The sequence below is a fragment of the Corynebacterium sp. KPL2861 genome (assembly GCF_040225475.1).
Classification (GTDB): Bacteria; Actinomycetota; Actinomycetes; order Mycobacteriales; family Mycobacteriaceae; genus Corynebacterium.
The window spans coordinates 1-56,450 of the sequence record NZ_JBEHFW010000005.1 but is presented as its reverse complement, the minus strand read 5'-3'; the positions used below and the strand labels follow the sequence as shown (position 1 = coordinate 56,450).

Here is a 56,450-nt window from a genome sequence, read left to right as displayed (position 1 = left end):
GATCGATCGATAGATATTCGCTCGATTTTGCACCTGCACCACGTTGTCTCTCCTTCCGTCGAACCACACACAAGTGAGTCCCCGGACTGGGAACACCTAACCTGATTGTGATTGCATGAATCTCAAGAAAATAGCGGACTCTCTCCTTTTCCGCATCGTTCTCGCCATCGTGCTTGGCATTGTCGTCAGCTTCTTTGCGCCCGAATGGTTCGGTCGAGCCTTTGCCACCTTTAACGGGCTATTTGGTAACTTCCTCAACTTCTTCATTCCTGTGCTGATTTTCGCCCTTGTCGCCCCGGCGATCGCCGGTCTTGGCAAGGGCGCAGGAAAATGGTTGGGGGTTACGGCGGGTATCGCCTACGGTTCCACCATTCTCTCGGGGTTGATTGCCTACGGCCTGGCACAGTGGCTCTATCCTTCGATGCTGGCGGGCCAAACCCTAGTGACCAACGTTTCCGACGTGGATGAGGGCTCGCTTTCCCCTTATTTCGAGGTGGAGATGGCACCACCGTTTGAGGTGATGACGGCGCTATTGCTTTCCTTCTGCATTGGTGTCGCCATGACGACGGTAAAGTCCGATACGCTCTACACCGTCACCAAAGAACTGGAAAATGTGGTGGTTAAGGTCATTTGGGGATTCGTTATTCCCATCTTGCCGTTCTACATTTTCGGCATGTTCCTTGGCCTGGGTATGAATGGCAATATTGGTGACGTCCTTTCTGCCTTTGCGAAGGTACTGATCCTGGCAGTGGTCATGACGCTGGTGTACCTCGTGCTCCAGTATGTGGTTGCCGGTGCAATCGCAGGAAAGAATCCCTTTAAGGCTCTGCGGAATATGCTGCCGGCATACTTCACTGCATTGGGTACGTCATCTTCTGCTGCGACCATTCCGGTGTCTTTGGAATCCAGCTTGCGCAACGGCATTTCGAAGTCGGTCGCGAGCTTTGTGATCCCGCTGTGCGCGACAATTCACCTGTCCGGGTCCATGATGAAGCTGACGCTTTATGCCTTCGCCATCGTCTTTATGGCGAATATGGATATCAGCACTGGCACCGGCCTTGGCTTTATCTTCCTGCTGGGAATCATGATGATCGCCGCACCAGGCGTGCCGGGTGGTGCCGTTATGGTGGCCGTTGGTCTCTTAGCGGATATGATGGGCTTCGATGACGGAATGGTGGCGCTGATGATCGCGGCCTATATTGCGATTGACTCCGTCGGCACCGCAGCGAACGTCACCGGCGATGGAGCCATTGCGATGGTCGTCGATAAGTTCGCCCGCGACAAGGTCGATACCCTGAACGACGAAGAGGCAGAGACCGTAGCCTAGTTTCCCGTGAAACATTTGCGCCCCCTGGCTTCCCCACCCAACAAGTATGGGAGGAAGCCAGGGGGCTTTTTGGTGCTACCGTCCGGTAGGCTCTATCCCTTGGTCGCTTCCTTCATCGCCGAGATGAAATCGGTCAGCTCTGCGTGCAACGCATCCGCGTCATCGATCGTCCCGACGGCGCCGGTTTCATGTGAAACATGCCGGTCGATGATCTTGGTGATCGCGGATCCGGTAATGGCGCCCGCGGCATTTGCGGCGATGGCATCGGCGACGTGCCTCGGCGAAGAAATACCGAACCCGAGCAATACCGGTGCACCATTGAAGCGTTGAATGCTGGCGACCACCTCGTCGAGGCCGGTGGTCTCAGATTCTTTCTCGGTTCCCGTCACGCCATCGCGTGAGATTGCGTAAATATATCCCTGCGAATGCTGGGCGACGCCAGCAAGCGTGCGTTCTGCAGCCCGCGCGGGTGCGATGAAGATGGGGTCGATACCGGCTTCCTTTGCTGCGGCGATGAATGGGGCGCCTTCGCGCACGGGGACATCGGGAAGCAAAATGCTATCGGCTCCAGCGTCCGCGAACTCCGCATAGAATTGCTTCACCCCGCGGGCGAAGGCGACGTTGCCGTAGATCAACATGCCGATGGGCAAATCGGGGAACTCGGTGCGAATCGTCCGCACCTGATCCAAGGCACTATCAAGGGTCGCTCCCCCATCAAGGGCGCGGATGTGCGAAGCCTGGATGGTGGGACCATCCGCCACTGGGTCAGAGAAGGGGACGCCGAGCTCCAAGGAGTCCGCCCCGGCGGCGACTGCGGTGCGGATAATATCCAGGCTTGCCTCAGGCGTCGGATCACCTAGCATGATGAAAGGGACAAACGCTCCCTCATTCTTCTCACGCAACGCGGCAAAAAGCTTATCGTAACGGCTGCCCATGATTAGTTCTCCTTGAGTTGCAGTTCGGGGTGGGATTCCAAGGTGTGGCGGACATGGTCGATGTCCTTATCGCCGCGGCCGGAAAGTGATACGAGGATGGTGATGTCCTCGTCCTTGCGCTTCAGGGCGTAGGCCAAGGCGTGGGAGGATTCAAGGGCGGGAATGATGCCTTCCCTCTTGGACAAGAGTTGGAAGGCCTCTAGGGCCTCGGCGTCTGTAATTCCCACGTATTTCGCTCGACCGGTGGCGTGGAGGTGCGCGTGCTGCGGCCCCACGCCGGGGTAATCCAAGCCGGCGGAAATGGAATAGGATTCTTCCACCTGCCCCTCAGAATTGCGCATGAGGTAACTGCGCGCGCCGTGGAGGATGCCCACGGTGCCGTTGTTGATGGTGGCACCGTGTTCGCCGGAATTGAGGCCAGCACCGCCTGGTTCGGCGCCGACCAATTCCACCGCGTCTTCGTCAATGAAGTCTGCGAACATGCCGATGGCGTTGGAACCGCCGCCCACGCAGGCGACAACGAGATCGGGTAGGCCGCCCGTCTTCTCGATTAGCTGCGCCTTGGCTTCGGTAGAAATGACGCGGTGGAATTCGCGCACGATGGTGGGAAATGGGTGCGGGCCGGCCGCGGTGCCGAGCAGGTAATGCGACTCATGGAAAGTAGCGGTCCAATCGCGCAGCGCCTCGTTGACGGCATCCTTCAGGGTTCCGGACCCGGTATCAACGGGGATGACCTTTGCGCCCATGAGCTCCATGCGGAAGACGTTGGGTTGTTGGCGCTGGACGTCCTTAGCACCCATGTAGACCACGCACTCGAGGTCGAGCAGCGCACATGCCAATGCCGTTGCCGTACCGTGCTGTCCCGCGCCGGTCTCGGCGATGATTCGCTTCTTGCCCATGCGCTTAGCCAGGAGGGCTTGTCCGAGCACTTGGTTGGTCTTATGCGCCCCGCCGTGGACGAGGTCCTCGCGCTTTAGGAAGATCCGCGCCTTCCCGCCGAGTTTCTTTACTTCGGTGACGGGGGTCGGGCGGCCTAGGTAATCGCGCAGCAATCCGGCGAGCTCTTCGCGGAAGCTGGGATCATTCTGGGCATCGACAAAAGCCTGCTCCAATTGATCCAATGCGGGGATGAGGGATTCCGGGACGTATTGGCCGCCGAATTCCCCGAAGTATGCGGGAAGGAGTGTTTCACGTGAATCGGGCATAATTAATCTTTCTTGTCAGGTTGGTTGAATAATCGGATGGTGCGGAAGGCTTGAGAAATCAGGGCGGCGTCTTTGTTCCCGGGGCGCGTTTCTAATCCTGAGTTCAGGTCGAGCCCTGCAGTTCCCACTTGGAGCGCGCCATCCAGGTTGTCGAGGTTGAGGCCACCGGCCAAGAGGCTATGGGCTTTGATATCGTTCGGGATTTCTGTCCAATCAAAGCTGCGTCCGGTCCCTCCCCTACCCGAGTCGAGCACAAGGCGGTCAACCTGTCCGGCAAGTTGTCGCGCCATCTCTACCCACTGAGGGTTGGTCATGTCGATGGCCCGCCAGACAAACCCCGCGTCGGCGTTCGCGAGTTCCGCGCGGGCGCTTTCGATCAGTGATAGCTCCCCTTCCACGCTGCCTTGGAAAGGGGCGTGCAACTGGATTCCGGATAGCCCGCGGGTCGCCGCCACGGCCCGCAACTCTGCGGGGTCGTCGCTGCGGCTGACTGCTACGAAATCCAAGCCGTGCTCGGCGGCGATGATTTTCTCGGCGGTTTCACGTGAAACATTGCGCGGGGAATCCGGGACAAAGATGAGACCTCCGTAGCGGGCACCGGCGGCACGGGCGGCTTGGGCCGTGGAGGAGGCGGTGAGCCCGCACACCTTATTCGCGCCGAAGAGCAGATCCCGGGCGGCGCGGTCGATGTCCGCGTGAGAGGTGAGTTGGGAGCCGACGAGGAAGGCATTGGCGTGGGCGCCCAAACGCCGGACGGTGTGGTTATCGCGGATACCGGATTCGGAGACGACGACCTTATCGTCAGGCACGTACCCGGCGAGTTGCTGGGTGCGGGAGAGGTCGATGCTCAAGTCATGGAGGTTGCGGTTATTAATGCCGATGATCTCCACCCCGAAGGACAGCGCGCGGTTCACCTCCTCCTTGGTGATGGCTTCAGTCAGTACATCTAGTCCTAATTTATCCGCCAAGGACTTCAGCTGTGCAAAGGTTTCATCATCCACGATGGACATCATGAGCAAAATCGCATCCGCGCCGTAGTAGCGCGCGGCATAGACCTGAACTGGATCGACGATGAAGTCCTTGCACAAAACCGGCAGGTGCGTGGACTGGGCTACGGTCTGGAGGTGATCGTAATCCCCGCCGAACCGCTCCGGCTCACACAGCACGGAAATGGCATCCGCGTAGCGGGAATAGACGCGCGCGATATCGCCGGGGTGGTAATCCTCGCGAATCATCCCGAGAGATGGCGATGCAGACTTGCACTCCATGATGAAGCGATTGGTGCCATTGAGCGCCGCAAAAAGCGAACGCCGAGACGGCTCAAGCTTGTCCACATCTACGTGGGCGATGCGCTCGCGAATGCCGGCAAGGTGAGTGCGGCGCTGAGCCACAATCCCCTCGAGCACCGTCGGCAGTTTCTGTTCTGTCATTTCTTATCCCTCGTGTGGCCTTCTTAGTATTCGGCTTCCTCGTGGGTGCGCAGCCAGCGGTCCACGTCCCCGCTATCGATGAGCCCCTTGGCGTGGGCGACGCCCTCTGCAATCGAGGCCGTGGTGCCACCCAGATAAAACATTGCCCCAGCCGATGCCGCGACCGCATCATAGTGCGCCGGCTTACCCGAGCCATTAAATATGGCGCGCACGTGCGCGGCATTATCTTGGCCGTCGCCGCCGGCGAGCTCACTGAGCTCATGCTTGGCGATGCCCAACTCCTCCGGCGTTAGCTCATAGTGTGAAATCTCGCCGTCCTTTAGCTCCCAAACCTGCGTGGTGCCGTGGGTAGCGATCTCATCGGTACCGGCGCCGTGGACGACGAGCGCCCGCCTGCGCCCCAGCTCCCGGAAGACTTCCGCGATCATGGGGCCCTGGGCGGGGTTGGCGATGCCCATGATCTGTAGCTCGGGGCGGCCCGGGGAGAGCAAGGGTCCCAAGGTATTGAAAATGGTGGAGACCCCGAGCGCCTTGCGCACCGGTTGCACGTGGGCCACGGCCGGGTTGTAGGCCGGAGCAAAGAGGAAGGTGAAGTTGGAGGCTTCGAACTGCCGGACGGCGCGGTCCACGTCAAGGTCCAGCGGAATATTCAGTGCCTCGAGCACATCGGCGGACCCGGACTTGGAGGAGACGGACCGGTTGCCGTGCTTGACCATCCTCACTCCCCCAGCGGCGGCGACCAAGGAGGCAGCCGTCGTGATATTAATGGTATTCGCGCCGTCGCCGCCCGTTCCCGCGGAGTCCATGAGGCCTTCACCGGTAATGGGAAATGGGTGGCCAACGTTCAGGAATGCCTTGGCGGCACCCGTAATATCCGCGAGGGTTTCGCCGCGGGTGCGGATATGTGTAAGCAACGCGGAGATCTGAATATCGTCATAATCACCGACGGCAACCGGAGTGAAGACCTCGGTTGCTTCCTCCACGGTGGGCGCGGGATTATCTAAGAAAGCTTGCAGCGTTTTTAGCGGGCTTTGGTTCGTCATTAGTGCTTTAGCTCCATAGTGGGAGTAGTGGATAGTTGATAGATGCAACGGTCTAGAATGTCTGGGCCACGGGGCGAGAGGATCGACTCGGGGTGGAATTGCACCCCCAGCGCCATGCCATCGTCCGTTTCGGCTGCCATGGCGATGGTGCCGATATCCGCCTCCGTCTCCGCGAGCACCCGCATGCCGGCCGGCACCTGCGTGCACCCCAAGGAGTGATACCGCGCCACCGGGACCTGGGTACCGGGGACGCCGGGCTGGGCGGGATCGGCATCGGTGGCTAGCCCGGCGAAGACTGGGTGGGCAGTGCCGGCATCGGTAAGCGTCATAGGCATGGACTTGCCGTGTACGGGGCCGCACGGCCCTACCCCGCCACCGTGGTATTCCAGTAGCGCCTGGAAACCCAGGCAGACACCGAGGATGGGGATGGTGCCCAAGGTGGCATCGATAAGCTCCATCATGCATCCAGCATCGCGTGGGTGACCGGGGCCTGGGGAAAGGACAATAATATCGGGCTCGGATGCGAGCACCTCCGCGACGGACACGCTGTTGCGGTAGACGGTGGTGCGGTAGCCGGCGAGGGCGTCGACGAGGTTATAGACAAAGGAATCGTGGTTATCGAGCAGAACCACGTGCGGCGAATTCATCGCTGTACCTCCAGGGTGGCGTTGTGCGCGAGGGCAATGGCGTGGAGAACGGCATAGGCCTTGTGCAGGGTTTCATCGGCTTCGGATTGCGGGACGGAATCGTGCACCACCCCGGCACCGGCTTGAACAGCAGCCGTACCGCGGTGCACGAAGGCGGAGCGAATGACAATGCAGGTATCCATGGCACTGTCGCCGCGCAGGTATCCCACTGCGCCGCCGTAGGAGCCACGGCGCTTGTGTTCGGCTTGGCGGATGAGCTCGCTGGCGCGCAGCTTGGGCGCGCCGGTCAACGTTCCCATGTTCATGCAGGCGCGGTAAGCATCGAGGGCATCGAAGTCTTTGTGCAAGGTGGCGGTCACGCGGGAGACCAGGTGCATGACCCGCGAGTAGCGATCTACTTGGAGCAGGTCTGCCACCCGCCTCGTGCCGGATTCTGCTACGCGGGCGAGGTCATTGCGCGCGAGATCCACCAGCATGGTGTGCTCGGCTAGTTCCTTGGTATCCGTGCGCATTTCTAGCTCGTTGCGGATATCTAATTCATCGTTGATGGTGCCGTCCGGGTTGAGCCCGCGGGGCCTGGTTCCGGCAATGGGATAGAGCTCCACCTGCCGCGTCTCTGGGTCAAACTTTAAATTGGATTCCGGTGATGCACCGAAGAGCTCGTAATCCGCCCCCCGGAGATAGAACATATACGGCGAGGGATTGGTCTCCCGGAGCTGGCGGTAGGCCGCGAAGGCATCGGGGCAGTCCACCGTGAACGTGCGGGTGGGGACGACCTGGTAAATATCGCCGGAATCAATATTGCCCTTGAGCCGCGTTACCTGATTGCAAAACGCGGCATCATCAATATCCGCGGTTGCAGTCAAGGTTCCCGCGGGCTGGCTAGGCGCTGGGTCCCCTATCGCGTCGATGGGTGTGGCAGCTAGTGCATCGAGCGTGTCTTCCAAGCGGGCTCGGTCGATATCCCAGCCCTCTACCCGCGCGGTCTGCGTAAGGTGATCCACCGCGAGAACAGTTTGAGCGACAAGGAATTCATAATCGGGAAACTTATTGGGCCCCTCGCCTACCTCAGGCAGGTTTTCAAAAGTGGCCAAATAGTCATAGGCAAACCCACCGGCGACGAAGGGCAATAGGGGCGAGGAATAGGAATCATCGCGCTGCAGCGCGCGGAGGATATCCGCCGTCGATTCATCTAGGAGCCGTTGCCGTTCATCGGACTCGTTGGAGGGTGAGAACTCAAAAACAATTTCCGTGGTTTCACGTGAAACAATCCGGTTAGCGAAGCGGGCTTGCAGCATGGTGATGAGCTGCTCCCCCGCTGGGCTGAGCGCGAGGACGCGAACCCGCTGGCCGGTGCAGGTGACTTTTGCCGCGGCATCAAGCACGGCCAGGCACGTGAGGTTTTTCTTGGTTTCAATATCAGCGCTTTCCAATAATAAGGAATCGCTGGATCGCGCCAAGCTATGAAATAGCGCTGAGGCATCCCGGCAATAGGCAATATCGCGGGTGGCGGTGTATGTCATTGCAGTGCCCTTTCAGGAGTAACTGAGGAACAGAGTGCGAGGGACCCGAGGTATCCGCGAGCAAAGGCACTGAAAACGCCGAAAGGCCCGCAGAATGCGAGCCTAAAAATGGGTTGCGAAGAAAGGCCCGCGAGTTACGCGCGCCACCACCAACGAGTAGTCATTTTCTTCATGGGCACTAGCCTAGCCTAGATTTCTATAGCGTGGAAGAAACAAGTGAAAAATATTCAATCGGTATCTAATAGGTGGTCTTCGCGTCCGTTAAGGGTAATGTGGTGCAGGTCTATATCTTCAAGAAAGGTGACGATAAGTGAGTATTAATATCGAAGAGGTAATTGCAAAGGTTCCCACCCAATTGCTTATTGGTGGTGAGTGGCGCGATTCCACCTCCGGTGAGACTTTTGACGTAGAAAACCCAGCGACGGGCGAGACGCTGGCGACGCTATCTTCCGCAAACTCGGATGATGCGATTGCTGCCCTCGACGCCGCCTGTGCCGTGCAGGATGAATGGGCGCGCACCACGCCGCGCGAGCGCGCGGAGATTCTGCGCCGAGCATTCGATCTAGTACAGGAGCGGGCGGATGAATTCGCAGCCCTGATGACGCTAGAGATGGGTAAGCCCTTCGCGGAAGCTAAGGGTGAGGTCACTTATGGCGGCGAGTTCCTGCGTTGGTTTAGTGAAGAAACGGTGCGCGATTACGGTCGCGCCGCAACCGTTCCGGAAGGCACGCTGCGGATGATCACTCGCCGCAAGCCGGTGGGTCCCTGCCTTTTGATCACCCCGTGGAACTTCCCGTTGGCCATGGCTACCCGCAAGGTGGCTCCCGCGGTGGCAGCGGGTTGCACGATGGTGCTCAAGCCGGCCAAGCTGACTCCCCTGACCGCGCAGTACTTTGCGCAGACCATGATCGATGCTGGGCTTCCAAAGGGTGTGCTCAACGTCGTAGCCGGTAAGTCTGCATCTGCAATTTCGGAGCCATTGCTTGCCGATGACCGCTTGCGCAAGCTTTCCTTTACCGGTTCTACCCCAGTGGGCCGAACCCTTTTGAAGGGCGCGGCCGATAACGTACTGCGTACCTCCATGGAACTGGGAGGCAATGCCCCATTCATTGTCTTTGAGGACGCAGATATTGACCAAGCGGTCCAGGGTGCGATGGGCGCCAAGATGCGCAATATTGGCGAGGCCTGCACCGCAGCAAACCGCTTCTTGGTCCACGAATCTGTAGCCGAGGAGTTCTCCGAGAAGCTCGTTGCGGAATTCGAGAAGCTCAATTTGGGCAATGGTATGGACGAAGGTGTTACCTGCGGACCGCTCGTCGAGTCCAAGGCTTTGGAGAGCATTGCGGCACTTGTGGACGATGCCGCAGAAAAGGGCGCTACCATCGCCACCGGCGGTAAGCGCGGGGATGGCGCTGGCTACTTTTACGAGCCTACGGTGATTACCAATGTTTCACGTGAAACGCGCGTCGCCCAGGAAGAGATCTTCGGTCCAGTCGCCCCGATTATCACCTTCAGCACCGAGGAAGAGGCGCTCAAGATCGCAAACGATACCGAATACGGTTTGGCATCTTATGTCTTTACTGAGAATTCCGACCGCCTGTGGCGCATCGCCGATGGCCTAGAGTTCGGCCTGATGGGCTTCAACGCCGGCGTTATCTCTAACGCCGCTGCCCCATTCGGTGGCGTCAAGCAATCCGGAATGGGCCGCGAGGGTGGCGCGGAAGGTATCGAGGAATACACCTCCGTGCAGTACCTGGGCATCCGCGACCCTTATGCCAACGCTTAGGCCTTAAGCCGGCAACGCAATCACTGTTTAGAGCGCGCTTATAACCGTGTTTGATTAAACATTTAAGTGCGTGCGGCGTATACTCACTCCCCGCATAATTGTGATTGCTTTCCTTCTCCCCGCACGCTGCCCTTCTGGGGCCGTGCGCGGTTGGGAAGATTTTTTATTTTTTAATTGGAGTGAGTCTTGTCAACAACGAATTCAGCGGCTCAGCCGCCATTGATTACACCCACGTTTCTGTTGGCGTGGGTGGCTAATTTTGGTCAGTTTCTAGTCTTCTACTTAACGGTGACGACCATGGCCCTGTATGCCGTCGAGAGCTTTGGGGCCTCCGATACCGTCAGTGGTTTTGCCTCCAGCGCCTTTGTTTTGGGTGCGACATTCATGCGCATCTTCTCCGGCTGGTTGGTGGACCGCGTGGGGCAAAAGCGCGCCGCCCTGACCTCGCTGGCCTTCGTCAGCATCGTGACGGTGGGCTATTTCGTGGCCCATAACGTGGCTGTCCTCATCCTCGTGCGGCTGTTTCACGGCGCGGGCTATGCGTTGACCTCTACGGCGCTCATGGCCGTCGCGCAATCCGTCATCCCCCAACAGCGCCGCGCGGAGGGCACCGGCTACTTTGCCCTCGGCACCACACTTGCCACCGCCTTCGGCCCCGCAGTGGGCTTGTTCTTGGCCAATAACATTGGCTACAACACCCTCTTCGCGGTCGCCCTGGGTTCCAATATCGTCTCCCTCGTGCTGGCGCTCGTGCTGCGCTACCCGGCGGAGCTCGATGAGGAAAAGCCCGCTTTCAAGCTGAGCAATGCCGTGCACCCCAACGTGGTGCCCATTGGCCTTTTCATGCTCTTGGTGGGCATCGCCTACTCCGGCGTGGTCACCTATCTCAACGCCTATGCGCGCGAAGAGGACCTGGCCACAGGCGCCGGCCTCTTTTTCATCGGCTACGCCGTAGTCATGCTCATCATGCGCTTTTTCTTGGGCCGCATCCAGGACCACAAGGGCGATAACTCGGTCATGTACCTGGGCCTAGTTTCCTTCGTCATCGCCCTTATCATCATGGGCTTTCCCAGCAATGACGTCATGCTCGTGGTGGCGGGTGCGTTTACGGGCATGGGATACGGCACGCTAAGCCCCGCCTGCCAGGCCATCTCGGTGCGCTCTGTATCGGCCGCTCAGATAGGCGCGGGCATCTCCACGATGTTCCTCTTGATGGACTTCGGCATCGGCCTCGCCCCCTTCGGGCTTGGCCCCATCGTGAGCGCCACGGGCTTCGATACGATGTACCTCATCCTCGCCGGCCTCATCGTCGTCGCGGCGGTGTACTACTACATGGTGCACGGCCGCTACCCCAAGGCGAAGGCGCCCGTTATCAGCGCCACAGAGGGCACGCAGCCGGCCTAAAGCGGCACAGATTTTTGGCTCCGGGTTTATACCCGGAGCTTTTTTGCGTGCTGGGGCGGCAAGCACTTGGCATCGACCACGCGCCGGGCCAGCGCCCGGTCCCCCATCTTGGCCGCAAACGCCATGCGCATGGTGATATCGTGCGCGGGGGCGGGGCCGCAGATTATGGCATCCCCGGCAGAAATGCGCCCGGGCGAGATGACGCGGAAGTACACGCCGCAATCACCGCGCGCAGTCCACCGCTTGAGCCAGCCCTTTTCCTGCACCCAGCCGGAAAAGGTTGCGCATGGCTGGCGGGGAATGGAGACCTCGAGCGTAGCCGTGCCGATGTGGAGGCGTTGATTGATAAGCAGCGCGGAGAGATCAATGCCGCGCGTGGTGAGGTTTTCCCCAAAGGCCCCTGAACCCAGCGTGCGGCCCAGCGAATCCTCCCAATAATCCAGCTCCTCGCGGGCATAGGCATAGACCGCCTTGTCACTTCCACCGTGGTGCTCGCTATCGCCGATAGAATCGCCGCGCACGCCGGAACCATCGCCGTAATTGGGTCCGGGAGCGGAAATATCGATGAAGTCTTGCGGGCGCTTGTCGATGCCCGAAAACTCATGCCTCCCGCTCGGATCCGGCCTGCGCACGGCGACGTTGGTGGAAATAACCTGCATATCAGTCACTGTAGTCGCGGGTAAGGGCCTCTGCAGTGAGAATATCCCGGTAAAACAGCTCCGGAGCCAGCGAGACCGCCTCCGCGAGCTGCGGGAGGGCATTATCTAGCGCGGAGGCCACGGCCGCATCCGTCAGCTTCCCATTGGCCACCCCACGTGCGGCAATGGCAAAGACATAGGAAATAAACGGCATCCAGGCGGAGCCGCCAAGATCCGTGTTTCCATCCCCAAAGGCGTCCAGGGCGAGCAGTGTGTGCAATACCGACTTATCTACGCCCAATTGTTGCAGCGTCACGCGCAATTGCAGCGCGGTAGTGCGCAGGTTGGACATGGTCCCCAGGCGGGTCAGTGCCAAGTCGTTATCGAAGCACTCGCGCAGCGCGGCGATGCGGTGGGCGTCATCGCATAACTGCGCGCTGTCCGTTGCAGGCGTTGGGGCCTCGCCGGTGGCGCTCATGAGCAGCATGGGGCGGGTGACATCGTCTACGCCCGTGGTGGCCGTGCGCCACAGCGAGGGGGAGCCGGAGTGTTCCACGTGGGCCTGGTTGGCATCGGCAAGCGCGGCGAGCACGGAAGAAGGTTCCGCGGCCTCTTCCCCATCGCTGCTAAAGGAACGGGTAATCAGGCCCGTGCGCACCAACGCGCGCATGCGCTGGCCGCGTTCGAAGTCGACCTGCATGAGCGCATCAAGGCTGGCGCGCGGATCAGCTTCGATGTTCTTGATAACGCCCTCGAAGGTCTCCTTGGCCTTGGGAGCGAGGCGGCGCAGGGCGGCATAGTTCTCCCACGTGCCGGCGGTATTCTCGCTCTCGCCGTCGTGGAAGATGATAAGCGAGCTTGCCGGTGGGTACTGCGGGGCGGCGAGATCGCTGGCCGGTTCATCCTCGCGGAAGTCCACGATGAGATCGCCAGCCTCGTGTAATTCCTCCGGTAACTCGAAGCCCTCCTCCACCGGCTCCAAGGGCAGCGGTTCGCTGGCGGGGTTGCCGAGCGGCCACGCCCAGGCCAAAAGCTCCACTTCCTCTTCGTGGGTTTGCTCGGGTATCAAGATGCCATCTTCGATGGTGGCGCGCGCCACCAGTGGCGCCTTGCGCACCGTGGCGATGGCGGCATAGATCAGGTCGCTTGCCGCGGTTGCCTCGTATTCCATCACGCGACGGTCCATGCTGCGCTTGAGGTGCGCCGCGCGCTCCTTATCCGGCAGGCCCTCCAGGTACTCCTCATAGGACAGCGTGGACCACAGGAGGTAGAGCTCCAGCGAGGACTTCTTGGTCAGCGCGGCCTTGAGGGCGCGATTCGGGACGGAGAGCGTGGTCGTCGCCTCCGTCGAACCATTGGCGGTAACGAGATCCCGGATCTTCTGGTTCTTATCAATGACCACGAATTTTGCCAGCGGCAGTGGCTCCGGCGAGTGCACCGTAAACAGTGCATCCGCATCCAGCTGATCCGCCAGGATGACCTGCTTATCCATATAATCCACGGGCTCGGCCGCGGTGCGCTTCACGCGCGTGCGGATGGTCGCCGGGATGACCTCAAAGGTCAGCTCGTAGCCGGCCTCGCTGCTGATGGTCTCCTCGCGCACCGATTCGTCTTCCCCAAATACGCGCTGGCCCTTTTCCATGTGAATGGGCTTATCGGGGGACGAGGCAAGCACATAGCTAAACGGTGAGAGGTTCCCCAGCGCATCAATGAAGCGGAAGTTGGTGCCGCGGGGTCCCTCGTTCTTGGAGCGCATGTGGAGGGTTTCGGCAAAGTTGAGATAGAGGACATCGACAAGCTCCTCGCCCTTGTACAGGCTAAAGCGGTACCGGCCCACCCAGGGGTCTTCGAATACGTCACCGGGTAGAACCTCATGGATTCCCTCCGGCAGCTCATCTTCTAAGATTTCCTCCTCTTCCCCACCGATGGGGACATAGGTCAGCTGCAGGTGCAGTGGGGTATTGACCAAGAGGCGTGGGGATTTCGTGTACACCAGCTCGCCGTCCAGCCCGCGCGCGTTGGGCAGGGACTTGACCGCCATATCCCAGGAGAAATCCGCGCCTTCCGCGACGGTGATGGTGGCCTTGTCCTGGCGCGGTACCGCAATGGAGAAGGAATCTTGTGCCGCTACCTCAAAGATGGACCAGCCTTCCCACGCGCCATGCGGGCGCGGCTGGTTATCCGGGGCGGGGGTTAGCTGCGTGCCGGTCGGTGCGATGAAGGTATATGCGCCCTGCGCGATGGGCTGCGTGCTATCGACGGGCCGGTGTGTGGAATCAAGTAGCAGGCCGCCATTGGCAATACCCGCAAACTCCAGCGTCTGCTCCGCAAACGTAACGGCAAGGTGGGTAAAGGGCTGTGGCATGGACACCCACAGGCCAGGTTCTTCACCGGCGACGTAATAAAACTTGCGGGTGACCTCCGTGCCGTCCAGCAACTGTGTGGTCACGGTCCATTGGGGGTCTTCTGGTTCATAAGCCGCGCTCACGGCTGGCAGGTAAAGCTCTAAAGTATCGGTATCCGGCGAGAGGCGAAGATGCGGAACCCCCTGAAATACCGCCGCGTCTAGAAAAGATGATAGCTGGCTACGAAACTTCTCCTGGCTCATTTACACCAGCCTAGATCATTTTTGAAAAGATGTGGATTCTGCAGGCAGAAGGCAATAAGAAGGCTTTCACCACCGTGGAAGTGAAAGCCTTTGCGCGAGATTAATCGCCTGGATTAGTGGAAGAAGTTCCGCCAAGCATTCGGGTTGATGGTGATGATGCCCAGCTGCTGGGCCAAGAAGGCAATGGCCCCGATAGCCAGCGACGCGATACCGGCGCCCGCGATACCGGCGAGGAGCCCGCTCTTGGAGGAGCCGTCACCGTCACCGGCGTCGGCGTTGTCGTTGCTGCCCTGGTCATCGTGCTTGACCCACCATTCATTCAGGGTGAGCTTGGCCAAGGTGGTGTTATCGATGTAGTCACCGCGCACGGGGTCGGTGTGGGTGGCCTTCGCGCGAAGGGCCTTAGAGCCAGCGCCCTTGAAGAAGAATGGGACGAGCTGGTTGGTGTGCTGCGTGGAGTACCACTGGTGGCCAGAGGGCAGGGTGTTGCTGCCGCCACCGTTCATGGAGTTGAACTTGCCCTCAGAGCGCTCATTGGCACCGGAGAGGTATCCCGTTTCGTGGTCAGCGGTAACGACTAGCAGGGTCTCATCCCAGGAGGAGTTTTCTTCTACCCAGTCGATGGCGGCATCGACGGACTTATTGAAGTCCTGTACCTCTTCGATATCGCGGGCGGATTCGTTGCCGTGGCCGCTCCAGTCGATGGCACCGCCTTCGATCATGACGTGGAAGCCCTCGTCATTTTGGCCCAGTGCATTGAGGGCGCCGGTGGTCATGGTGGGAAGATCCACGACATCGTTGAACGGAGTGTCATAAGGCACTGTGGACTCGCCGGAGCGTGCCTGCTGCAAGGTAGAGGCCACAGGCGCCAGGCCGAAGTACTTCTCCCCCGCCGCGACATCACCTTGGGCCAAGGCCTCAAATTGCTCCTTGGTTTCGGCGTAGTTCCAGTCGGACTCCCCGGACGATAGCTTGTTGAAGACCTCTTCAGACAGGTACTTGTACTTGGCCTCATCTTGCTTCTTGTTGTCATCGTCATAGAACGGGTGGCCGGAGCCCATGATGACATCGAGGTCAGAGTTGAACATCTCCTCCGCAATCTCTTGGTAGTTATTGCGGGAGATATTGTGCGCGGCCCAGGCAGCTGGGGTGGCGTGGCTAAACGGCACGGAGGAGACCACGCCGGCGGACTTTCCGGCCTTCTTGGCGCGCTCGGAGGTGTTTTCCTGCTCGTGGCCGTAATCATTAACGCCAAGCTTGCCGTTATCGGTCTTCACACCGGTGGACATGGCGGTGCCGGCGGCAGAGGAATCGGTGTATCCCTTATCCACGTACTCGTGGGTTGCCCACGCCTTTTGTGGGTCGTAGGAAGAGCCATTGGGGTAGGTGGTCATGGACAGGCGGTTGAAGTCCTCGAAGCGCTGCACGGATGCGCCGTCGAGTTCTTCTGGGCCTTCGGCGCTAAATGCGCCATCGACCAGGTATTTGGACTGGCCGGTTTCGTAGAGGTTATTAAATGCCACGTGGCCGTAGCCCATGCCATCACCAATCATGTAGATGATGTTCTTTGGGCCCTGGGATTCGGTGGCGGTGGCTGGGGCAATTGCGCCAGCGGTAGCCACGGTTGCGGCTACGGCAGCGGTGCCAATGCGGAGAGAGGTACGCATGAATTGTCCTTTGTGGAAGTGAGAGATGAAGAGATGGTGGCCTTGCGAGCAAGAGAGAAATGACCCAAACATGGTTGGGTGCAAAGCCTTGAATTGAAGATAAAAGCGTGATTTAACCATGAAAGGAACTGGGCGTTAATAGCTCCTAAACACCGCCGGAACATCTCGTGGCGGGCCTTAGTCCTTGCCCCACTCCCCCTTCGTCACCGCCAGAGTGCCAGCCCGGTGCCGGATTAGTGAAGCAAAACCCACCTCTGCCTACCCCGCGCCGGGCTGGGGCTATTACACTGTGTGTTTATGATTAAACCGAGCGATTCCACGTCGTACCGCTACACCCCTGAGCTGGCGAACCAAATCGAAAAGACTTGGCAGCAGTATTGGAAGGACCACGAGACCTTTAACGCGCCCAACCCGGTCGGTTCGCTAGCCACGGGTGCGGGCGAGCTGCCCAAGGAAAAGCTCAACGTGCAGGACATGTTCCCCTACCCTTCCGGTGCGGGCCTGCACGTGGGGCACCCGTTTGGTTATATCGCCACCGATACTTATGCCCGCTATAACCGCATGCTGGGCAAGAACGTGCTGCACACCATGGGCTACGATGCCTTCGGTTTGCCGGCCGAGCAGTACGCCATCCAGACCGGTACGCACCCGCGGACCACCACGATGGCCAATATCGACAATATGCGCCGCCAGCTGGGAATGCTGGGCTTGGGCCACGATCCGCGCCGCTCGGTGGAATCCACGGATCCAGAGTTCTTTAAGTGGACCCAGTGGATCTTCCTGCAGATTTATAACTCCTGGTTCGATGAAGAGCAGCAAAAGGCCCGCCCCATTGCTGAGCTCATCAAGGAATTGGAGGCCAATAAGCGCACCACCAAGGACGGGCGCTACTACGAGGACTTGTCCGCGCAGGAGAAGGCCCAGGCCGTCGATGAGTTCCGCCTGGTCTACCTGTCCAACTCCACGGTGAACTGGTGCCCGGGCTTGGGCACCGTCTTGGCCAACGAGGAGGTCACCGCGGAGGGCAAGTCTGAGCGCGGCAACTTCCCGGTATTCCGCAAGAACCTGTCCCAGTGGATGATGCGCATTACCGCGTATTCGGATCGCCTGCTCGATGATCTGGAGCTGTTGGATTGGCCGGAGAAGGTCAAGTCCATGCAGCGCAACTGGATCGGTCGCTCCCGCGGTGCGGAGGTAACCTTCCCCGCGGAAGGCTACGGCATCGACGTGTTTACCACGCGCCCAGATACGCTCTTTGGCGCGGAATACGTGGTCTTGGCACCGGAACATGAGCTTGTCGATGCCCTCTTGTCCCCCATTCCTTACGACGATGACGTGGATGAGCGCTGGACCTACGGCAACGATGACCCGAAGGAAGCTGTCGAGTCCTACCGCGCGGATATCGCAGCGAAGTCGGACCTGGAGCGCCAGGAAAACAAGGAAAAGACCGGCGTATTCCTGGGCACCTATGCCACCAACCCGGTCTCCGGCAAGCGCATCCCGATCTTCATCGCGGACTACGTACTGACCGGTTACGGTACCGGCGCCATCATGGCCGTTCCCGCGCACGATACGCGTGACTATGAGTTTGCCCAAGCCTTTGGCCTGCCGATTACGGAGGTCGTCTCCGGCGGCAATATCGAGGAAGAAGCCTGGACCGAGGACGGCGCGTTGGTAAACTCCGCCAACGATAAGGGCTTGGACCTCAATGGCCTGAATAAGGCGGAGGCCATCGCCGAGGCCATCGAATGGCTGGAAAAGGACGGCTCCGGCCGCGGCAAGATTCAGTACAAGCTGCGCGACTGGCTCTTCGCCCGCCAGCGCTACTGGGGCGAGCCCTTCCCCATCGTTTACGACAAGGACGGTATGGCTCATCCGCTGCCAGAGTCGATGCTGCCGGTTGAGCTGCCCGAGGTGGAAGACTACAAGCCGGCCTCCTTCGACCCAGAAGACAAGGACTCGGAGCCGCAGCCACCGCTGGCCAAGGTCCGCGACTGGGTAGAGGTAGAGCTGGACTTGGGCGATGGCCCGCAGACCTACTACCGCGATACCAACGTTATGCCCCAATGGGCGGGTTCTTCCTGGTACCAGCTGCGCTATATCGATCCCCGCAATAGTGAGGCATTCTGCGATATCGAAAACGAGCGCTACTGGACCGGCCCGCGCCCAGATGAGCACGGCGAGAACGATCCGGGTGGTGTGGATCTGTACGTCGGCGGCGTCGAGCACGCCGTGCTGCACCTGCTCTACGCCCGCTTCTGGCACAAGGTGCTCTTTGACCTGGGCTTTGTCAGCTCGCAGGAGCCGTATCGCCGCCTGTACAACCAGGGCTACATTCAGGCCTACGCCTATACCGATTCCCGCGGCGTGTATGTCCCTGCCACGGAGGTAGAGGAAAAGGACGGCAAGTTTTACTACAACGGCGAAGAGGTTAACCAGGAGTACGGCAAGATGGGCAAGTCCCTGAAAAACGCCGTGGCCCCGGACGATATTTGCCGCGACTTTGGCGCCGATACCCTGCGCGTGTACGAGATGTCCATGGGCCCGCTGGATACCTCCCGCCCGTGGGCGACCAAGGACGTCGTCGGTTCGCAGCGCTTCCTGCAGCGCTTGTGGCGCCTAGCCATCAATGAGGACACCGGTGAGTTGGCAACTACCGATGCCGAGCTCACCCAGGATGATCTGAAGCAGCTGCACCGCACCATCGCGGGCGTGCGCGATGATTATGAGAACCTGCGCCTGAACACGGTCGTGGCCAAGCTCATCGAGTACGTCAACTACCTGACCAAGACCTACCGCACCGAAGCGCCGCGCGCGGCTGTAGAGCCCATTGCCCAGCTGGTCTCCCCCATCGCCCCGCACATTGCAGAGGAACTGTGGCAGCGCTTTGGCCACGATGAGACCATCACCTACGAGCCACTCCCCTCCTTTGAGGAGAAATACCTGGTAGATGATGAGATCCAGGTGCCAGTGCAGATCAACGGCAAGGTTAAGTCCCGCATCAACGTCGCGGCCGATGCTGACCAAGACGCCGTATTCGAGGCTGCTTTTGCCGATGCCAAGGTGGCCGACCTTACCTCCGGCAAGAACGTGGTGAAGAAGATCTACGTTCCCGGCCGGATGGTGAACCTGGTGGTTAAGTAACCAATGAGCGTGGACGTCTCGGGCCTCTCGCCGTCCAATCAGGACTACCTCAAGGCCCTGTTTAAGTTGGGCGAATGGCACGACGAGCCCGTGACGGTGAAGATGCTCGCCCAGCACATAGGCGTTAGGCTCTCCAGCGCGTCGGATGCGGTGCGGCGGCTAGAGAAAAAGGGCCTCGTCACCCATACGCCTTATGGTGCCATCGGGCTGAGCACCGAGGGGCGTGCCTTTGCCCTTGCCATGGTGCGGCGGCACCGCCTCATCGAGACCTTCCTGGTGGAATCCCTGCATTACCGCTGGGACCAGGTCCACGCGGAGGCTGAGCAATTAGAGCACTGCGTCTCTGACTTCTTTTTGGAGCGCATAGACGCTGAACTGGGGTTTCCGCGCCGCGATCCGCATGGAGACCCTATTCCTAGCGCCACGGGTGACTACCCCGCAGACTACGCCGCGACCCCCGCGTCCGAGCCAGGAGATCTGCGCAAACTCAGCGATTTAGAGCCCGGTGAGGCCGGCGTAGTCGATCGGATCAGTGATGCAGATGCCGATCTGCTGCGCTTTTTTAGCGAGAGTAACCTGACCATCGGCGCTGTCGTGAGCGTACGGGATAGCCAACCTTATTCCGGCGGGATGGCAGTGCGCGTAGAGGGCAGCCAGAACGAGAATGCCCAGAACGAATATTCCGCGGCGTTTTCTTTGAGCTCGCACGCAGCCCGCGCCGTGTGGGTGCGCATGTAACTTTCCTGCCCCTCTCTTTTTGAAAGGTGGGGTATTTACGCATGTCAATGGTGGTTAGTTGCGACGTAGTTAAAAGTACGTTAGATCTGTAGTTGAAGCAGAAAGTGCGCCTCGGCGCAGCCACTAAGGAGCGAGATGACTACAGCCTCGACGCTAGCGTGCGGTACTAAGACCGCCGCTAATCTTGTATATTTTTCCTCGGTCAGTGAAAATACCCGCCGATTCGTCCACAAGCTGGGCTTTCCAGCGGCGCGGATTCCATTGCGGCCGAAGCGCGAAGGAATGCTCTATGTCACCGAGCCCTTTGTGCTCATCGTCCCGACCTACGGTGGCGGCAATATCAAGGCGGCGATTCCGGTGCAGGTGCGCCAATTCCTCAACGTTCCGGAAAATCGCGCGCTCCTGCGCGGCGTCATCACCTCTGGAAATACCAATTTTGGTGAGGCGTATTGCTGCGCCGGGCCACAGATAGCCCGAAAGTGCGGGGTGCCTGAGCTCTACCGCTTTGAGCTGCTCGGCACCGACCGCGATGTTGCCCGCGTACGGGAAGGGTTGCAGGACTTCTTTGCGCACCACCTCTACCCCACCGCCCACGCGTCCATTGCCTGACGGCTAGGGCCGCGAAGACAAAGAAAAGAGAAAATACCGATGAAATATCAAGAGCTCATTGAGCGATCCCAAACCCCGCCGCATTTTCGTCACGATGCCTCCACGCCGCTGCGCCCAGTGAACTGGAATCGCATCTGGGATGACAAGGACTTGGAGGTATGGAACCGTCTGACCTCGAATTTCTGGCTGCCGGAGAAGGTCCCGCTTTCCAATGACCGCAATGACTGGTCGCGCATGGACCCAGCCGAACGCGACCTCACCATCCGGGTCTTTACCGGGTTGACGCTACTGGATACCGTGCAGGCTACCGTTGGCGAAATTAGCCAGATTCAAGATGCTCGGACGGAACATGAGGAGGCCGTTTATACCAATATCGCCTTCATGCAGGCGGTGCACGCGCGGAGCTATTCGTCCATCTTTTCCACCCTGGCCAGCACCGAAGAGATCGAAAAATCCTATGCGTGGGCCGTGGATAACCCAGTATTGCAGCAGCGCGCTACCAGTGTGATGGTGCATTACTACGGCGACGACCCACTAAAGCGCAAGGTTGCCTCTACCCTCTTATCCTCGTTGCTGCTGTACGCGGGCTTCTATCTTCCACTGCACTTTAGCGTGCACGGGAAGCTGACCAATACCGCTGACATGATCAGGCTCATCCTGCGGGATAAGGCAGTCCACGGCTACTACTCCGGATACAAGTTCCAGCGAGGACTAGACCACGCCACGGAAGCTCGCCGCGAAGAAATGCGGGAATTTACCTTTGACCTGGTGCGCAAGCTCTATGGCCTGGAGATGCGCTATTCCGGCGAGCTCTATGAACCATACGGGCTTATGGATGATGTTGCTACGTTCGTGCGTTATAACGCCAATAAAGCCCTGATGAATCTGGGCTATCCCAACCTCTTCCCGTACGAGGAATGCCAGGTCAACCCGAAGATCCTTGCGGCACTCACGCCAGGATCGGATGAAAACCACGACTTCTTTTCGGGGTCGGGCTCCTCTTATATCATCGGCAAAGCCGTAGAGACCTCCGATGCCGACTGGGATTTCTAAAACCAACAAGTCTCCACACGAAAGGACACACATCATGAAACTTCTTGTACTCGTCGGCAGCCTACGGCGGGAAAGCATCGCGAAGAAGATCGCCAACCATGCCATGGAACTGGTCCCTGAGCACGTAGAGTGCCAGCGCTATGACCTGCGCACACTCCCGCTTTATGATTTCGACTACGACGATCCTGGCGTGGAGGATAAACCCACGCCGGAAGAGTACACCGATTTCCGTAAAGCAATTAAGGAAGCGGATGCCATTTTGTTCGTGACCAGCGAGAATAACCGGACCATCCCGGCGTGTTTAAAAAATGCCATCGATATTGGGTCCAAGCCCAATTCCGATGTCGCCTGGAAAAATAAGCCAGCTGGCATCATCAGCCACTCCGTTGGCCGCATGGGTGGTTATTCTTCCCACAAGAATGTGCGCCTAGCCCTGTCCTACTTCGATATGCCGATGCCCGGTCAGCCCGAGGTATTCTTGGGCAATTCTCCCCAGCTCATCGGCGAGGATGGAAAGATCGAGCCAACCAGCACGATTGATTTCGTGCGGGACTACCTCGAGCGTCTTTTAGCGCTGGTACCTGCAGCTCCGCAACACTAGGAGCTACCTCTTCCTAGCAGCGAGGCGGTTAATCCCAGTATTCCGTCGCGCAGAGCGCTATGCCGTGCACCCGGATTCCCTGGCCTGCTTCAATTGGGGCATCAACGATGAGCGGGAGCCCGTCGATTTCGCATACCCAGAACTCCCCTCCCCCAAACTCATTGGTCTTTTTCTCGACATTGTTCACGGTGCCCGCTACCTCGACCTGCGGATTGAGAAGGCTGGGCTTGTAGTTTTGATAAAACCGTTCCGTGGCTGGGGATCGCAGCGAAAACTCCGCCGGTTCCGTTAATTCATAGTCCAGCGCAACGACTGCGGGCCGCACTCGGCCGCGCAGTTTTTCGCCGCCCACGGGGTTTCCGGTGGGAAGCGTGAAGGGGGCATCGCTAAGCACCGCCCATCGGAGATCTTCCATTTCTAAGATGCCAATAAAAGGCATGGCGCGATATAGCGTTGCCTCCGCGTCTTCTCCACCCCGGAACGACGGCAAAATGGTCCACTCTCCCTCGTACTCCATCGCCGTGACGGCGATGCCGGAGGGATCCGCGTAGTAGATCACTTGATCAAAAGCAGGTGCATCCCACAAGGTCCGCTTTGCGGGTAGTTCCGCGATGAGTTCCTCGGTGTCCTGGAAATCGAATCCGCAGGTGCCAAAAAGTTCATCCATGTCCGCCATCATAGACAGCCGGCTGCCTGACCGGAGTTGCAGGCGACCGAAAAACGCCGCTGGGTAATTCGCAATACCTAATAATGGATAATATCCAGCACACTATTGAACCCATAAATAGCTTATGAAAAGCGAAGTATATGCGATTAACTTAGCAAAAGTATAGTCTACATGGATTATTGGTAAACCTGATCCAGTACATCTAAAAACGGTAGGGGTTGATGGATCAACCCCGTTCATTAATCCACAGTTGAGTAATCAACTGCGCAGTATATAATGCTATTTAAGTCAAAGCTTAAGGGAGATACTGTGCGCCCAGAAGAAAGTGCAGCGTGGGCGGACTTCGTAGCGATGCAGCGGGCGCTGCACAAGGAGTTAACTCACGAGTTGCAGGTAGCCGCGAATGTAAGTGAGGCCGACTATGCGGTGCTGGCCGTCCTGCAGCGCCGCCGTGGGCAGAGCACCCGGCCGCATGAGTTGGCCGCGGAACTTGGGTGGGAGAAATCGCGCCTGCACCGACAACTGGTCCGGATGGAGGGGCGCGAGTTGGTGACGAGGCGGCACGCGGAGGAGTTAGGACCCCGCGCTATTGACGTCATAGTGACGAAAGTCGGCGAGGAAGCATTCGCCACAGCACTGGAGAGCCATACCGCGAAGGTGGACGACAAGGTGGTCTCCGTCCTGACCGAAGAGGAGCTGCGGCAGCTGGGAGCCATCTCGAGGAAGATAACGCGGCACTTGGCGGGCGAAACCTAGAATTCAAGTAGGCCAGACGGCACAGGAAAGGCACCCCGCCAGGAGTGACGGGGTGCCTGCCTAGTTGTAGGCCCTAAAGGACGAAGGCCTTAGGAAATCTTCAGCACCGTGCGGCCGTGGTGGTTGCCGTTGATGAGCGATTGCGCTTCCTTTACCGCATCTTCCAGGGGAAGGGTATTGGTCAAGGACTCCAGGATGGACAGGTCCAGGGTGCGGGCGAGGAGCTGCCAAGCATTCTGGCGGTAGTGCAGCGGGGCATCGACGGAGTTCACGCCGGCCAAGTGCACGTTGCGCAGGATGAAGGGCATGACGGTGGCGGGCAGGTCGGGGCCGCTGGCCATACCGGTGGCGGCAACGGTGCCGCCCCACTTGGTACGGGCCAAGACATTGGCTAGTTCCTGGGAGCCGGAGGTGTCCACGGCGCCAGCGTAGATGGCCTTTTGTAGGGGCTTGCCCGGCTCGGTGAATTCGGCGCGGTCAATGATCTCATGTGCGCCGAGCTCGTAGAGGTAGTTGGCGTAATCTTCGGGGCGGCCGGTCATGGCGTGGACCTCGTAGCCAGCATTGCGCAGAAGGTTGACGGCAATGGAGCCGACGCCGCCGGTGGCACCGGTGACGAGAACGGGGCCCTCGGGAAGCCCGCGCAGCGAGTTAACACACAGCGCCGCGGTGTAGCCGGCGGTACCGACGGCAGCTGCCTGCTCCGCGGTGAAATCTGCAGGTAGGGCAACGGTGGCGCGGGAATTGACGCGCTGCTTCGGGGTGTAGCCGCCGTGGCGGAATTCGCCAAGGCCGTCGCCAAAGGAGGCAACGAGGGTACCCACCGGCAGGCGCTGCACATTGGAATCGGATACGGTGCCGACCACATCAATGCCGGGCACCAGTGGGTTGGTGCGGACGACGCCGGGATCACCGGTGATCGCCATCGCGTCCTTGTAGTTCAGCGAGGAATAAGAGACGTCAACGGTCAGGTCGCCCTCGCCGAGGAATTCTCCATCCTCAAAGGAGGTAGTGACAGATTTGTCTTCGTTACGGGTAACAAGTAGCGTGCTCATGCTCACCATGGTACGTGAATTGTGATGCAAGCATTTTTGGGCGGCTAACGAGCGGGGGAGCAGAGCTTGGCGATCTCCGCAGCGGTCTGCTTGGCAAAAGGGCTCACCCCGGTAATCGTTGCGGAACCGGGGCCCGTCCACGTTCCGTAGCCGACGAGGAAGAGGCCCTCGACGGTGGGGGTGCGGCCATCGAGAAGCGTGCGGAAAGGCCCCAGCGCCGGGCGGAACCCGGTGCACCAGATGAGGTGATCTGCCTTCACCTCATCGAGGCTGGAGAACATGGGGGAGGACTTAAGCAGTCCCTCATCCCGGGCGCGCTTGACGGGAGGAACGACGACGATATCGCCCAAGTTGGTATCCGCGCCGGGATCGGGCTCACCGCGCATCATGGCATTAAGGCGGGCGCGGTTGCGCTGGAAAAGCACGCGGCCGTCAACGTCATCGGGCATCCACCGCGGCGTCTTCGCCGTAAACCAGGTGGTATCTACGCCAGAGAGCACGAGCTCTGCGGCAATCTGGGCCCCGGAATTGCCCGCCCCAACAACGGCGACGGACTCGCCACGGAAGGGATCGGGCCCAGGGTAGACCGCCGAGTGCCATTGCCGCCCGGCAAAGGAACCGGGGTAATAGGGGATAAACGGCGAGGACCACGTGCCGGTAGCCGCCACCACGGTGCGCGCGGTGAGGCGCTCGTCACCGGTGGTGACATGAAAGCGCTCGCCGTCGTGGGTGACCTCCTGGACCCGCACCGGCCGGCGTACGGGCAGGTCATAGCGCTGCTCGTAGCGGGTGAAGTAATCGATGACGTGGCTGGCGGGCGGAAATCCGTCGTGGTGGGGCATCGGCAAGCCGGGCAAGTTGGAAGACGCGCTATTGCTAAAGAGCGTGAGCGACGGCCACGCGTGGCGCCAGGCCGCGCCAGGGGAGGGCTCGGCATCAAGGATCTGGAAGTCGAGTCCCCTCTTGCGCAGGTAATAGCTGGTGGCCAGGCCGGCTTGCCCGCCGCCGATAACGATGCAATCGAGCATTAAATGAGCTTTCTTTCGCGGGCTACGGTCACCGCGGCCGTGCGGGTGTCCACGCCCAGCTTCTGATAGATGTGAATGAGGTGCGTCTTCACCGTGGCCTCAGAGATAAAGAGCTGATTGGCCAGCTCTTTATTGGAGGAGCCGGTCGCAAGGGCGCGGAGGATTTCCAGCTCGCGGGTGGAGAGGGACTGCTCCGGTTGGCCCACGCGCTGGGCCAAGAGGTTGACCACCTCTGGGGCGAGGGTGCGCCGGCGCGCGGCGGTATTAAGCACCGCTTCGTGCAACTCATCCTCGGGCGAATCCTTGAGAAGGTAGCCCATCGCGCCGGCCTCGACCGCGGCCAGGATATCGGCTTGGGTGTCGTAGGTGGTGAGGATGAGCACGGGTGGGCCGCCGGCCTCGGCCAGCTTCTTGGTGGCGGTGATGCCATCGACGCCCGGCATCTGGATATCGCAGACCACGACGTCGACCTCGGGGGCGTCATCGGCAAAGAGCTTGTCCACGTCCGCGCCGTTATCGCCTTCCATGACCACGCGGACATCGGCAAAGGTATTAAGAATCGCGCGCAGCCCGGCGCGGACGACGGGGTGGTCATCGATAAGCATGACGTTAACCATGGGGCTGCTCCTTGAGGGGGATTCTAATGGCAAGGGCGGTGCCGTCGCCGGATTCGAGGCTCAGGGAGCCACCGACGCTCTCCACGCGCTGGGACAATCCTTGCAAGCCAAAGCCGCTATCGCCGCCGTGGCGCGGGGGCTCAACTACACCGTGTCCATTATCCACGACGTCCAGGGTGACTGCATCCTCAAAAAGGCCCAGGGTGACCACCGCACGGGAGGCATGCGCGTGCTTGATCACGTTATTAAGGCCCTCCTGCGCGGCGCGCACGACCACCTGCTTGACATTGCCGGGCACGCTCCCGGTGCCGGAAACGACGAGGTCGAAGGTGGTGTCCTCACCAAGGGCCTCCGTGCGCCGGCGCATCTGGGACAGGATGGAATCCAGCTGGGTCTCCAGGCGCTCATCGGGCCCGGCGAGCTCGCGCACGAAGCGGCGCGCCTCGGCCAGGTTCTCGCCTGCGGTGTCCTCGATGACGGCGAGCTGCTCGTTCTTGGTCTCTAGGTCATCGGTATTCCGGGCGGCGCGCGAAAGCAGCAGGATGGAGCTCAACCCTTGGGCCACGGTGTCATGGATATCCCGGGACAGGCGCTCGCGCTCTTCCAAGCGCCCGGCCTGGTGCTCGCTGGCGGCCAGCTCGGCCTGGGTTTCTTGCAGCTGCTTGGCGATGTCCCTGTGGTGCGCCGCCTCCGCCTGCAACCGGCGCTGGATATAAAACACGCCCGCGGCAAAGGTCGTGCCGATAAGCGGCCCGATGGCCGCGGCGATGGACCAGCCATCCGGATGCAGCCACGCGGGAATGAAGGCGGCCGCCGCCCACAGCACCGTGATGGAGATAAGCCCGGGCCACTTGGGCAAGGCGCGCAGGAAGACGAAGATGAGCGGGAACTCGAGCCACATGAAATCTTGCGCGTGGACCATCAGCCCCAACCAGAGCAGGCACAGCCCGGTGAGCCAGAGCCAGGTGGGAAGCCAGCGCGCGGCCGCGTACACCGCGGCTAGGGCGATGGCCAAAAGGATGGCGCGGGCGTCCAAGCGGTCATCGATATAGGCGCGGGCCACGCCGAAAAGCAGCAGGAACGCGAACATGGCGTATAAGCCCCAGAGCCATAATTTCTGTCCGGAAAACACAATTTCCTACAGTATCTGCCGGAGGGTGGATGAGGGATCAACCAGTTGGTTGACTGGAGGTTCAACTAGGCCGCCGATTACTTCTGACCTGCGCAAAGGGACTATAGAAGTATGTTCTTAGCTATTCGTGAAATCACCGCAGCGCGCGGCCGCTTCGGGCTCATCGGCGGCACCGTGGCGCTTATCACCCTGCTTTTGGTTATGCTCTCCGGCCTGACGGAGGGCCTGTCCAAACAAAATACCTCGGCGCTTGAGGCCGTGGCGCAGGATCACCCCTATGTCAGCTTTTCTACCGAAGAGCCCGCGTATAACGAGTCCGAGATCCATGAGAAGGATCTTTCCGGCGATGCGATTGCCTTGGGCACCGCGCAAACTAAATTGGAGGGCGAGGGCGCGGTAGGCGTGATGGGCTTGCCGGCCGGTACGACCATCCCTAATTCCAACGCCACCATCTCCAAAGATGGCGCCGTCCTGTCTGACACGATTGATGCCTCCGACACCGTGAATATCGGTGGGGTAGACCTTTCCGTAGAGGGCACCGTTGCCGAAACGCAGTTTTCCCACTCGCCGGTGGTATGGGTATCTACCCAGACTTGGCAGAAGGTGAGCCACGCACCAGACGGTGTGGTCGGCACGGTTGCCCTGCACTCCGAAGAGGTCCCCGGCTCGGTCGAGATGTCTGATTCCTTCTCCGGCCTGCCCGCTTATCAGTCCGAGCGCGGTTCGCTGCTGACTATGCAGGGCTTCCTCTATGGCATCTCCGCCCTGGTCACCGTGGCCTTCCTGACGGTGTGGACCCTGCAGCGCACCCGTGATCTCTCCATCCTGCGCGCCCTGGGCGCCTCGGTGCGCTATCTGCTGCGCGACGCCCTGGCCCAAGCCGCGCTGATTTTGGCGGCCGGCACCATCCTCGGCGCGTTCGTCGGCTGGCTGCTCGGCCTGCTGGCCTCCGGCACCGTCCCCTTCGACGTATCCGTGCGCACCATCATCGTTCCCGCGGTCGGCATCTGGATCTTGGGCATGGCCGGTGCCCTGGTTTCCACCCGCCGCGTAGCCAAAGCCAACCCCCTCGATGCATTGGGAGGAAATGCCTAAAATGTCCACCATCCTTGATATTCGCAACGCCACCGTCACCTTCCAGGACGGCACGACGACGACCACCGCGCTTGATAATGCCACCTTTAGCGCCGACTCCGATACCCTCACCGCGATCGTGGGCGAGTCCGGTTCCGGTAAGTCCACGCTGCTCTCCGTCGGCGCCGGGCTCATCACTCCGGACTCCGGCACCGTCGAGGTCAACGGCACGAACTCCATCATCTTCCAGCAGTCCAACCTGTTGTCCTCGCTCAAGGTGCGCGATCAGCTGCTCATCATGGACCACATGGCCGGGCGCAAGCTGCGCAAGGATCGCGCCGATGAGCTGCTAGAATTCGTCGGCCTTAAGGGAATGGGCAATCGCCGCATCGGCCAGCTTTCCGGCGGCCAGGCCCAGCGCGTCAATATCGCGCGCGCCTTGATGGATGAGCCGAATCTACTGCTTGCCGATGAACCCACCTCCGCCCTCGACTCCCACCTTTCCCAGGAAATCATCCGCCTGCTGCGCGATATTACCCAGGAGATGCGCACCGCCACAGTGCTCGTGACGCACGATCGCTCCCTGCTCACCTACGCCGACCACGTGGTCGAGGTCAAAGACGGCCGCGTGAGCAAGCAGGACGTTAACGATGCATAACGAGCAAGCGCGCGATGGATTGCGGCATCGCCGCAGCGATCTGGGAAGCGGAACAAATGCCGAAACCATCGGGGGTATGCGCCGCGATGGAGGCCGCGTGCTGGTGTAGGGCGGCGGCGTGGAGGATCTCCATAATGATGTACTCCGCATCGGCCTTTTCGTGCTCTACCTGCGCGATGGTGGCGCCGAGAATGCCGGATAAAACGTCGCCGGAGCCGGCGGTGGCCGCATAAGAGTGGCCGGCATTCATCCCATAGATGGCCTGGCCGGGCGCGGTTACCGTGGTGATTCGGCCCTTGTGCAGGATAAAACAGTCCAAGTCCTCGGCCAGCTCGCGCTGGCGCGGCCCCACACCCTCGCTGAGATCGAGATCGCGGTTAAGGGTGGCCTCGTAGAGGCGTCGGAACTCGCCGGCGTGCGGGGTAAGAATGACCCGCGGGTGGGAACGGACGCGATCGCGCAGCTCAGCGCTCTGGGCGAGCAGCGTCAGGGCATCGGCATCCAGGATGGTAGGCAGCTCCCGATCTAAGACGACGCGGAGCTCACGGGCCGCTGCTTCATCGGTGCCACGGCCAGGGCCTATCACCCACGTCTGGGCATGCACCTTATCCTCGGCGCTCGGGTGGGGAACCACCTCGGGCAGGTGGGGGACCACGGCATCATTATCTATCACCCGCACCATGGACGGCGTGGCGCGCACCGCGCCGGTAGCCGCTAGGATGCCCGCGCCGGGATAGGCGCTGCTGCCAGCGCAAATGGCGGTAACCCCGCCGGTGTATTTCGTGCTCGAAGCCTGGGGAGTGGGGTCCACGATGGGCCCCGTGCATCCCACGGGCTTGGGGGCGGTGACGTGGCCGAGGTGGGCATCGGCAAGCACGGGCTCCCCGGGCCATTGGAAGGGGAGATCGATGGTGGGCTCGTTGGCAATGTATCCCGCAGGCTCAGCCGTGGCCGTTAGCTCCTCCGCAAAGGAGCGCGGCGCGTTGGGCAGCTGCAGATCGCAGAGCACCGCCGTGCCGCATTCCGGGGCGAAGATATGGCCGGCGCGCGCCCAGCCAAAGCTCACGGTAATCGTGGCCTCGACGGCATTGTCCGCGGCCACGCCCGTATCGGCGTTGAGGCCAGAGGGGATATCCACCGAAAGCACCGGGATATCCTGCTGCTTGGCCGTGCGATACGCGGCAAGGCCCGCACCGCTAAGCCCGCGGGTGGAGTTGAGGCCAGCGACGGCATCAATGAGTAGGCCGGTAGCCTCCGCGCGCGGTTGCTCCGTAATGGTCCCGCCGGCGGCGGTAAAGGCCTGCAGCGCTGGGTCGTGCGCAGTATCGGCGACGAGGATCACATCGACGCCATAGCCCTCCTCGGCGAGGAAAGCGCCTGCATAAAGGCCATCGCCACCATTGCCGCCAGGTCCGGCGAGGATGGTGATGCGGCGAGGCGCAGGGGTCGTCAGCATGGATTTCGCCGTGGCGGCAACGCCCCTAGCGGCCAGGCGCATGAGTTCATCATCGTGGCTCTGCTGCGCGAGGAGCGCGGATTCGGCGGAACGAACGGCGGATACACTATAGGCAGGTCGCATGCCCGCCACTATAGGCCTTAAGCAGCGGATTGGCAGGTAGGGCACCAGAAGAGGTTTCGGCCCTCCATTACTTGTTCCGCAATCGGCGTGCCGCAGACATAGCAGGGCAGGCCCGCGCGCCGGTAGACGTAGACTTCGCCGCCGTGATCATCCTTGCGCGGCTCACGATCCATGGCCTCGGGTGAGTGCTCGGCGCGCACGGTATCGATGCGGCCGTGCTCCACGCCGTAGTTCATGAGCTCTACCAGGTCTTTCCAGATGGCGAAGAATGTTTCACGGGAAACATCCTTGCCAGGGGTAAAGGGGGAGAGGTCGGCGCGAAAGAGGGCCTCCGCGCGGTAGATATTGCCTACCCCGGCATACAGGTGCTGGTCCATCATGAGGGAACCTATGCTGCGGCGGGATTTGTGCACCTTGGCCCACAGGGCTTCAGGATCGGCATCGGCGCGGAGCGGATCCTGGCCCACCTTGGTCAGCCGGGCCTGGTAGTCCTCCTCCGTGAGCAGCAGGCAAAATTGGGGCCCGCGCAGCTGCGCGGCCTGCACCCCATTGTCTATGCGTATGCGGATCTGCCCGCGGGTGTCCTCGCGGGGTTCGAAGCTGAACTTGCCGATGAGCCCCAGGTGAATATAGAGGATATGCGCTGGGTTGGCGGCGGTGAAGTGCACGAAGAGGTGCTTGCCAAAGGCCTCTGCGTGGTCGATTTCTGTACCGTCCAGGATGGCCGCCTCGGTGGCAAACCGGCCTTGCGGGCTGGTCACGCTGAGCGGCATCCCGCGATAGTCAGCGTTGAGTGTGAGGGCTAGGCGGTGGATCACGTGACCTTCAGGCATAGCTTCAGTGTAGTGAAATCGTTGGTCGCCCCCAACTAGGGTGCGTGGCGCCGGGGAATGAAAAAGAGTAAACTCGAAGCGCGGATTGATTTTATTTCTATTGAAGGGTCGATAAATCATGACGCATAGAATCGGTTTTGACCGAGAAAAATACATAGAGCTGCAGTCAAAGCACATCCAGGCCCGCCGCGAAGAAATCGGCGGAAAGCTCTATCTGGAAATGGGCGGCAAGCTTTTCGATGATATGCACGCCTCCCGCGTGCTGCCGGGCTTTACTCCGGATAACAAGATCGCCATGCTGGAGCGCATCAAAGAGGAAATCGAAATACTCCCGTGCATCAACGCCAAAGACATTGCTCGCCACAAGGTACGCGCCGATTTAGACATCCTGTATGAAGATGACCTCCTGCGCTTGGTGGACGTATTCCGCAGCCGCGGCTTCTTGGTTGAAAACATCGTCATGACCCAGGTCGAAGACGGAAATACGCAGGCAGAAGCTTTCATCGAAAAGCTCGAGCGCCTCGGCCTCAAGGTTGCCCGCCACCGCGTTATCCCTGGTTATCCCACGAATACGGACCTCATTGTCTCTGAGGATGGCCTTGGCAAGAACGAGTTCGCGGAAACCTCCCGGGACTTGGTCGTCGTCACCGCCCCCGGCCCTGGTTCCGGCAAGCTCGCCACCGCACTATCGCAGGTCTACCACGAGCACCAGCGCGGCAATAACGCTGGTTACGCCAAGTTTGAGACCTTCCCCATCTGGAACCTGCCCCTCGAGCACCCGGTTAACCTGGCTTATGAGGCAGCCACGGTGGATCTCAATGATTCCAATATTATTGACCACTTCCACTTGAGCGCCCACGGCGAATCCACGGTCAACTACAACCGCGACGTCGAAGCCTTCCCGCTGCTGCGGACCCTGCTGGAAAAGCTCACCGGCACCACGCCGTACGAATCGCCCACGGACATGGGCGTGAATATGGCCGGCTACTGCATTACCGATGATGCGGTCTGCCGCGCCGCCGCCCAACAAGAAATCATCCGCCGCTACTTCAAGGCCAAGGTAGAAGAAGCCCGCGCCGGGCTGGGCGATGAGCAGTCTGAGCGCGCCGTCGTCGTCATGGCGAAGGCAGGCATCAAGGTCGATGACCGCCCGGTGGTGGGCCCGGCCCGCAAGCGCGCGGAGGAAACCGATGGACCCGCCTCCGCGATGCAGCTTCACGATGGCACCATCATCACCGGCCGCACCTCGCCGCTGCTGGGCTGCTCCGCGGCGATGCTGCTCAATGCCCTTAAGTACTTGGCCGGCATCGATGACGATACCCACCTGCTTTCGCCGGAATCGATAGAGCCAATCCAAACGCTGAAGACGAAGCACCTGGGCTCTTCCAACCCCCGCCTGCACACCGATGAGGTGCTCATCGCGCTATCCGTATCCGCCGCGAAGGACGAGGATGCCCGCAAGGCGCTGGAACAGATCAAGGAACTCGCCGGCTGCGACGTCCACACCACCACCATCCTGGGCTCGGTGGATGAGGGAATCTTCCGTAACCTCGGCGTGCTCGTGACCTCGGATCCGGTCTTCGCCCGCAAGAAGGCGCTCTACCAAAAGCGCTAAGGAATTGGGGATCTTGCCGGTAGCGCGCCTAAGATTATGGGCGTGACTATCGGCAAAGTTCTCCTGTATTACTGCTTTACCCCCATCGAGGATCCCACCGCCGTCATGCTATGGCAGCGCACCCTGTGCGAGTCCCTGGGCTTGAAGGGGCGCATCCTCATTTCGGAACACGGCATCAATGGCACCGTCGGCGGCGACATGGATGCCTGCAAGCGCTACGTGCGCCAAACCCGTGAGTACCCGGGCTTTAAGCGCATGCAGTTCAAGTGGTCCGATGGCGGAGCCGAGGATTTCCCGCGCCTATCGGTCAAGGTGCGCGATGAAATCGTGGCCTTTGGCGCGCCGGGCGAGCTGAAGGTGGATGAAAACGGCGTCGTGGGCGGCGGCACGCACCTGAAGCCGGAAGAGGTCAACAAGCTGGTAGAAGAGCGCGGAGATGACGTCGTCTTCTTCGATGGCCGCAATGCCATGGAAGCCGAGATTGGCAAGTTCAAAAATGCCGTCGTGCCGGATGTGCGCACCACCCATGACTTCATCGAGGAACTGGAATCCGGCAAATATGACTGGATGAAGGACAAGCCTGTCGTCTCCTATTGCACCGGCGGGATCCGGTGCGAGGTCCTTTCCTCTCTAATGAAGAACCGCGGCTTCAACGAGATCTACCAAATCGATGGCGGCATCGTGCGCTACGGCGAAAAGTACGGCAATGATGGGCTGTGGGAAGGCTCCATGTACGTCTTTGACAAGCGCATGCACCAGGAATTTGGCCAAGGACTAGAGGACCCGGGCTTTATCCAATTAGGCCACTGCGTGCACTGCGGCAAGGGAACTAATACCTTCCACAACTGCATTAATGAGGACACGTGCCGCCAACAGGTGCTCATCTGTGATGATTGCATCCAAAATGTGGAAACCCAACACTGCGGGCGACCGGATTGCGCCGAGGTAGCTGCGCATCTCGTCGATCAAAAGTCGAAGTCTTGATTATGGATTGTTAGAAGGTGTCGAAACAGGCGCGAGATTCGTAGAAGCAGTGCACAGAAGATGTTTTTCCTAGTCTTAGAATGGGCATAGTTTTAACTAAAATGTTAGTGGAGTGTTACCGCTCTGTTATCTACTGCAAGTCATTTCCAAGCGTGTTACGTTTTGTGTGCCTTAGCTTTTAACCGTTACTTTGAAAGGTTTAACGTATCGGTAGCAGGCGGGGCGAAGGCTTTCACATTCGACTTGAGGAGTTTGGTTTTATGCTCAGTTTTAAGATGAAGGGGGCGCGTTGCCGCAGCTGCACTCGTTGCCCTAGGCGCGGTTTCTGCTACGGTTCCGTCCGCCATTGCAGCTGAACAAACTAATGAGACGGTAAACGCGGTCAATAGTGCTGTTGGAAAAGAAGTGACTCCCGAAATTGCGAAGAATCTGGATGGGTGGGCAGCCTCGCAAAATCTTGATCTCGACGCAGAATTTAAGGAGAAACCTGTAACAGTTTCTACTGAGACACAAAAGGCTCTTGCCGATAAGCACATTGTAATGTTCAACCGAGCAGGAATTGAATCCCACCGGGTTATGTGTATGACCCTTCAAAGGGAAGTCTGAATGACTATTGTACGAAGTCTCCGGATCAGTTCCCTGCTCCTGGCGATAATGCTGATTTTTCTGGCGCATGCGCAAAGCATGATATGTGCTACGGTGCCCATCAGAACCCCAGTGAGCGTGTGGATTGCAATGTCCAGCTAAATAAAGACATGGTTCATATTTGCAAGAGTGTCTATCCAAACGTAGCAGATCCTCGAAGAGGAGGCTGTCTTGCGACTGCGGCAACTTATTTTGCTGCTGTGACTGCGGCGCATCCTAGCCAGTGGAACCCTACGATTTCAGGATAGGGAAAGCGAAGGAGAGTAACTATGGCAAATGGAAAACTCCGTCCAGTTTGGCCTGAATTGGTGACGGCTGTTTTAGGGGTGGCTCTCATCCTTTTGGCCCCAGTCAGAATCAGTTGGATTGGTACAGTGGTCATTGTTCTTTCTGTGGTTTCCGCAATTATCACGTTAGCCCTTTCAAAACAGTCCGCGAAGGTACAGTTGGTAGGACTGATCATCGGTGTCATTGCCATTGCAGTCGGTCTGTTAATTGGTTCAAAAGGCGACGGGCAACCTACAATTTTCTCGCCGGCTCTTATCTGGGTAATCGGTGCGGGACTAGTGATGTCGACCTTTTGTACCCTGTTAGCTCGAGACCTGAAAGGTAACTCAAAACAAGTAGCGTAAAATTTTTGAGTTCTTTACGCATCGGCCTCGTCTACTCATAGAACAAAATAGGCGGGGCCGCGCTTATGCGTACTCGGTTGGGTGGTTAGGTACTTCACAAAGGACAGTGGATCAAAAAGTCGCCCGATCTGTATTGGGGAGTGAGCGGCTACGACCCGAAATGGTCAACCCACAGTGCTAGTTCCGTTAGCAGCTGAGACTGCGACTTATGATGGTGAGAAAGCAAAATACGCCAAAGAAAGAAATAGTTGGTGTACTGAAGCTAAAGAATGGGAACAGTTTTGGCAGACGGCCAAGCCGTGACGGAGTTTGGAGAAAACTGCGTATCTGTGATGACTGCATCCAAAATGTGGAAACCCAACACTGCGGGCGACCGGATTGTGAGGAAGTGGCCCTGCGCCTTGCCAGCTAGCTTGGCCAGTTAGGTGCGGGGGCTAGCGCACCAATAGCAGCTGGATATCGCTGATGGCCCAGATCATGAAATTGAAGGCCACCACCCAAAAGATCGCCATCCAGCTGCGCCAGCGAAGGTAGCGGCGCAGCTTGCGCACCATAATGATCGCGCAGCCAATCAAACCCAGCAGTGGGATGATCATGGTGGAGATAGCAAAGAAGTTTCTTTGGCAATCGGTGCACAGCCAGCTTGCGGTGCCGTCCTTGCACAGAGGGCCGCCGCTAAGGCGCGAAAAGAGCGCGACGCCGAAGCCGTACAGCACGGAGATGACCAGCACGGACACCATGTACCAGATGGCTTGGCGGGTAGAGCGCCGGTTGGCGGCGGCTACCTCGACGGGATCGGGCTCGTCTGCCAAATCATCGAAGCTTTGCGGCTCAGGCCGGCGCAGGTTGGCATAATCGGCGTCGGTCGTCAGGTCGTTTTCGGGGTGCTCTGGGCGCGAGCTCATAAATCAAAGCCTAGTCGGTCGCGGGGTGAATGAGTACCGGTACGCGAATATGAGGGAGCAACTCGGTTGCGGTAGAACCCAAAAAGACTCGCGCGATGGGGCCTTGTGGGGCAGAGGCCATCAACATCAGATCGCCCTTTTTCCACTTGAGTGAATCAACCGCACCGGACCACCCGGCCCCAGAGCCGATCTCGGAGGAGACCTCGACCTCGGGGAAGAAATCTTGGATGTGGTCGCGAGCCCGGTCGAGCATTGCCAACGAATCCTCGTGCCACTCCGCAGTGAGCTTGAGCGCAATATCGCTTTTATCCTTCGACGGGGAATTCAGCAGTTCATTCGCTGAGAAAGCCAAGATGCGCAGGGGCAAATCCCAGCGATCTGCCAGCGCGGCTGCGCCTAATAATTCCCTATCCGCACGGTCACCGCGCTCCGTAATGACAAAATTAAAGCGGGTCACGCCGTGTTTCGATAACTTGGCCTTGCGCGGGATAAGCCCTAAGGATTGCGGCGAGTAGTGCAGGAGGGTATCCGCAGTTGAGCCGGGGAAAAAGCGGCCCTTGGGCGCGGCCTGGTTGGGGCCTAACAGGATAATATCGGCCTGAAAATCCTGGGCCATCTCAGTAAGTAGTTGGGGACGGGAGGGGCCATCGACAAGCACGGAGGGCGTATCATCCCAGTACTTTTCCGGGATACCTGCCTCTGTCAGGGCCGCAGCGGTGGCAGAAGCGCACGCCTGCTTCTGTTCTTTAAACCACTTCTTGTATTTCCCGCCCAGCTTGGACAAAGACGTCGTGGTCCAAGGCTGGAAAACCGTGGAAATAACGCGTACTTCTATCACCGCGGTGCGCGATAGCCATGCAGCGAAGTCGAGGGGTTCCGTACCGGACGAGGAAGGACTCCAAGAAATGAGGATGCGCAACGGTTCTTTGGCCGAGCCTTTATGCAGGGTCGGCAGCAGCGGTTGGTTAGATTTTTTTCCCATAGAATGAATATGTATGCGAAAGCTTAATGAGTACTAAGGCTCATTATCGTCTGTTGCGGCCGCAAAACTAAAATTGCATGCAGCCGTGAGCTCGCTACTCGCTATCCATTGTGGGGCGGTAGACATCCGCAAGCTTGGAAATGACCGCACCCATCTCGCGGGCGGTGGCCAAGTCCTCGGGCTCGAGCCACCGCATAATCTCTGCAAGGGCCGCGGCGCGTTGCCCGGAAACTATGGACAATTCGGACTCGCCCAGCTGGGTGAGCGCGACCAGCACGCCGCGGCGATCTTCCTCATCGCGGTGGCGTTCCACGAACCCACGGCGCTCTAGTTGGTAGAGCGCGTTGGATGCGGTGGGCATGCGGATAAGCTCCGCCTGGGCAATGGTGGATACGCGGGAAGGCCCGCGCAAGCGCAACTGGTTCATGATGGAGACCTGCGAGGTAGTCAGCGATGAACCCTCTGCGGTGCGCTGGAAAATAAGAATTAACTTATTGAGCGCCGGTTGGATGTCCCGCGCTACCTCTACCGCGTCCTCGTAGTCGGACGGGGACTTCGTTGGGGCCGTCTCATCATGGTGTTGCGTCATAAAACTAAATTCTATCGTGCACTACCGCCTGGCGGTAGTATCGCGACGAAAAAATTAGCTTCCCTTAATAAAATCTTCCAGCTCGTTGCGCGCGACATCGTCAGCCTTCTGTACTGGAGGGGACTTCATTAGGTAGGAAGAAGCGGAAAGTACCGGTCCGGCGACCTTGCGGTCCAAGGCGATCTTGGCGGCGCGGACGGCATCGATAATAATGCCGGCGGAGTTAGGGGAGTCCCAGACCTCGAGCTTGTACTCCAGGTTCAGTGGGACCTCGCCGAATGCGGAACCCTCCAAGCGGACATAGGCCCACTTGCGGTCATCCAGCCACTCCACGTAGTCCGAGGGACCGATGTGGACGTTGCGGTCTGCGCGCTTGCCAGCGATAGGGGAATTGTGCACGTTGGAGGTCACGGACTGGGTCTTAGAAATCTTCTTAGACTCCAGGCGCTCGCGCTCCAGCATGTTCTTAAAGTCCATGTTGCCGCCCACGTTGAGCTGCATCGTGCGGTCCAAGCGCACGCCGCGGTCTTCAAAAAGCTTCGCCATAACGCGGTGGGTAATGGTGGCACCAACCTGGGACTTGATGTCATCGCCCACGATGGGCAGGCCAGCATCCTCAAACTTCTTGGCCCACTCTGGGTCGGAAGCGATAAAGACCGGCAGGGCATTGACAAACGCACAACCAGCGTCGATGGCGGCCTGGGCGTAGAACTTATCGGCCTCTTCGGAACCCACCGGCAGGTAGGAAACAACAACCTCGGCACCGGCCTCGCGGAGGGCAGCTGCGACATCGGCAGGAGCTTCGTCCGATTCCGTGATGGATTCCTGGTAGTAGCGCCCCAGGCCATCCATGGTGGGGCCGCGCTGAACGGTGACCCCGAGGTCTGGAACGTCTGCGATGGTGATGGTGCAGTTGCGGGAGCTGCGGGTAGCCTCCGCAAGATCCTTGCCCACCTTGTCTCCATCGACGTCGAAGGCCGCGACAAACTCAATATCGCCGACGTGGTAGGGCCCGAACTGGGTGTGCATCAGGCCAGGAATATTTTCCTCTGCTGCGGCGTTGCGATAAAACTCCACGCCCTGAATAAGGGACGTGGCGCAGTTGCCGACGCCGACGATGGCGACCTTTACTTTGTCAGACACACTATGCTCCTTTATAAATTCGTTGCTGTGTGGTGCCTGCGCAACGTTAGGCCAGAAATTATGCCTGGTGGTAGCACGACGGCATATGGATCGATCAAGAAGAGGAAATAAAGATAATGCGGGTGAATTCCATTGCCTTCAAGCACGAGCTTTCCCACGAATGGGAGCGCACCCAACACGTCCGCGAATACCGCGCCGGGCACTTGGGGCGCGATGAGGTGTGCGATGCGGACTTCCTCCTCCGGGCCGCCGCCGAGCACCACGGCCGCACCATGGATAAGCCCTGCCCGGTCTGCGGGGAGGACCTGCGCCTGACCCGGTGGGTGTACGGCGAGAGCCTAGGCCGGCGCGCCGGGAGCGCCCGCAGCGAGAAAGAAATAGCGGAATTTGTCGGTGAAGGCCTGGAATTTACCGTGCATGAGGTGGAGGTCTGCCGACACTGCCGGTGGAATCATTTGTTGCGTTCTGCAACGGCTTTTAACGCGTGTTAGTTTTCGACGCACCGCCTTAGGCAGTAAGCTGCAATTATTTAGTTTGTTACCAGGGATGAATGAGGACACGAATCAGTGACCGAGAAGCAATCTACTGGCGAGTCCACAAAGGTGGACCGCCGTAAAGAAGGCGAAGAACCCAAAAAGCGCCGCATCTGGCCGTGGGTCGTTGTGGCCCTCCTATTGGTTTTTGTGGCACTGCCTGCAGGCCTTTTTGCGTATGCCTATTCGCAATACACCGTTCCGGAGCCCAAAGAGCTGGCCAATAACCAGGTCTCTACCATCTATGCCTCCGATAACGACACCCAGCTGGCGCGCTTGGTGCCGCCGGAAGGCAACCGCACGCACGTGACCTTGGATGAGGTACCCGACTTTGTGCAGGACTCCGTGCTCGCCGCCGAGGACCGCGATTTCTGGGATAACTCTGGCTTTTCCTTCACCGGTTTGGGCCGCGCGGTACTGGGTAAGGTCACCGGCAATGACACCGCCGGTGGTGGTTCCACGATTACCCAGCAGTACGTGAAAAACACCCTGGTGGGCAACGAATACTCCTACGTGCGCAAGGCGCGCGAGCTCATCTATTCCATCAAGATGACCAACGAGTGGGAAAAAGAGGACATCCTTAACGCCTACCTGAATACGGTCTACTTCGGCCGCAATGCCTATGGCATCCAGGCTGCATCCAATGCCTACTTTGATAAGGACGCCAAGGACCTCACTCCAGAGGAAGGTGCTATGCTCGCCGGCCTTATCCAGTCGCCGTCTGGTCTGGACCCGCGCGTGAACCAGGAAGGTTCCGAAAACCGGTGGAACTACGTGCTTGATGGCCTCGTGGACATGGGCGATCTCAGCAAGGAAGAGCGCGATGGGATGGTCTTCCCGGAGACGGGCGACCCCTCTGAGTATTCGGCATATACGGAAGCCCCGGGCGCTAATGGTCACATTAAGGACCAGGTCATCCGCGAGCTTGAAGAGGTGGGAATTTCGGAAAACCAGGTCTCTACCGGTGGCCTGCGCATTACCACCACCATCGATATGAACGTGCAAAACAATACAGTGCAGGCAGTCGATGACCAGTTGGCGCCGCTGCAAGAGGATGCGCGCGCGGCCTCTGTAACCATTGACCCGAAGACGGGTGCGGTGCGCGGTTACTTCGGCGGGCATGATTCCAACGGTTGGGACTACGCCAACGCCCCGCTGCAGACCGGCTCGACCTTCAAGATCATGGCGCTTGCCGCTGCACTGCAGCAGGGCATTAGCTTGGATACCAACTACTCCTCGGCGCCGTACCAGCTGCCGGGTTCCGATCTGGTCACCAACGTAGGCGGCGGCTGCGGCGTGTGCGACCTGCGCGAGGCCACCAAGCAGTCCCTGAACACTTCCTACTTGCGTCTGCAGAGCGATCTGAAAAACGGTACCCAAGACACCGCGGATATGGCCCACGCTTTGGGCGTTGCCCGCTCGCTTCCGGGTATCGAAGAGACGCTGACTGAAAAGGGCAAGCAGCCTTTCGAAGGCGTGGTCTTGGGCCAGTACCAGTCCCGTCCGCTGGACATGGCAACCGCGATGTCCACCCTTGCGAACCAGGGTGTCTGGCACAACCCGCACTTTGTGCAGCGCGTAGAAAATGCCGCCGGGGAAGTTCTGTATGAGCACCCAGACGATGAGGGCGAGCGCCGCGTTTCTTCCAATGTGGCCAATAACGTTCTCGAGGCCATGGGTCCGGTGGCGGCATGGTCCAACGGCTCTCTGGCGGGCGGACGCGCTTCGGCATCCAAGACCGGTACGACCCAGCTGGGTGATTCGGGAACTAACAAGGATGCGTGGATGGTAGGTGCTACCCCGCAGCTTGCCACCTCCGTGTGGGTCGGTACGGCGGATAACACCTCGGCTATCTTCGACCAGTATGGCGGCATCATGTACGGTGCTGGCGCACCGACGAAGATCTGGAAGTCCGTGTTGGATAACTCCTTGGCGGACCAGGAATTCCAGCAATTCCCCTCGGCTTACCCCGTCCGCTTCGGCACGGTTTCTGCCGGCGGTGGCGCTCCGGCCTATAACCCAGGCGGTGGCGCCGGCGGGCAAAGTACCCAGAACTACACTGGTCCAGCGCAAAATGGCGCCCCTGAAGAAGAGGCCAGCCCAGCTCCTGCGGAAAGCCCGGATGCGGGTCGCGATGCCCCGTCGCAGCAGCCGGAGACCCAAGGCGGCAATAACGGAAACGGCGGCAATAGGGGAAACGAGGGCAATAGGGGAAATGGCGGCGGCAATAACGAGCCAGCCCCACCCGAAGCTCCGTCTTTAGATGACATCCTTGACCGCGAAGGCGGTCTGGCTGACCTCTTAGGCTAAGCAAGGAGCGGTACGCGTGAGCCAAGACCAGCGCTTGTCCGCCGCAGACGAACCGATGGCGCGAGGCGTCATCGAGTTCCTGGGCGGGCCGAGGGGACGCTTTGCCCGGGGTAGCCGCGCACAATGGTGGACCCCACTGCGCGCATTGATCGCGGTGGCCTGGATTTTCTTGGCCGGTGGGTTCTTATCCAAGGCGAATTGCGCTGGTGGGACCCGCGGCGAAGGCGGCACCATTAACCTGGATTGGTCCGCTAACCGGCAGTACACCTCTTTTTGCTATAACGACATCGTCCCGCTTTATGAAGGCCGCGGTTTAGATCAACCGGGCTTTCCCTACGCCTTTTCCTGGCAGGAAGATGGCCTGACCCGCTACATGGAATACCCGGTATTGGCGGGCATGTTCCAAGGCCTGATGGGCTGGATTGCGCGCCATACCTATGGGCTCGTGGAATGGGCCGGGGTGCCCGCCGCTGGCTGGTACTTTGGGCTCACCGCCATGGTCATAGCCTGCATCTGGGTCGGCGTCATCTATATGGTCTACCTTTTGGTGGGAAATCGCACGTGGGACACCATCCTGGTAGCTGCCAGCCCGCTTATTATCGTCCACGCCTTTAGCAATTGGGATATACCAGCCATCGCCTTTGCCGTCGGCGCGCTACTGGCCATTAGCCGCCACCGCCCTTGGCTCGCCGGCATCCTCATCGGGCTTGGAACCGCATTCAAATTATGGCCGGTATTCCTGCTTGGCGCGTTTTTCGTCCTTGCTTGGCGCAATCGCCGCTGGGACGCTTTTACCAAGGTGACCGTCGCATCGGCCGCTGCCTGGCTCGTGGTCAACCTTCCCGTCGCCCTGAAATACCCATCCGCCTGGGCGGAATTTTTCCGCCTGAACCAGGAGCGCGGCGCGGAATGGACCACCTTCTATGCCCTGATTAGCCGGAATTTGGGCATTTCTTTCAGCCAGAATTTTTTGAATACCTTCTCCCTCGTGGCATTCCTCCTCTTGTGCGCCGGTATTGCCTTAGCCGGTTGGCGCAGCCCGCTTACCCCGCGGGTGGCAGAGTTGGTATTCCTCATCATTGCGGCCTTCCTGCTGGTCAATAAGGTATGGTCCCCGCAGTATTCGCTCTGGCTGCTGGTCCCAGCGGCCTTGGCCGTGCCGCGTTGGCGGTTGGTTTTGGGCTGGGCGCTTGCCGATGCCCTCGTATGGCCCCTACTTATGTGGCACATGCTCGGCATTGATAATAAGGGCATTCCCCACGAGCTTTTGGACATGGCGATCCTCGTGCGCGATGGATTCATTATCGCCATGGCGGTGATTGTTCTGCGGCAAATGTGGAATAACACGGAAGATAAAGTGCGTGCTGCGCATACGGGCCGCGACCCAGTGGCGGGAGTATTTCAATGATTGTGACCTTAATTGGCATGGCGTCGATCTTGTTGGGCTTTATCTGCGTCATGGCTGCCTTTTGGCTGTTTCATAACCGGGAAGATAGGCGCGGGCCCGTCATCTTGGGCGTCCTCGCCATTGTTTTTCTCACCATCATTCCTGCGACGTGTGCTATCTTTTTTGCCGCCACCACGACGGGATAGATTTCTTTTCGCCGGTCATATGCGGTACTGTGGTGGGGTTGCTTGACGCAACGTACCCTCCTGCTGCATCCGCAAAGGTGATGCAGCCGAAAACGACTAGACCATAGGAGGTGATGAGGTCCGTGCGTCACTACGAAGTCATGATCATTCTGGATCCTAATCAGGATGAGCGCACCGTAACCCCGTCCCTAGATAAGTACCTCGACATCGTCCGCAAGGACGGCGGCAAGGTTGAGAACCTCGATGTATGGGGCAAGCGTCGCCTTGCATACCCCATCGAGAAGAAGGAAGAGGGCATTTACGCCGTCGTTAACCTGGAGTGCGAGCACCCTTCGGTTTCCGAGCTCGACCGTCGCCTGAACCTGAACGACACCATCCTGCGTACCAAGGTTCTGCGCACCGACAGCAAGTAGCGGATACTGGGATCAGACACAATCCACGTAACCGATAAGGAGTAAAGACATGGCACAGGGAGATACCAACATTACGGTGGTGGGCAACATAGTTGCTGACCCCGAGCTTCGCTTCACCCCAGCGGGTGCGGCGGTAGCTAACTTCCGCGTCGCCTCCACGCCTCGTCGCTATAATTCGCAGACGAACCAGTGGGAAGACGGCGAAGCTATGTTCCTGACCTGCAACGTATGGCGCCAGGCGGCGGAGAACGTCGCCGAGACCCTGAGCAAGGGCATGCGCATCATCGTTACCGGCCGCTTGAAGCAGCGTTCCTTCCAGACCCGCGAGGGTGAAAACCGCACTGTATTTGAGATCGACGTCGATGAGGTCGGTCCGTCGCTCCGCTACGCCACCGCACAGGTAAACCGCAATCCCCGTGAGGGCGGCGGCAACTATGGCGGCGGCCAGCAGCAGCGCTCGAATAACAATAATCAAGGCGGTTTTGGAGGCCAGCAACAGCAGCAGTCGCAGCAGCAGAACCAGGCTCCTGCAGAGGATCCGTGGAACTCCGCACCGCCAGCTGGCGGCTTCGGAGGCGCTGATTCTGAACCCCCGTTCTAAGTCTGTCACCCGCAACTATTCAACTAACTCAATTGAAAGGCAGGGATCATGAAGCTGATCCTCACCGCTGCCGTTGAGAACCTCGGCGCCGCTGGCGAAATTGTTGAGGTTAAGGACGGCTACGGACGTAACTACCTGCTTCCCCGCGGCTTGGCCATCGTGGCTTCCCGCGGCGCTGAGAAGCAGATTGAGGGCATCAAGCGCGCCCAGGAAGCTCGCGAAATTCGCGACCTGGACCACGCACGCGAGGTCCGCAACCAGCTTGAGCAGCTGACGAACGTTGAGGTCAAGGTTAAGACCTCCACTTCCGGCAAGCTCTTCGGTTCCGTTACCGCAGAAGACATTGTCAAGGCCGTCTCCAAGGCCGGTGGCCCTAACTTGGATAAGCGTATCGTTGATATGCCCAAGGGCCTGGTCAAGAAGACCGGCAACTACCAGGTCGAGCTGAAGCTGCACGCTGACGTGCTCGGCAAGGTGAACTTCTCGGTCGTCGCTGCTTAAGCAGCGCTCGACGGTCCACAGACCCAAAGACAACAGCACGGCTTAAGGCCCCACGAATTCTCTATGTGAGGTGGAGAATTCCTGGGGCCTTTTGCCTACCCAACTGGCTTGTGGATAACTGTGAAAATCTGTGGATGAATGTGGAATTCAGGTTTCGCGGGTACTAAGATTTTTGCCCGACTTTACCGCTGGTCATACCCTATTTTCGGCTACTCTGTGGGAATTTTCACACTTGTAAATAACCGCCCTGACCAGCAGTTATTATCGTTGCAGGTCAGGAGGGTGACAAGTTATCCACAGTTGTGACCTCGGTAAACAAAATGCAGCGATCGGCCTAGCTGGTAATTCCACAAGTCCCTGTGGATAAGTGCCGGAGTTATGCCCAGGCAGGTAGTGTCCGGGGGCTCGTCTACACTTGGACACCGTTACGCAAGGTCGCTTCACGGACACAAAGGGGACATATGACCAACACGAGCTTTGATGATGAACAGCTTCCACCGGAACCACCGGCGCCGGATAATGCCGTAGCGCGCCGGCCGCGGTACCAACAGGACCAACCGCAGCGCTACGAGGAGTACCGCCAGCCGCCGTCGGACCGGGAAGCAGAGCAGGGCGTATTGGGCGCTATGCTGCTCAGCCCCAATACGGTCATCGAGGTTATTGAAGAGCTCGAACCCGATGACTTCTATTATCCGGCCCACGCCTTAATTTATGGCGCAATGCTAGACCTCTACGCGGCGGGCCAAGACATCGACCCCCTCATCCTTTCCTCGCGGTTGGATAGGTTTAATAACCTTGAGCGCGTTGGCGGCGCGCCCTATTTGCACACGCTGTTAGCTACCGTTCCCACCGCGGCCAATGCCCGCTATTACGCGGAAATCGTGGCGGAAAAGGCCGTCCTGCGCCGGCTCGTGGATGCCGGTACGCGTGTGGTGCAACTGGGGTTTTCTGGAACGGAGGATGCCGAGATTGAATCGGTGATCGACCGTGCCCAACAGGAAGTATTTGCCATCGCCCAGCGCAAGACCGCTGAGGACTACCGCGTGCTCGGGGATCTGATTGATCCCACCATTGATGAATTGGCGGCGCTACAGCAGGCGGGCGGCGTTGAATTGGGCGTACCCACAGGGTTCATTGACCTGGATAAGCTCACCAATGGCTTGCACGCAGGCCAGATGATCATCGTTGCGGCGCGACCCGGCGTGGGTAAGTCCACGCTAGCGATGGACTTCATTCGCTCGTGCTCGCTGCAGCACGGCAAGTCCTCAGTCATCTTTTCCTTGGAAATGTCAGCCTCAGAGATTGTGATGCGCCTGCTCTCCGCGGAATCCGAGGTCAAGCTCACCGATATGCGTAGCGGTGGAGTCTCCACTGAAGACTGGGCGAAGATTGATGACACGCTTAACCGCATCCAAGATGCGCCGCTATTCATTGATGATTCCCCAAACCTCACGATGATGGAGATCCGTTCCAAAGCCCGCCGGCTCAAGCAACAGCATGGGCTCGACCTCATTGTTTTGGACTATCTGCAGCTGATGTCTTCGGGCAAGAAGGTGGAGTCGCGCCAGCAAGAGGTCTCGGAGTTCTCGCGCCAGCTCAAGCTATTGGCCAAGGAGCTTGAGGTACCGGTGATTGCCATTTCGCAGCTGAACCGTGGACCTGAAGCCCGTAATGATAAAAAGCCACAATTGGCTGACCTGCGTGAGTCCGGTTCCTTGGAGCAGGACGCCGATATGGTGATGCTGCTGTACCGCCCAGACTCGCAAGACCGCGATAACGAGCGCGCCGGTGAGGCGGATATTATCTTGGCCAAGCACCGCGGCGGGCCTATTGACACGGTGCAGGTGGCCCACCAGCTGCACTACTCCAAGTTTGTCAACATGGCACACGGATAAAAGGCTTATAGGTCCACGACGGCGGCTGGGTCCCCTAATCGGGGACCCAGAATTACCAGCACGATAAAGACCGCGGCCGCGGCTAGGGAAAGCCAGCGCCATACCGGGAAGAAGCGTTGCCCGCCCCAGTGGGCGATTGCTGCACCGATGAGCGCGCCGAGGGTATTAAAGAGCAGATCATCGATATCTGTGCGGCCTAGGGCAAAAACATATTGGGCCGTCTCCAGGGTTAAACTCAGCGCGAATCCCCAGGCAGCCGATACCTTCACGGAACGGCACAGCGTGAATATCAAAAGCCCGAAGGGGATGAAGAAGGCGGTATTGCCGGCGTATTCGAAAAGCGGCGCAAACCAACTATTGCCGGAAAATTCATCGAGGGGAACTAAATGGAGCTCGCGGACGCGCTGGTTTTCGGGCTTCCACAGGTAACCAATCTGGAAGAAAGCTTTCAGGGTGGTCAGCGCCACCATGACGCCAATCCAGGCGCTAAGGGCTAATTTATCGAGCAAGGGCCTCACCTTTCAGCTCAGGCAGAGTAAATGCCGCTACGGCGGCGATGGCGAATGCGGCCGCAAAGAGCACGAAAAGGAATCCAGCGCCGGTCGCCGCGATCAACGGCGGCACAACGAGCGGTGCCACGATGGAGGCGATGCGGCCAAAACCCGCTGCAGCACCCGTACCGTGACCGCGCAGTGCGGTGGGGTAGAGCTCCGGACCAATAGCGTACAGAGCACCCCAGGCGCCGAGGTTGAAGAAGGACAAAAGGCACCCGACGATGATGATGAATACCTCGGAGCTTGCGGTGCCATAGAGCCCGGCGGAGACGGCGGAGCCGACCAAGAACACGGCGAGGGTGATTCGCCGGCCCCAGACCTCGATGAGCCAGGCGGCGGTGGCGTAGCCCGGCAGCTGCGCCAAGGTAATGATGAGGGTGAAGCTGAAGGATTTTACGAGCGAGAAACCATCGGCAACCAGCAGGGACGGAATCCAGATGAAGGCGCCGTAATAGGAGAAATTGACGCAAAACCAAATGGTCCACAGCGCCGCCGTGCGGCGGCGCAATCTCGGGCCCCAAATGGAGGTCTCGGTGGAAGCGGTGGGTTCCGGGTGGACATCGTCAAGCGGCTGGCCCGCGGCGGCCTCCTCGAAGGAGGTCACAATCTCTTCGGCCTCTTCGTGGCGGCCCTTGGATTCGAGGAAGCGCACCGATTCCGGCAAGCCTAGGCGCACGTAGACCGAATAAGCGGCGGGGATGAGGCCCACGGCAAAGCCCCAGCGCCAGCCGTGTTCGCCGGCACCCACGATGAACGTGCCGATGAGCGCGGCGAGGATCCAGCCGAGCGCCCAGAAGGCCTCGAGGAGGACCACCATGCGTCCGCGTATGCGGCGCGGTGAGAATTCGGAGATGAGCGTGGAGGCGACCGGCAGCTCCGCGCCCAAGCCGAGCCCGACGATGAAGCGGAAGACAATAAGTATGGCCAGCCCGCTGGCCAGGGCGGAGGCACCGGTGGCCAGGCCATAGACCATGAGGGTGAGGGAGAAGACGTGGCGGCGGCCGTATTTATCCGCAAGGAGACCGCCGAATGTGGCGCCCAGCGCCATGCCGAGGAAGCCAGCGGAGGCGAGCCAAGAGGTTTGGGTGCTGCTCAAGTCCCAATGCACGGCCAAGGCGGCCATGATGAAGGAAATGAGCCCCACATCCATAGCATCGAGCGCCCACCCTAGTCCGGAGCCTAGGAGTAGGCGCTTGTGTTTGCTGGTGACCGGGAGCCGGTCTAATCGTTCATTGCGGCTGAGCATGCGCTAATCATAGCGCTGGCTAGAAAATTTCCGGAGACGCAGGGAATTGGAGACGACGAATACGGAGCTAAATGCCATTGCAAGGCCGGCAAATAGCGGGTTGAGCAGGCCAAAGGCCGCCACGGGGATGAGAATAATATTATAGGCAAAGGCCCAGAACAGGTTGCCCTTAATGATCTGCAGCGTGCGGCGGGATAGGCGAATGGCATCGGCGGCGGACCGCAGGTCCCCATTCATCAAGGTGATATCGGAGGCCTCGATGGCAACGTCGGTACCGGCGCCCATCGCCAAGCCAAGGTCCGCTTGGGCCAAGGCCGCGGCATCGTTGACGCCGTCACCAACCATCGCCACATTGTGTCCTTCGGACTGCAGCTTCTTGATGACGTCGACCTTTTCCTCCGGAATCACGCCGGCCGTAACCTCGGTAATGCCAACTTCCTCGGCCACGCGCTTCGCAGCGCCCTCGTTATCGCCGGTCAGCAGGTGTGGGGTCAGCCCCAGCTCCTTCATTTGCTCAACGGCCTTAGCGGAGGTGGGCTTGACGGTGTCGCGGACCTCAATGAGGCCAGCGAGTTTATCGTCGAGGTACACCGCCACCGGGGTGGCACCAGCTGCCTCGGCCTCGCGGAAGGCCTCAGCGTACTGGCCTAGGTCTCCACGCGGCTTGCCGACGCCCACGCGGACCCCATCCACCGTCGCTTCCACACCAGCGGTGCTGGTGGAAAAATCGGCACCGGGTTCCACGTCGCGCTCACGGGCAATCGCTTGGGCGATGGGGTGCTCTGAGTTGTGCTCGACGGCGGCGGCGTACTCGAGGACATCGCCATGCACGGCCGTAACGGACATTTCCCCGGCGGTAACCGTGCCGGTCTTATCCATGACGATGGTATCGACCTGTTTGGTGGACTCGAGGATCTCCGGGCCCTTAATGAGCAGGCCCAGCTGGGCACCGCGCCCCGTGCCGACCAAGATGGCGGTCGGGGTGGCAAGACCCAGCGCGCAGGGGCAGGCGATGATCAGCACGGAGACAGCGGCGATAAACGCCGGTGCCACGCCGCCAAAGATGAGGTGTACCAGCAGCGTAAAGACGGAAATGCCGATGACTACCGGCACGAAGACCTGCGCGATGCGGTCCACCAGGCGCTGCACGGGAGCCTTGGAGGCCTGTGCGTTGGTAACCAAGGTGGCCATTTGGGAAAGAACCGTGTCCTCGCCCACCTGGGTGGCCTTGACCTCCAACTTGCCGGAAGCGTTAATGGTGGCGCCGGTAACGGTATCGCCCACGCCCACTTCTTCCGGGACGGACTCACCGGTGATCATGGAGGCATCCACGGCAGAATTGCCGGAGACGACCTCACCGTCGGTGGCAATCTTTTCGCCTGGCCGCACGACGAAGACATCGCCCACCTGCAATTGAGAGATGGGGATGCGCGATTCCTTGCCATCGCGCAGCACGGAGGCTTCCTTCGCGCCCATGGATAAAAGGGTGCGCAGCGCCTCAGAAGACTGCCCCTTGGCCTTGACCTCGAACCAGCGGCCGAGGAGCAGGAAGGTAATGACCATTCCCACAGATTCAAAGTAGATATGGTCCATGTCGGCGGAGCTGGAGGACCACGACATGCTCATGGTCATACCGGGCTCGCCGGCGTTGCCAAAGAAGAGTGCGTACAGGGACCATAGGTAGGCGGCCGAGGTACCCATGGAAATCAAGGTATCCATGGTGAACGAGCCGTGCTTCAGGTTGGTCCACGTCGCGGAGTGGAAGGGGGCGCCACCAAAGATGAAGACGATGGTGGCCAGCATGGCGCAGGCCCACTGCCAGTTCTGGAACTGCAGGGCAGGCACCATGGAGACGAACATGATGGGCGCAGACAATACCGCGGAGATGATGGTGCGCCGCAGCAGGCTCTGCTGTTCTGCAGCGCGGGCATCATCAACCGGCGTGCCTTCTGCGTCTGCGTCCCCGCCCTGGTCGGCGTCATCACTGCCAGACATATCGAAGGCGCTGTATCCTGCACCTTCCACGACTTTGATCAGATCCGCGGCCGTGGACGTTTCTGGATCGAACTCAATAGAGGCGGATTCGGTGGCAAAGTTAACGCTCGCCTCCACGCCGTCTACCTTGTTGAGCTTGCGTTCTACCCGGGAAGAGCAGGACGTGCAGGTCATGCCCGAGACCCCGAGATCAACGTGTGACATAGTATTCGCCTACTTAAGGGTGTATCCGGCTTCGGCTACGGCAGCTGCTACTTGTTCATCGGTGAAATCGCTACCGGAGACAGACACGGCGCCAGTGGTGTGGTCCGCAGAAACTTCCTCAACACCGGCGATTTCGCCTACCTCTTCGCGGATGGACATTTCGCAGTGTCCGCAGCTCATTCCTTCTACGGTGTAGTTCTTCGTTGCCATGATAATCATCCTTTCTCGATTGCTTATGCTTCTATGTTATACCCCCTAGGGGTATCTGGCAAGGAAGAAATTTAGGTACGGTGGGGAATAAACCACAACGTAAAGGAGTTACAACGAGTATGGCTACTATTGATGTCACTGAAGAGAACTTTGAACAGACCGTAACCGGCGAAGGCATTACGCTTGTCGATGCCTGGGCGGACTGGTGCGGCCCATGTAAGCGCTTTGCCCCTGTCTACGAGAAGGCTTCCGAGGAGCACACCGATGCTACCTTTGCCAAGCTGGACACCGAGGCAAACCAGGGCCTTGCTTCCGCGCTGCAGATTCAGTCCATTCCTACCCTGATGATCTTCCGTGATGGGATCCTCGTATTCCGCGAGGCCGGCGCACTGCCGCCCGCAGCGTTGGAGGATCTGCTCAAGCAGGTTAAGGACCTTGATATGGCAGACGTTCGCCGCCAGGTTGAAGAGCAGAACGCACAGCAGGCATAGAATCTGAATTTTCAGAGCTTCCACGGCGCTTTCTGGTGAGTATCGCTAAACTCGCTAGAAAGCGTCTTTTTTATGACCAAAGGAGATAGTGATGGCTAACCCCTTCAGCAAGGGCTGGAAGTACGTGATGAGTTCTCTCGATCAAAAGATTGATGAGAACGCCGATCCAAAGGTCCAAATCCAGCAGGCGGTCAAGGCCGCCAAGGAACAGCACCAGGAAATCTCGGATCATGCGGCAGAGATTATCGGGCACAAGTCTCAGTTGGAAATGCAGATGAACCGCCTAGTGAAGTCCCAGCAGGATTACCAATCCCAGACCGAGCGCGCCCTGGAGCTCGCGGATTCCGCTGAGGACCCACAGAAGGCGAATGAGTACAACCAAGCTGCTGAGGTAGTGGCCTCCCAGCTCGTCGCGGTGGAGCAGGAATTAGAAGACGTCAAGCAGCAGTACGCGGCTGCGGAGCAGGCGGCTGAACAAGCCAAGAACCAGCAAAAACAATCCGAGGCCCGCCTTAAGGAGCAGCTGGCGCAGGTGAACCAGCTGGAAGCGCAGGCGGATCAGGCTGCAATGCAGGAAAAGAACGCGGAAGCACTCGATTCCATGAACGAGCTCAAGCCCGATGATTCCGTGCCGAGCCTGGATTCCGTCCGCTCCAAGATTGAAAAGCGCTATGCCGATGCCCTTGGCGCACAAGAGTTACAGCAGGCAACCGGTGGCGACCGCATGAGCGAGATTCAAGCGGCCGGCAACGACATGAAGGCCAGCGCGCGGCTAGATGCGCTGCGCGCCGATATGGCCAAGAAGAAGGAAATCGAATCCGGCGATTAATTCTCGCGGCGGATATTAATTAGCACGCCGCGAATCCCTGAGTGGAACCCATCGCGCAAGTTCACGCGCTGGGTCTCCGTCAGCGTGTATTCATGCAGGGTTTCGCAGGCGAACTGCAGCAGCGGGCGGTCGATTTCCGGTGGTAATCCGCCGCCAGACAGTAAGTGGGCTTGGTCGCGCTGCTCTGAGTTGGCGGCATTATCAAACCACCACGATGCGTACTGCTGGCCCACATCGAATGGGGACTGGAACCCGGCAGAGCTCCAGACCTCTTCTGGCAGCGGGACGTACTTCGAGCGCAGCTTGCGCCGCGGTGCCATCATTGACGGTTTCGGCGCAGGCTTTGGCGTTGCCTGATCGGTAGCCTCGGCCTCTTCGGTAGGGCCCTTCTCCGCTTCTGCAGAGGGCTTTTCCTGATCTTCCGGGGCTGGCGTTGCGGCCTGCTGTGCGCTTTGAGGTGGCGCAGGCTTTGGGGTAGGTGCCGGCGTGGGCTTTTCTGGGGTGCCGAATGCGGTTTCCACCTCGGAGGGCTCCTCGCACTCGTCGCAGTGCTCGGCGCCTGGAAGCTCCTCTTCTGCTCCCTCTGCCTTCTGCGCCGTATCGCGCACCACCGGGGGAAGCGGGCCTTCGAGGACCTGTAGCTCCATGGAATCCGCGAAGTCCTCGCGCGGATCCAAGATGGTGGTGGAATCACACGTATGGCGCAGCGCTGCGGACATCGAGTCCCAGCCAAAGCCGTACAGGTGCACGCGAATACCATTGTCCACGGCGGTCTGCGCGCCGGGGATCATGTCAGCATCGCCGCTGACCAGCACGAAGTCGGTGAACTGGTTCTTCACAGCGGCCATGACCATATCGGCCACAAGCCGGGTGTCGACGCCCTTTTGGGTGCGCCGCTCGCCCCATTCGATGAGTTGCCCCGTGCGCAATTGCACGCCCTCGCAGGTGCGTAGGGCGCGTTGGTAGCGGTGCGGACCGGTATCCGGGATTCCGTCGTACCAGTATTGGCGCTGAATCGGGTTGCCTAATTGCTCCTCGATCATCCCGCCCATGGTGCTGACTACCTCGGGCAGATCGATTTCTAGCTGCGCGCGAGCCCCCGTTTCCCAGGAGTTATAAAAGCTCGCGAGCAGGTATGAGGTATCGACAAAGACAAGTGTGCGTTCAAGCATGGCTCCTAAGTTCCGTTCTAATTGTTCTAAATAAAATTCTTTGTTACCTCCAGTGTGCCTTATTCACCCCGAAACGTCGATCACAATTCGCTAATTCCCAGCATATTGGCCGCAAATGAAAAGAATTCGGTGACCATTGCGGCGTCGGCAAGTGTGTTATATGGTTAGTTACACAACTAACTAAGTAACTAACGAGCCGAAGGTGATGATGGATAACTCCACGCAGCCGCTCTTTCGGCAGATTGCGTCCTTGGTGGAAGACACCATTGTGGACGGCACTCTGGCGGAGGGCGATAAGGCACCTTCCACTAATGAGTTGGCGGATTTCCACAACATCAACCCCGCAACCGCGCGGAAGGGGATCACCCTCTTGGTGGATTTGGGGGTGCTGGAAAAGCGCCGGGGCATCGGCATGTTTGTGGCCGAGGGTGCTTCGCGTGCCATCCGTGAGCGCAGGCGAGGCGACTTTGCCGCGGAGTATATGGCCCCGCTTGTCGATGAAGCAGTTCGCTTGGGCTACAACCGGGCCCAGCTCCATGACCTTTTCGATCGGGTTGCAGAAAGCAGAGGAATGTACTCATGATTACTACCCGCGATTTCACCTTTTCTGCAGGTCTCACCCATGGCTTGGTCGGCCGCAACGGAATTGGTAAGACCACTTTATTGCGAAAAATCGCCGGCCAAATTCAATCCGGCCGCATCACGGTCTTTGACCGCCAGCCCTTTGATAACCAATCCGTGCTCAACCGGGTGATTCTCATGGGCATCGACAATCCGCTGCCGGATTCGTGGGGTAGCAAGAAACTCGGCGCCGTCGGCCAGGCCCGATGGCCCAACTGGAATGCGGAGCGATACGACGACCTCATCGCGCGCTTTGACATCCCAAATAAGGCGTATTCCGCGCTCTCCCGCGGGCAGAAATCGGCGTTGGGATTTGTTTTCGCCGTTGCCTCTGGCTGCGAAATAATGCTTTTGGACGAGCCTTATCTGGGCCTCGACCTGCCGCGGCGCGAACTCTTTTACCAGGTCCTCCGGGAAGAACACGGTCGCACCATCGTGGTATCCACCCATCACCTCAACGAGATAGAGGGCTTACTGGACACCATTTCGCTCATGGGGGAGCACCCCATTAGCGGCCCCGTAGATGAATTTGTCGATTCTTTCCTGGAAATCAGCGGGCCCGAAGAAGCGATCTCCGCGGCCATTTCCGCACTGGACTTGCCTGTATTGGAGCGCGCCTCTACCAGCCTGGGAGACCAGGTGCTTGTCGATGCCCGCACTACCTCCCCCGATGCCGTCTTCCGCTATGCCAACGAACATCACCTCCGGGTAACAGAGGTATCACTTGAAAAGGCTGTCCGAGCATTGGAGGAGCAGTCATGAAACTCTTATGGCATACAACGGAATGGGCCTGGGTAACCGTCCTATTCTTCATCGCGCTTTACCCCGTACTTTTTGGCGAAAAGTGGGGAACTATCACCTTGCTCTTGCCCCTTGTGCCCATCCTGACGTATCAACCCAGTTTTGATAAGTACCAAGTACTTGGCCTGAGCTCACAGATATGGAATGAACACCGCCGGATTATCGTCACGGTTTTTGCTGTTGTAGCCATGGCAGGAGCGGCTGCACGGCAGGGCTGGTGGGCGTTGGCCGTTTATGCGGCGGCATTGGCATGGGCACTGTGGCGCAAACCAACCCCAACCAGGACGGGGTACTCGACGACCCCTTTGGGAATTGCATCCAAGCTTGGGCGTTTCCCGCCGACGCTCGACGCGCAGGCTGTATACCGCCGCCAGGTCCGCATGTGGCTGCTGGTCGTCGTATTTTTAGCCATCAACGTTGTGCTTTCGCTAATGAGTACGCTGTGGGGGCCGATGGAATTCATCGCTCTCATTGCTTGGGTACTCTTCGCCTTCTTTAGCAGCCAGCCCATGGGCATGTTGCGCGATACGCTCAGGGATTACGTCACGCTCGGCGGCACGCGTCGGCGCTGGGCTTCCATGACCGCAATGACCGGGCTCATCCCCATCCTTGGTTGCGCCGCCGTGGGCTTGGCCCTTTCCTTCTGGGAGAACACAATCGAGGTCGCCGCCGGCATCACCGCAATCGCGGCCGTCACCGTACCTGGGCTTACGTACCTCGAGTTCCTAGAGAAGAGGACCCTTGGAGTCTTTGTCGCGTACCTCCTCGGTATCGGAGCACTGGTATGGCTTTTTGTCCAAGGCTATGTCTCGGCCGCGGTGGGGATGTTTATAAGCCTTGGCATCTACGCCATATGGGCCGTAACCCTGCCGATATATGCACGCCGCATAAGCAGCCTGTGGGAGGAAGGCCTTGCGGGCTGGCTTGGCATGAAATAAAAGTGTCCGAAATCCGTGCTGACCAGCGAGTTTGTGAAAATTTAAAGCGGTGTGTAACTTAATACGGGTCAGCGCGACCGACAGCGCCCCACAGAGACAAGACATTGTCTCTGGCTGAAGCGGCGATAGGAAAACAGGCCCTGACAAAAACAATTTTTTACTCGCAACGAGTTCCATGCTTTTGAGTATGTAGCTGTTGTGTGGTGATGATGTCTGAGAACTCAATAGTGTGCCAATGTACTTATTTTTTATTTTTGTGTGCATGGTTGTGTGTTGATTGGTCTGTTGGCC

53 protein-coding genes are annotated in these 56,450 nt (G+C 59.3%); 28 read left to right on the top strand and 25 right to left on the bottom strand.

All coding sequences use genetic code 11. The annotated features are described in order from the left end of the window. Positions 1-115 precede the first annotated feature (115 nt). Positions 116-1,327, top strand: a complete 1,212-nt coding sequence (locus ABRP84_RS05205; RefSeq protein ID WP_349852936.1) for a dicarboxylate/amino acid:cation symporter — start codon at positions 116-118, stop codon at positions 1,325-1,327. A gap of 92 nt (positions 1,328-1,419) precedes the next feature. Here the strand turns inward: ABRP84_RS05205 and trpA are convergent, their stop codons facing one another. The 6 genes from trpA to ABRP84_RS05175 are packed head-to-tail and all read right to left on the bottom strand — an operon-like array spanning position 1,420 to position 8,110. Beyond that, entirely contained in the window at positions 1,420-2,262 is an 843-nt protein-coding gene (gene trpA, locus ABRP84_RS05200; protein ID WP_349852935.1) for a tryptophan synthase subunit alpha, read from the bottom strand. 2 nt (positions 2,263-2,264) lie between these two features. After that, the gene (gene trpB, locus ABRP84_RS05195; protein WP_349852934.1) at positions 2,265-3,467 is read right to left on the bottom strand and encodes a tryptophan synthase subunit beta; all 1,203 of its coding nucleotides are present in this window, start codon (positions 3,465-3,467) and stop codon (positions 2,265-2,267) included. Positions 3,468-3,469: 2 nt separating this feature from the next. Next, the gene (gene trpCF / locus ABRP84_RS05190; protein WP_349852933.1) at positions 3,470-4,897 is read right to left on the bottom strand and encodes a bifunctional indole-3-glycerol-phosphate synthase TrpC/phosphoribosylanthranilate isomerase TrpF; all 1,428 of its coding nucleotides are present in this window, start codon (positions 4,895-4,897) and stop codon (positions 3,470-3,472) included. A gap of 23 nt (positions 4,898-4,920) precedes the next feature. Continuing rightward, complete coding sequence (trpD, locus tag ABRP84_RS05185; protein WP_349852932.1) at positions 4,921-5,940, bottom strand: anthranilate phosphoribosyltransferase; 1,020 nt, start codon at positions 5,938-5,940, stop codon at positions 4,921-4,923. Then, complete coding sequence (locus ABRP84_RS05180; RefSeq protein ID WP_349852931.1) at positions 5,940-6,587, bottom strand: anthranilate synthase component II; 648 nt, start codon at positions 6,585-6,587, stop codon at positions 5,940-5,942. The genes trpD and ABRP84_RS05180 overlap by 1 nt, the downstream gene beginning before the upstream one ends. After that, the gene (locus ABRP84_RS05175; RefSeq protein WP_349852930.1) at positions 6,584-8,110 is read right to left on the bottom strand and encodes an anthranilate synthase component 1; all 1,527 of its coding nucleotides are present in this window, start codon (positions 8,108-8,110) and stop codon (positions 6,584-6,586) included. Before ABRP84_RS05175 ends, ABRP84_RS05180 begins: the two co-directional genes overlap by 4 nt. Positions 8,111-8,420: 310 nt before the next feature. Between ABRP84_RS05175 and ABRP84_RS05170 the strand changes: the two genes are divergently transcribed. After that, complete coding sequence (locus tag ABRP84_RS05170) at positions 8,421-9,896, top strand: NAD-dependent succinate-semialdehyde dehydrogenase (protein ID WP_349852929.1); 1,476 nt, start codon at positions 8,421-8,423, stop codon at positions 9,894-9,896. 219 nt (positions 9,897-10,115) lie between these two features. Further along, entirely contained in the window at positions 10,116-11,300 is a 1,185-nt protein-coding gene (locus ABRP84_RS05165) for an MFS transporter (protein ID WP_198010510.1), read from the top strand. Positions 11,301-11,326: 26 nt separating this feature from the next. Here ABRP84_RS05165 and ABRP84_RS05160 read toward each other — a convergent pair whose 3' ends face one another. From ABRP84_RS05160 to ABRP84_RS05150, 3 genes are all read right to left on the bottom strand, one after another. Next, entirely contained in the window at positions 11,327-11,959 is a 633-nt protein-coding gene (locus ABRP84_RS05160) for an MOSC domain-containing protein (RefSeq protein ID WP_349852928.1), read from the bottom strand. A 1-nt stretch (position 11,960) separates the two neighbouring features. Continuing rightward, the gene (locus tag ABRP84_RS05155) at positions 11,961-14,546 is read right to left on the bottom strand and encodes a hypothetical protein (protein ID WP_349852927.1); all 2,586 of its coding nucleotides are present in this window, start codon (positions 14,544-14,546) and stop codon (positions 11,961-11,963) included. Positions 14,547-14,659: 113 nt separating this feature from the next. Beyond that, the gene (locus ABRP84_RS05150; protein ID WP_349852926.1) at positions 14,660-16,213 is read right to left on the bottom strand and encodes an alkaline phosphatase; all 1,554 of its coding nucleotides are present in this window, start codon (positions 16,211-16,213) and stop codon (positions 14,660-14,662) included. Between the two features lie 297 nt (positions 16,214-16,510). On the opposite strand from ABRP84_RS05150, the gene leuS reads away from it, so the two are divergent. The 5 genes from leuS (at position 16,511) to ABRP84_RS05125 (ending at position 22,358) form a co-directional block, all read left to right on the top strand. After that, a complete protein-coding gene (gene leuS, locus ABRP84_RS05145) occupies positions 16,511-19,357 on the top strand; it encodes a leucine--tRNA ligase (RefSeq protein ID WP_349852925.1) in 2,847 nt (948 codons plus the stop codon). A 3-nt stretch (positions 19,358-19,360) separates the two neighbouring features. Beyond that, entirely contained in the window at positions 19,361-20,095 is a 735-nt protein-coding gene (locus tag ABRP84_RS05140; RefSeq protein ID WP_349852924.1) for a metal-dependent transcriptional regulator, read from the top strand. 135 nt (positions 20,096-20,230) lie between these two features. Beyond that, a complete protein-coding gene (nrdI, locus tag ABRP84_RS05135) occupies positions 20,231-20,704 on the top strand; it encodes a class Ib ribonucleoside-diphosphate reductase assembly flavoprotein NrdI (RefSeq protein WP_349852923.1) in 474 nt (157 codons plus the stop codon). Between the two features lie 39 nt (positions 20,705-20,743). Beyond that, the gene (gene nrdF, locus ABRP84_RS05130; protein ID WP_349837875.1) at positions 20,744-21,757 is read left to right on the top strand and encodes a class 1b ribonucleoside-diphosphate reductase subunit beta; all 1,014 of its coding nucleotides are present in this window, start codon (positions 20,744-20,746) and stop codon (positions 21,755-21,757) included. Between the two features lie 34 nt (positions 21,758-21,791). Continuing rightward, positions 21,792-22,358 carry an NADPH-dependent FMN reductase gene (locus ABRP84_RS05125; RefSeq protein ID WP_349852922.1) on the top strand — a complete coding sequence of 189 codons (567 nt, stop codon included), beginning with the start codon at positions 21,792-21,794 and terminating at the stop codon, positions 22,356-22,358. A gap of 28 nt (positions 22,359-22,386) precedes the next feature. On the opposite strand, the gene ABRP84_RS05120 is transcribed toward ABRP84_RS05125, so the two are convergent. Beyond that, the gene (locus ABRP84_RS05120; protein ID WP_349852921.1) at positions 22,387-23,025 is read right to left on the bottom strand and encodes a hypothetical protein; all 639 of its coding nucleotides are present in this window, start codon (positions 23,023-23,025) and stop codon (positions 22,387-22,389) included. 276 nt (positions 23,026-23,301) lie between these two features. Between ABRP84_RS05120 and ABRP84_RS05115 the strand changes: the two genes are divergently transcribed. Then, positions 23,302-23,781: a MarR family winged helix-turn-helix transcriptional regulator gene (locus ABRP84_RS05115; RefSeq protein WP_349852920.1), complete on the top strand. Its 480-nt coding sequence runs from the start codon at positions 23,302-23,304 to the stop codon at positions 23,779-23,781. Between the two features lie 89 nt (positions 23,782-23,870). On the opposite strand, the gene ABRP84_RS05110 is transcribed toward ABRP84_RS05115, so the two are convergent. From ABRP84_RS05110 to ABRP84_RS05095, 4 genes are read right to left on the bottom strand one after another with little or no spacing between them, the layout of a single operon-like run. Next, the gene (locus tag ABRP84_RS05110) at positions 23,871-24,845 is read right to left on the bottom strand and encodes an MDR family oxidoreductase (protein WP_349852919.1); all 975 of its coding nucleotides are present in this window, start codon (positions 24,843-24,845) and stop codon (positions 23,871-23,873) included. 35 nt (positions 24,846-24,880) lie between these two features. Further along, positions 24,881-25,864, bottom strand: a complete 984-nt coding sequence (locus ABRP84_RS05105) for an NAD(P)-binding domain-containing protein (RefSeq protein ID WP_349852918.1) — start codon at positions 25,862-25,864, stop codon at positions 24,881-24,883. After that, positions 25,864-26,481 carry a response regulator gene (locus tag ABRP84_RS05100; RefSeq protein ID WP_349852917.1) on the bottom strand — a complete coding sequence of 206 codons (618 nt, stop codon included), beginning with the start codon at positions 26,479-26,481 and terminating at the stop codon, positions 25,864-25,866. The genes ABRP84_RS05105 and ABRP84_RS05100 overlap by 1 nt, the downstream gene beginning before the upstream one ends. Continuing rightward, the gene (locus ABRP84_RS05095) at positions 26,474-27,571 is read right to left on the bottom strand and encodes a sensor histidine kinase (RefSeq protein WP_349852916.1); all 1,098 of its coding nucleotides are present in this window, start codon (positions 27,569-27,571) and stop codon (positions 26,474-26,476) included. The genes ABRP84_RS05100 and ABRP84_RS05095 overlap by 8 nt, the downstream gene beginning before the upstream one ends. A 153-nt stretch (positions 27,572-27,724) precedes the next feature. Between ABRP84_RS05095 and ABRP84_RS05090 the strand changes: the two genes are divergently transcribed. Together ABRP84_RS05090 and ABRP84_RS05085 are read left to right on the top strand one after the other, a co-directional pair. Next, on the top strand, positions 27,725-28,708 hold the full coding sequence (locus ABRP84_RS05090; RefSeq protein WP_349837881.1) for an ABC transporter permease: 984 nt from the start codon (positions 27,725-27,727) through the stop codon (positions 28,706-28,708). 1 nt (position 28,709) lies between these two features. Further along, positions 28,710-29,345, top strand: a complete 636-nt coding sequence (locus ABRP84_RS05085; protein WP_349852915.1) for an ABC transporter ATP-binding protein — start codon at positions 28,710-28,712, stop codon at positions 29,343-29,345. Here the strand turns inward: ABRP84_RS05085 and ABRP84_RS05080 are convergent. Both ABRP84_RS05080 and ABRP84_RS05075 read right to left on the bottom strand, forming a co-directional pair. Further along, the gene (locus ABRP84_RS05080; RefSeq protein ID WP_349852914.1) at positions 29,332-30,924 is read right to left on the bottom strand and encodes a bifunctional ADP-dependent NAD(P)H-hydrate dehydratase/NAD(P)H-hydrate epimerase; all 1,593 of its coding nucleotides are present in this window, start codon (positions 30,922-30,924) and stop codon (positions 29,332-29,334) included. The two genes, ABRP84_RS05085 and ABRP84_RS05080, sit on opposite strands and share 14 nt — an antisense overlap. Before the next feature lie 17 nt (positions 30,925-30,941). Continuing rightward, positions 30,942-31,757 carry an Fpg/Nei family DNA glycosylase gene (locus tag ABRP84_RS05075; RefSeq protein WP_349852913.1) on the bottom strand — a complete coding sequence of 272 codons (816 nt, stop codon included), beginning with the start codon at positions 31,755-31,757 and terminating at the stop codon, positions 30,942-30,944. A gap of 118 nt (positions 31,758-31,875) precedes the next feature. On the opposite strand from ABRP84_RS05075, the gene ABRP84_RS05070 reads away from it, so the two are divergent. The 4 genes from ABRP84_RS05070 (at position 31,876) to ABRP84_RS05055 (ending at position 35,633) form a co-directional block, all read left to right on the top strand. After that, complete coding sequence (locus ABRP84_RS05070) at positions 31,876-33,372, top strand: DUF1846 domain-containing protein (RefSeq protein ID WP_349852912.1); 1,497 nt, start codon at positions 31,876-31,878, stop codon at positions 33,370-33,372. 42 nt (positions 33,373-33,414) lie between these two features. Beyond that, complete coding sequence (trhO, locus tag ABRP84_RS05065; protein ID WP_349852911.1) at positions 33,415-34,356, top strand: oxygen-dependent tRNA uridine(34) hydroxylase TrhO; 942 nt, start codon at positions 33,415-33,417, stop codon at positions 34,354-34,356. A gap of 578 nt (positions 34,357-34,934) precedes the next feature. Then, positions 34,935-35,249: a phospholipase A2 gene (locus ABRP84_RS05060; RefSeq protein WP_349852910.1), complete on the top strand. Its 315-nt coding sequence runs from the start codon at positions 34,935-34,937 to the stop codon at positions 35,247-35,249. 21 nt (positions 35,250-35,270) lie between these two features. Continuing rightward, on the top strand, positions 35,271-35,633 hold the full coding sequence (locus ABRP84_RS05055; protein ID WP_349852909.1) for a hypothetical protein: 363 nt from the start codon (positions 35,271-35,273) through the stop codon (positions 35,631-35,633). A gap of 434 nt (positions 35,634-36,067) precedes the next feature. On the opposite strand, the gene ABRP84_RS05050 is transcribed toward ABRP84_RS05055, so the two are convergent. From ABRP84_RS05050 to ABRP84_RS05035, 4 genes are all read right to left on the bottom strand, one after another. Then, positions 36,068-36,538, bottom strand: coding sequence for a hypothetical protein (locus tag ABRP84_RS05050; RefSeq protein WP_349852908.1), 471 nt, complete (start codon positions 36,536-36,538; stop codon positions 36,068-36,070). Between the two features lie 10 nt (positions 36,539-36,548). After that, positions 36,549-37,520 (bottom strand): universal stress protein, encoded by a 972-nt coding sequence (locus ABRP84_RS05045; protein ID WP_349852907.1) that lies wholly within the window; start codon positions 37,518-37,520, stop codon positions 36,549-36,551. Positions 37,521-37,614: 94 nt separating this feature from the next. Continuing rightward, complete coding sequence (locus ABRP84_RS05040) at positions 37,615-38,109, bottom strand: MarR family winged helix-turn-helix transcriptional regulator (protein WP_023024497.1); 495 nt, start codon at positions 38,107-38,109, stop codon at positions 37,615-37,617. Between the two features lie 54 nt (positions 38,110-38,163). Further along, positions 38,164-39,252: an inositol-3-phosphate synthase gene (locus tag ABRP84_RS05035; protein ID WP_023016356.1), complete on the bottom strand. Its 1,089-nt coding sequence runs from the start codon at positions 39,250-39,252 to the stop codon at positions 38,164-38,166. A 116-nt stretch (positions 39,253-39,368) separates the two neighbouring features. Between ABRP84_RS05035 and ABRP84_RS05030 the strand changes: the two genes are divergently transcribed. The 8 genes from ABRP84_RS05030 to dnaB all read left to right on the top strand — a co-directional run bounded on the left by ABRP84_RS05030 (position 39,369) and on the right by dnaB (position 47,098). Then, positions 39,369-39,743, top strand: coding sequence for a DUF5318 family protein (locus ABRP84_RS05030; RefSeq protein WP_349852906.1), 375 nt, complete (start codon positions 39,369-39,371; stop codon positions 39,741-39,743). A 75-nt stretch (positions 39,744-39,818) separates the two neighbouring features. Next, positions 39,819-42,095 (top strand): transglycosylase domain-containing protein, encoded by a 2,277-nt coding sequence (locus ABRP84_RS05025; protein ID WP_349852905.1) that lies wholly within the window; start codon positions 39,819-39,821, stop codon positions 42,093-42,095. Positions 42,096-42,111: 16 nt separating this feature from the next. Next, on the top strand, positions 42,112-43,503 hold the full coding sequence (locus ABRP84_RS05020) for a glycosyltransferase family 87 protein (RefSeq protein ID WP_349852904.1): 1,392 nt from the start codon (positions 42,112-42,114) through the stop codon (positions 43,501-43,503). After that, positions 43,500-43,688, top strand: a complete 189-nt coding sequence (locus ABRP84_RS05015; RefSeq protein ID WP_349852903.1) for a hypothetical protein — start codon at positions 43,500-43,502, stop codon at positions 43,686-43,688. Before ABRP84_RS05020 ends, ABRP84_RS05015 begins: the two co-directional genes overlap by 4 nt. Before the next feature lie 122 nt (positions 43,689-43,810). Beyond that, entirely contained in the window at positions 43,811-44,101 is a 291-nt protein-coding gene (gene rpsF, locus ABRP84_RS05010) for a 30S ribosomal protein S6 (RefSeq protein ID WP_023016353.1), read from the top strand. 49 nt (positions 44,102-44,150) lie between these two features. Continuing rightward, positions 44,151-44,702 (top strand): single-stranded DNA-binding protein, encoded by a 552-nt coding sequence (locus ABRP84_RS05005; RefSeq protein ID WP_005275799.1) that lies wholly within the window; start codon positions 44,151-44,153, stop codon positions 44,700-44,702. Between the two features lie 48 nt (positions 44,703-44,750). Beyond that, positions 44,751-45,203: a 50S ribosomal protein L9 gene (gene rplI, locus ABRP84_RS05000; protein WP_023024485.1), complete on the top strand. Its 453-nt coding sequence runs from the start codon at positions 44,751-44,753 to the stop codon at positions 45,201-45,203. 461 nt (positions 45,204-45,664) lie between these two features. Further along, positions 45,665-47,098: a replicative DNA helicase gene (dnaB, locus tag ABRP84_RS04995; protein ID WP_349852902.1), complete on the top strand. Its 1,434-nt coding sequence runs from the start codon at positions 45,665-45,667 to the stop codon at positions 47,096-47,098. 5 nt (positions 47,099-47,103) lie between these two features. Here the strand turns inward: dnaB and ABRP84_RS04990 are convergent, their stop codons facing one another. The 4 genes from ABRP84_RS04990 to ABRP84_RS04975 are packed head-to-tail and all read right to left on the bottom strand — an operon-like array spanning position 47,104 to position 51,307. Further along, entirely contained in the window at positions 47,104-47,568 is a 465-nt protein-coding gene (locus ABRP84_RS04990) for a VanZ family protein (RefSeq protein WP_284853914.1), read from the bottom strand. Positions 47,569-47,596: 28 nt separating this feature from the next. Then, entirely contained in the window at positions 47,597-48,898 is a 1,302-nt protein-coding gene (locus ABRP84_RS04985) for an MFS transporter (protein ID WP_349852901.1), read from the bottom strand. 3 nt (positions 48,899-48,901) lie between these two features. After that, positions 48,902-51,097, bottom strand: coding sequence for a heavy metal translocating P-type ATPase (locus tag ABRP84_RS04980; RefSeq protein ID WP_349852900.1), 2,196 nt, complete (start codon positions 51,095-51,097; stop codon positions 48,902-48,904). A 9-nt stretch (positions 51,098-51,106) separates the two neighbouring features. Further along, complete coding sequence (locus ABRP84_RS04975; protein ID WP_023024475.1) at positions 51,107-51,307, bottom strand: heavy-metal-associated domain-containing protein; 201 nt, start codon at positions 51,305-51,307, stop codon at positions 51,107-51,109. Between the two features lie 119 nt (positions 51,308-51,426). Between ABRP84_RS04975 and trxA the strand changes: the two genes are divergently transcribed. Continuing rightward, the gene (gene trxA, locus ABRP84_RS04970; protein WP_023024472.1) at positions 51,427-51,798 is read left to right on the top strand and encodes a thioredoxin; all 372 of its coding nucleotides are present in this window, start codon (positions 51,427-51,429) and stop codon (positions 51,796-51,798) included. Positions 51,799-51,889: 91 nt separating this feature from the next. Then, entirely contained in the window at positions 51,890-52,627 is a 738-nt protein-coding gene (locus ABRP84_RS04965) for a PspA/IM30 family protein (protein WP_023024470.1), read from the top strand. Here the strand turns inward: ABRP84_RS04965 and ABRP84_RS04960 are convergent. Continuing rightward, positions 52,624-53,799: an NYN domain-containing protein gene (locus tag ABRP84_RS04960; RefSeq protein WP_349852899.1), complete on the bottom strand. Its 1,176-nt coding sequence runs from the start codon at positions 53,797-53,799 to the stop codon at positions 52,624-52,626. The two genes, ABRP84_RS04965 and ABRP84_RS04960, sit on opposite strands and share 4 nt — an antisense overlap. Positions 53,800-54,007: 208 nt before the next feature. Between ABRP84_RS04960 and ABRP84_RS04955 the strand changes: the two genes are divergently transcribed. Genes ABRP84_RS04955 through ABRP84_RS04945 form a run of 3 tightly spaced genes read left to right on the top strand, consistent with a single transcriptional unit; the run spans position 54,008 to position 56,159 of the window. Then, positions 54,008-54,382 carry a GntR family transcriptional regulator gene (locus ABRP84_RS04955; RefSeq protein WP_035108334.1) on the top strand — a complete coding sequence of 125 codons (375 nt, stop codon included), beginning with the start codon at positions 54,008-54,010 and terminating at the stop codon, positions 54,380-54,382. Continuing rightward, on the top strand, positions 54,379-55,182 hold the full coding sequence (locus ABRP84_RS04950) for an ATP-binding cassette domain-containing protein (protein ID WP_349852898.1): 804 nt from the start codon (positions 54,379-54,381) through the stop codon (positions 55,180-55,182). Before ABRP84_RS04955 ends, ABRP84_RS04950 begins: the two co-directional genes overlap by 4 nt. Continuing rightward, positions 55,179-56,159: a hypothetical protein gene (locus tag ABRP84_RS04945; RefSeq protein WP_349852897.1), complete on the top strand. Its 981-nt coding sequence runs from the start codon at positions 55,179-55,181 to the stop codon at positions 56,157-56,159. Before ABRP84_RS04950 ends, ABRP84_RS04945 begins: the two co-directional genes overlap by 4 nt. Positions 56,160-56,450: the final 291 nt, after the last annotated feature.

Coding starts and splice junctions, on each gene's coding strand:
- ABRP84_RS05095 (WP_349852916.1), bottom strand. CDS start 27,571: ATGTTCGCGTTCCTGCTGCTTTTCGGCGTGGCCCGCGCCTATATCGAT.
- ABRP84_RS05075 (WP_349852913.1), bottom strand. CDS start 31,757: ATGCCTGAAGGTCACGTGATCCACCGCCTAGCCCTCACACTCAACGCT.
- ABRP84_RS05120 (WP_349852921.1), bottom strand. CDS start 23,025: ATGGATGAACTTTTTGGCACCTGCGGATTCGATTTCCAGGACACCGAG.
- leuS (WP_349852925.1), top strand. CDS start 16,511: ATGATTAAACCGAGCGATTCCACGTCGTACCGCTACACCCCTGAGCTG.
- trxA (WP_023024472.1), top strand. CDS start 51,427: ATGGCTACTATTGATGTCACTGAAGAGAACTTTGAACAGACCGTAACC.
- dnaB (WP_349852902.1), top strand. CDS start 45,665: ATGACCAACACGAGCTTTGATGATGAACAGCTTCCACCGGAACCACCG.
- ABRP84_RS04990 (WP_284853914.1), bottom strand. CDS start 47,568: ATGGTGGCGCTGACCACCCTGAAAGCTTTCTTCCAGATTGGTTACCTG.
- trpA (WP_349852935.1), bottom strand. CDS start 2,262: ATGGGCAGCCGTTACGATAAGCTTTTTGCCGCGTTGCGTGAGAAGAAT.
- ABRP84_RS04955 (WP_035108334.1), top strand. CDS start 54,008: ATGGATAACTCCACGCAGCCGCTCTTTCGGCAGATTGCGTCCTTGGTG.
- ABRP84_RS05100 (WP_349852917.1), bottom strand. CDS start 26,481: ATGGTTAACGTCATGCTTATCGATGACCACCCCGTCGTCCGCGCCGGG.
- ABRP84_RS04975 (WP_023024475.1), bottom strand. CDS start 51,307: ATGGCAACGAAGAACTACACCGTAGAAGGAATGAGCTGCGGACACTGC.
- ABRP84_RS04960 (WP_349852899.1), bottom strand. CDS start 53,799: ATGCTTGAACGCACACTTGTCTTTGTCGATACCTCATACCTGCTCGCG.
- ABRP84_RS05050 (WP_349852908.1), bottom strand. CDS start 36,538: ATGAGCTCGCGCCCAGAGCACCCCGAAAACGACCTGACGACCGACGCC.
- trpCF (WP_349852933.1), bottom strand. CDS start 4,897: ATGACAGAACAGAAACTGCCGACGGTGCTCGAGGGGATTGTGGCTCAG.
- ABRP84_RS05140 (WP_349852924.1), top strand. CDS start 19,361: ATGAGCGTGGACGTCTCGGGCCTCTCGCCGTCCAATCAGGACTACCTC.
- ABRP84_RS05155 (WP_349852927.1), bottom strand. CDS start 14,546: ATGAGCCAGGAGAAGTTTCGTAGCCAGCTATCATCTTTTCTAGACGCG.
- ABRP84_RS05005 (WP_005275799.1), top strand. CDS start 44,151: ATGGCACAGGGAGATACCAACATTACGGTGGTGGGCAACATAGTTGCT.
- ABRP84_RS05160 (WP_349852928.1), bottom strand. CDS start 11,959: ATGCAGGTTATTTCCACCAACGTCGCCGTGCGCAGGCCGGATCCGAGC.
- nrdF (WP_349837875.1), top strand. CDS start 20,744: ATGAAATATCAAGAGCTCATTGAGCGATCCCAAACCCCGCCGCATTTT.
- ABRP84_RS05180 (WP_349852931.1), bottom strand. CDS start 6,587: ATGAATTCGCCGCACGTGGTTCTGCTCGATAACCACGATTCCTTTGTC.
- ABRP84_RS05175 (WP_349852930.1), bottom strand. CDS start 8,110: ATGACATACACCGCCACCCGCGATATTGCCTATTGCCGGGATGCCTCA.
- ABRP84_RS05110 (WP_349852919.1), bottom strand. CDS start 24,845: ATGGTGAGCATGAGCACGCTACTTGTTACCCGTAACGAAGACAAATCT.
- ABRP84_RS05080 (WP_349852914.1), bottom strand. CDS start 30,924: ATGCGACCTGCCTATAGTGTATCCGCCGTTCGTTCCGCCGAATCCGCG.
- nrdI (WP_349852923.1), top strand. CDS start 20,231: ATGACTACAGCCTCGACGCTAGCGTGCGGTACTAAGACCGCCGCTAAT.
- ABRP84_RS05090 (WP_349837881.1), top strand. CDS start 27,725: ATGTTCTTAGCTATTCGTGAAATCACCGCAGCGCGCGGCCGCTTCGGG.
- trpD (WP_349852932.1), bottom strand. CDS start 5,940: ATGACGAACCAAAGCCCGCTAAAAACGCTGCAAGCTTTCTTAGATAAT.
- ABRP84_RS04965 (WP_023024470.1), top strand. CDS start 51,890: ATGGCTAACCCCTTCAGCAAGGGCTGGAAGTACGTGATGAGTTCTCTC.
- trpB (WP_349852934.1), bottom strand. CDS start 3,467: ATGCCCGATTCACGTGAAACACTCCTTCCCGCATACTTCGGGGAATTC.
- ABRP84_RS05150 (WP_349852926.1), bottom strand. CDS start 16,213: ATGCGTACCTCTCTCCGCATTGGCACCGCTGCCGTAGCCGCAACCGTG.
- ABRP84_RS04945 (WP_349852897.1), top strand. CDS start 55,179: ATGAAACTCTTATGGCATACAACGGAATGGGCCTGGGTAACCGTCCTA.
- ABRP84_RS05205 (WP_349852936.1), top strand. CDS start 116: ATGAATCTCAAGAAAATAGCGGACTCTCTCCTTTTCCGCATCGTTCTC.
- ABRP84_RS05085 (WP_349852915.1), top strand. CDS start 28,710: ATGTCCACCATCCTTGATATTCGCAACGCCACCGTCACCTTCCAGGAC.
- ABRP84_RS05125 (WP_349852922.1), top strand. CDS start 21,792: ATGAAACTTCTTGTACTCGTCGGCAGCCTACGGCGGGAAAGCATCGCG.
- ABRP84_RS04985 (WP_349852901.1), bottom strand. CDS start 48,898: ATGCTCAGCCGCAATGAACGATTAGACCGGCTCCCGGTCACCAGCAAA.
- ABRP84_RS04980 (WP_349852900.1), bottom strand. CDS start 51,097: ATGTCACACGTTGATCTCGGGGTCTCGGGCATGACCTGCACGTCCTGC.
- ABRP84_RS05040 (WP_023024497.1), bottom strand. CDS start 38,109: ATGACGCAACACCATGATGAGACGGCCCCAACGAAGTCCCCGTCCGAC.
- ABRP84_RS05045 (WP_349852907.1), bottom strand. CDS start 37,520: ATGGGAAAAAAATCTAACCAACCGCTGCTGCCGACCCTGCATAAAGGC.
- ABRP84_RS05030 (WP_349852906.1), top strand. CDS start 39,369: ATGCGGGTGAATTCCATTGCCTTCAAGCACGAGCTTTCCCACGAATGG.
- ABRP84_RS05115 (WP_349852920.1), top strand. CDS start 23,302: ATGCTATTTAAGTCAAAGCTTAAGGGAGATACTGTGCGCCCAGAAGAA.
- ABRP84_RS05070 (WP_349852912.1), top strand. CDS start 31,876: ATGACGCATAGAATCGGTTTTGACCGAGAAAAATACATAGAGCTGCAG.
- rplI (WP_023024485.1), top strand. CDS start 44,751: ATGAAGCTGATCCTCACCGCTGCCGTTGAGAACCTCGGCGCCGCTGGC.
- ABRP84_RS05105 (WP_349852918.1), bottom strand. CDS start 25,864: ATGCTCGATTGCATCGTTATCGGCGGCGGGCAAGCCGGCCTGGCCACC.
- ABRP84_RS04950 (WP_349852898.1), top strand. CDS start 54,379: ATGATTACTACCCGCGATTTCACCTTTTCTGCAGGTCTCACCCATGGC.
- ABRP84_RS05015 (WP_349852903.1), top strand. CDS start 43,500: ATGATTGTGACCTTAATTGGCATGGCGTCGATCTTGTTGGGCTTTATC.
- ABRP84_RS05055 (WP_349852909.1), top strand. CDS start 35,271: ATGGCAAATGGAAAACTCCGTCCAGTTTGGCCTGAATTGGTGACGGCT.